This window comes from Burkholderia sp. AU4i (assembly GCF_000466765.1).
Classification (GTDB): domain Bacteria; phylum Pseudomonadota; class Gammaproteobacteria; order Burkholderiales; family Burkholderiaceae; genus Burkholderia; species Burkholderia cepacia.
Map to the genome: position 1 here is coordinate 1 of NZ_ASSI01000063.1, position 57545 is coordinate 57545.

Here is a 57545-nt window from a genome sequence, read left to right on the forward strand (position 1 = left end):
CGCGCCGGCCGCGGTCGAGGCACGCCGCAAGGCGCGCCCCGGCTGGCCCCATGCAAACCGCCTGCGCAACCGTACATGCGGCATATGCGCGCCGCTGCACATTGGGCGCCAGCGCCCGCGCGTTCGCCGCGGCGCAGGCCGGCGACACGACTTGCGGTCGATGCATCGCACCGGCTGAGCGGGCAAGCGGCCGGCACGGCACGGGGCCGTGCAATGGCTGCTCACCGCGCAACGTCGGCAGCGCCTGCCGCACGCCGTGCCCTTACGACGACGGCGCGGCAACGGTGAGCCTGCCGTGACCTTGCCGATCCGCATCGGCGCCACCGCGCGCCGTCACGCATCACCACGCGCCGTTCCACACGGTCGCAATGACAATGATTCCTGCGGGGAATGCACTTCAGACGGGGCCAACGACAACACCAATGCGGAAAGCGGACGGGGTGACATGCACCCCGCCCGTCCTCCAAGGCAGCCGACGGCTGCCTACCCTCGTGCCAGAGAGTTCTCGGCCGGATGACGCGCCGTGCATCGCACGTCGCGGCTCCGGAAAATGATGTGACGCCTGTGAACGCACCGTCGATCACGGCCTTCGACGCTCGCGCGGCTGCGCGGTGCATGCACGACAGACCGGCCGCGTGGCCGGTTGTTCCGTCAATGTCTCACGCGATACTTGCGCCATTTCTGATGCAGATCAAACCAGGCCGGTTTCGGTCTCGACGCCGCGCGATTTACTCGGTACCACGCACGAGCAGCACGGGCACCTGGGCGAGATGCGCCACGCGACGCGCGACGCTGCCGATCAGCCAGGCGGCGATGCCGCGCCGGCCGTGCGTGCCGACCACCAGCAGTTCGGCACGCCAGTGCACGGCGTCGCGCATCAGTGCGTGGGCCACGTCGTCGCTGGTCGGGCGGGTTTCGACGATACTGCGCTTGGTCGGGTTCCCGGTCGCATGGAACAGCGGGCCGATCTTCGCGAGTGCATCCTCGCCCTCCGCGCGATAGGCATCCTCGAGCGCGCGCACCGGCACGATATCCGTCAGACGAACCGCGCGATCGATCACGTATGCCGCGTACAGCAACGTTGTCGGCGTCGCGAAGCCGAGCCCGACGCGCACCGCGTGCAGCGACGGCTCGCTGCCGTCGACCGCGAACATCAGCCGCTGCAGGCCGCCATTCGACGGCAGCGCATAGGCGGCCGGCACGATCAGCAGCGCGCAGCGCGCGCGTGTCGTCAGCGTGTCCGACATCGCGCCTTCGACGAGCCGCAGCAGCCCGTGATGCGGATTCGCGCCGACTATCAGCACGTCCGCGCGCCATTCCGACGTGTCGTTCACCAGTGCATCGGCCACCGAGCCGCCCGTCACCGACGTATCGACGATGGCCTGCTCGACCTCGATCCCGCTATCGGCGAACAGCGCGGCGATCCGCTCGTTGACGGCTTGCGCTTCGCGCATCATGTCCTCGCGCGCGGACGTCAGCAGCGCGTCGATGCGCGGGATGTCGGGCAATACGAGGCGGGGGTTGTCGATTGCGCAGACGATGCGCAATCGCATGCCGGGACGCAGCAGCGTGCGCGCATAGCGTGCGGCGGACAGCGATTCGGGCGTCGGATCGACGGCCAGCGCGATCCGCGCAAGCGTCGGGATGGGCTGGGCAGGCTGCATGGCGAAGGCCTCCGTGCGTGCGCGTCGTCGCGGAACGACGACGGGAGCTTCGCGCGGAAGCGGCGCGCGGCGGCCGGATGGCCGCCACGGTCGCGGGGATCGGCGGGTTGCCACGCGAAGCGCGGACAAGCGATGCGTTCAGCATAGAACGTCCGGCCCGCACGTGCATGATCGCGATCAAGGGTCGCACGGGCTCCTGCCCGCGCCGCTTACGACTTCGTCGGCACCGATGCAGCCGAACGGTTCGCGTAGAACAGCGCGTACGCGATGCCGAGCAGCACGATCCACACCGGCCCGATCACGAGCGCGACGCGCGTGTCGGGCGTGAACGCCATCAGCACGACGACCAGCACGAGAAAACCCAGTGCGACGAACGAACCGAGCGGATAGAACGGCACGCGGATCGGCAGGCGCGCGATCTTGTCGGCCGACAGCGTGCGGCGAAAGCGCATCTGTGCGATCAGGATCACGCACCACGTCCAGATCGCGCCGAACGTCGACACCGACGTGAGCCACGTGAACACGTGCTGCGGCGCGAGATAGTTGAGCAGCACGCCGATCAGCAGCAGCGCGACCGAGACGATCACGCCGTACACCGGCACGCCGTTGCGGTTGACCTTGCCGAGCTTGCCCGGTGCCTGGCCTTGCTGCGCGAGGTTGTAGAGCATCCGCGCGGTGCTGAACAGGCCGCTGTTGCACGACGACAGCGCCGCGGTCAGCACGACGAAGTTGATGATGCCGGCGGCAGCCGGGATGCCGAGCCGCGAGAACGTCATCACGAACGGGCTGCCCTGCGTGCCGATCTGGTCCCACGGATAGAGCGACATGATCACGAACAGCGCGCCGATGTAGAAAATCAGCACGCGCCAGAACACCGAGTTCACGGCCTTCGTCAGCGACTTCTCCGGGTTGCACGCCTCGCCTGCCGTGAGACCGAGCATCTCGACGCCCAGATACGCGAACATCACGATCGGCAGCGCGGCGATCACGCCGTTGATGCCGTTCGGCATGAAACCGCCGTGCGCCCACAGGTTCGACAGGCCGATCGCGACACCGCCGTTGCCGATGCCGAACGCGATCATCAACCCGCCGCCGATGATCATCAGCACGATCGTGACGATCTTGATCAGCGCGAACCAGAACTCGAATTCACCGTACAGCTTGACCGCGATGAAGTTCACCGAGCCCATCGCCATGAGCGCCGCGAGCGCCCAGATCCAGTTCGGCACGGAGGGGAACCACATGTGCATGTAGACGCCGACCGCGGTGATTTCCGCCATGCAGGTGACGATCCACACGAACCAGTAGGTCCAGCCGGTCAGGTAGCCGGCCAGCGGCCCGAGGTAGTCGCGCGCGTAGCGGCTGAACGCGCCGGCGACGGGATTGGCGATCGCCATCTCGCCGAGTGCGCGCATGATCAGGAAAATCGCGATGCCGCCCAGCAGGTAGGTCAGCAGGATGGCCGGGCCGGCGACGCGGATCGCGGTGGCCGAGCCGAGGAACAGGCCGACGCCGATCGTCGCGCCGAGCGCCATCAGGTTGATGTGCCGCTCTTCCAGCCCACGGTGCAACTGGTCTTCTGGTTGTTTCAAGTCCGTCTCCTGGCAGCCGTGAACGGGCCGCCGTCATTGTCGATATCAATGCGCGACCGTTCATGCCGAACCCGGCATGCCGAAAACGAAATAATCTCCGCCGTCGTTTTCCGAATAAGAAACGACACGGATACTGCGTCAATCCGATGGGAATCGCCGCGGATTATCCGTATCTTCCGGAACAATCCGGAAAACGGATCGGGCCTTTCACGGAATACGCCCGTGCGGCCCGTGTGACGCGGCTGAGCGCGTAACGGACGGCACCGGGATCAATCGCTTTCGGCGCGAACGAATACGCGTCGAATGTGCGCGATCATGCGCACGCAATATGCAGGCGGGATTATATGGAGGATCAGTGGTTTCACGCCAGTCGATTTTCGTGGAAATCGTGGCGGGTTCCGACTCGCGTGATCGCGACGGCCCATGTCCGTCTGGATCAGTTCGTGGCAAACGCAGGCTCTTAAGGAACCGTTGCGGACTTCACTCATTTGACGTTGCCAGACCACCGCACACCGCGTCCTTCCGAAGGAGATACTGATCTAGTCCGGGAAAGCCAATCCGCTTCCGAACGGAGAATCCGTGTCGCAAATAGAGCGGAAGATTTCGTACCTCGCCAGTCTCAAGGAATACATTCTTGTCTGGCTCGATATCTTGGAGATATGCCAGCGTAGCCCGTAGGAGCGATGCGCCAATTCCGTGACCCTGCATCAGTGGAGAAACGGCGATGAATTCAATCCGACTGCAGTCGTGACATGAGAGTTTTGACTCTACGACCCTCCGGAGCAAGTCAATTCTGTGCAAGGATCGCTTGCCACAACCAGATGCGATCTGATGCCCTAGTTCTGCAAGGCTGGATGTATTTTCCGTAGTTGAACCCGGCGTAAAATAGCTGACGGCAACCAGTGCATCCCGCACCCATACACCGAGAACGGGAAGCGAAGCGTCGTGATGATATTGCAAGTAGCTTCTGAGGTAATTCGTCCGGCGGGCATCGAATCCCGGGGTTTGAGCAGACAGACACCATGCAAGCGTTGGATCACGCGAGAACGCTGCGTCAATCAACGCGATTGATGACTCAAGAAACTGACGGGATAGCGGCACTACTTTCGATTCGGTGAGATACATGATCGAGGCGGTGAACGTTTCTTGCATCGGGAATACAACGACACGCGAGTTGACATTAGCACGGAGTTGAACGTCACAACATCGACCGTCAACCGCGTTCGATCTACCTCACACGTCCACCGACATGACGTGCTGCGACGGAATGAGTAACGGCGGCGCCGGACACTTGCAAACGCACAGATCATCACTCAGCGCTACGCGGCGACCATCTGGCCCGGTCATCGGAATTCGCGGGCCGATGCATTTGATCTTGCCGATCGTCTTGCATACCGGGCAGAACACAGCGTCATCCTCATGCGCGATGTGCCTGCCGTCGAGCGCGAACGGCGTAGCCTTAGCTTGTACCGTTCCGGCCACCGTCGTATGATCGCCGTCGAAAATCATGTATCTCGTCATGATCGTTAGCCGTGTTGTATTTCTCGTCAGGTATCGTACCCAACTGGCTCTGTTCGATGACAGGCGGTGCTCATGCCTTTCTCGAACTGGCACCGACTTCCTGCTTACCGCGAGTACGAGCCAATAACCAACCTCCGGACCGAAACTCTACTCACGTCAATACCTCTTCAAAGCCTCTTCGAGTCTTTGACGGTATTTCGCAGGCACTCCATCATTACCAGCCAATAGCTCTTCAAGTATCAAGCGTGCGTCAATTTTCTCGGTATTTACGTGCCCTTCCACCCACCCATCAAACTTCCCATGAGCAGTAAATTTCCGAAAATAGCTAGCTTTAATCCCGAAAGCAACATTTGCAAGGAGCATTGGAATCCTCCAAGCTAAAGTCAGCAAAGACGTTTGAGGTGTAATCGCATGCTTAAAAATGTTCCCCCGGTCAACACACGAGTCTAGGTTTCCAAGCGCCTCGATGAGCCAGTGTCGCTGCGGTATTACACTCGCAACCATAATGCGATCAACAAGAAAATCCTGAAATCGCAAGTCTCTTTTTATAATTTCTGGGCAAATTCTCTCGCTTGCCCGATGAATTGCTCGAACGCTGGACAAGTTCTGTCCCGCAGCCTCGATAAAGCCATTGTCCTGAAGCGCGACGCACACCGTATTCAAGACAAACGAATCGCAAACACCTGAAATATTTTTCCTGACGATCGCTTCAATCTCACCAGTCATTCTTCCCTCGACGTCGAATATGCAACGCTACCCGTTCTGTTTCTCACTCGGTGACCAGTGCCAGTTTGTCGTACCCCAAGAACTGCCTTCGATCACCGGCATGGTTTCGCCCGCTTCGAAATAGCGACGGCTTCCGGCCTTGGCTGGTGTATGCCACCACCCCGCTTCCGGGCATGTACTGCCGCCCCGCACACTTTGGCGGGCCGGTTCGCGATTCACGGGCGGCGGAACGATAGTCGGCGGCTCAGGGATCGGCGGGGCATCGGGCAAATCGAAGCGTGCTACCCACTTCCGCGCGTTCTTCACATCCGCGCTCGGAAGATCGGGAATATAGGTATGCAGCGCATCAGGCTTGGGATCGCGGAGTGTCCGCAGGACGCTATTCACGAACACGTACGGCTCAGGCAAACCCTCTTCAGGAGCGCCAAGGCGCGGGAAGTCACCCGCACGGATCATCAAGCAAGCATTCGCGCGCTCGACGTGAATATCAGGGCGATCCAGTTTTTCTCGAATCACCGCTTCGCCGCCCAAGCGCTCGATGAACAATTCGCCCAGGATCGTGTACCAACTCACTCCTTTGATGAAACCCCATCGAGCAACCTTAGCACCAGGACGCAGGTAGTCATACTGAGCCGTCATTTCTTCGAGAGAATCGCCCTCATACGAGTTTGCCTCGTAATCTGATTTCTGCAGGTGAGCAGTGCTATCAATATCCAATCCACTGAAACGTTCCGCAAGCGCCCATTCCTGCGGCATGTACCGATTATAATTAAATGCAAGTATCGGTGCTAATCCACCGTAACCAGCACGCACAACGAGTTTCCCGCAGATATATCTCAAAAAATCCTCGTACTGCGCAATTCCTTCACTGGTCGCCATCAAGTTCATTGGTACATTGAACTTCAGATACGACAATCCAGATTCCCTCCCTTTTGCCACGCGCAGCAACCCGTTGGGATGAACATAGTCCTGTGCCAGTGCCGACCCCGTGAGCGTCTTGATGCTATATTCAGCCGCAGTGTCTTGATCCATCGCACTAGACAAAACAACACTCACTTTCAAATGCGGCGGCGAATCGATGATCGCACGGCGAATTTTCTCAATACCCTTGTCGTTCCGCTTCGTAAACTTACCGAGGTCAGTGTCCTTGCCTCCCTTCAGATGCTCACCGAACATTTCGGTGAAGCGGTCGAAGCAGTCGAGGATCGCCTGTCGCACCTCAGGCTGCGAACCACGCTCGAAGAACACCGTACCGATGACACCCGGCAACACACCCATCGAGTTGTCGGCAAGGCGCACGCTCAAATCTTCTTGATAGCGGGAAAGCGCCTGCAACGGCGTCAAGACAGGTTTCGGATCACTCAAAGTCATAATCGGGTCGTCTATTGATCAGTCGGGCATAAATTCAGTCAGTTCGCAGCCAGCGCTGCCACTGCACTCCCACCGCCAAGCACTACGCCAAGCGCCGCAGCAAGGCCCGCGGCAGCTTCCGCGCCAGCCGCGATAATCGCACACAGAGCAGCAAATATCGCAATCAACTCAGGCAACAACAGGATCACGATCGCAACGCCGACCACAATGGCTACCGCTATCGCGGCCCCCTTCAGCATCGTCACGCCGACCTGCGCCCAATCGATATGCGTGAGCACATCCCACGTCATATCGGTCATTTGCACAATTGCCTCCCATCCGGCCTTGAGTTGCGCAGCCGTGTAGCGGAATATTTCGTGCCCTTTCTCGTCAACCCATACCCAAGCGCTATGCGCCTTGTCAGCGACCCACTGACCCGCCGTAAACATCCACGCCGCATGCTGACGCAGGAACGCACTGGTTTCAGCAGACACGTATGAATATCCACGATGAACGGCATCCCAGACAGGGGCGACCGCATGTTCGACCTCTTCGCCGAACTCGTGCGCCTTTTGCCACCAGTCCTCATACCAGACATGGTGCGGGACAGCGGGAACACTGCGGATGGGTACAGTCTGCCGCTCCTTCTCATCATTGGTTTTCGGTGCGGGAACGGGCACGGGCTTGGGGATCTTTTGTAGTTCACCGTTGCAATCGGTCACGTCGATCACGGTCATGCGATTCTTGTATTCACCAGCGATCAGCTTATAGGCTTCTTGCTGAGCCTCACCCAAGGAGTCACCCGGAAACTTTACTTCGACAAGCCGCAACAAATTCGGAACATGGCGGCCGCCCTCGCGATCAATCGTCCCACGCCCCGGCCAAAGAATCGCTTCCTTATCAACAATGATTACATCAGGACGTCGTAGCAGACCGACAGTTGCCCCCGGTGGAAATGGATTCAAACTGCGGCGACGTTCCGCCCCGTAGGGGTTCTCGTTACTTAGGAACGGAATAGGAATACCACCGATCATTGCATCTGCCGGTGTCATATCGAAGCTGACTTCGGCCTTGTACTTAAATATCCACTTCCATTTGAACTCTTCCTCGATGATCATCGGCACACTCATCGCGGATTGCATGAGCAACCGGTGAACGATCGATCCATCGCGCAACTTGACGGGAACGTATTTCGCCGTTTTCAGTGCTTTCTCGACCTTTTCCTGCAAATATCCCTTGGTTCCCGGCGGCAAATATGCGTACTCAGGTACGCGCTCTTTGATCGTCTCGCACGCGCCTGCCGGTTGAAGTGATCCGCCCATTTTGTTCTCCAAGTATCGTCGGCACTCACGTGCGCTCGTCAGGGTCACCCTTCAGGTAATCGGCCCAAATATCAGGCTCTCCACCACCTGCATACTTCCACGGCTCGACATCCTGCTTTTCTTGCTCGAACGCCTTGAGGCTCACACTCTGTGCACTCGGCGTAAAAACCGGCACTGTCTCGCCTAGATCGTTCGTATGGCCGAGCACGGTTCGTCCCGATGGCAGTTTCATTTCGTAGGCGTGTCGAATCATCGGCGTGCCGTCGTTCTCGCTTTTGAGGACGTATTGCGCCTGATACGACGGTTTGAACTGCGGCATCGCGTACGACTCACTGACCGGCCCCGCGAAGCTGAATGACGCGCCCTTGAAGTCAACATTGCCCGGTGCGTGTATCGAGACGTTGCCGCCTTTGATGCGGATCGTCGCACCGCCGCAGTACAGGACTAGCTCCTGATCGGCTGCGATTTCCATCCGGCCGGCCACCGACAACAGTTTCACAAGCTGCTGCGCGATCATTTCAAGATCGCCGTCCCGCGCCAGTATTTCGACCTTGCCTTTGCCCGCCACGGCTTTGATGCCTTGATTACGCGCAAACAGGCTCAGGTGATCAATCGCGGCCGCGTGCATCGATCCGCCCGCAGCGAAATATGAATCCTGGCCGCTGATCCAGTTCGCCTGTTGGTCGGCACTCGCGTGTAGCGACTGATGCGTGGACAGGCCGATACCGGCCGGACTGCCGAGCAGCAACAGCGGCTCAGCGAAGGAGTTGGCGTTACCCGTGCCACCGCCTGCCGTCCGACCTCCGGATGATTCGCCGGATGCCGCTTGCTTCGTTGCGTCGGTGAACTTCGTCAGCGCATCGACACCGAGTTTCAGGCTCTCGGCCTGATGCTGTTCACTTGCGTCCGAAATACTGCCGAGCAGGTCTTTTGAGCGTGTAAGCTGTTCACGCGCTTCGTCAACATCGAGTTGATCACTGTCACGCGACACGGGATGGGCGCTGATCGACACGCCCCGGCTGCCGCGCACAGATGCGTAATGGTCGGCGTGCAACAGCAATCCCGAACCGAGATATCGCCCGCGCGTGTTTCCGCTCTGCTGAATCAAGTATCCCTGCGCGATCGATGCGTAGCTGCTGCCCGTGTAGCTGACGAGCCGTGTACCGCTTTGATTCGTGGCGTCGTCGTGGACGAACGAATTGAACGCGCCCGTACCTCCGAACCCCTGCGACTGGAATCCCGACAGCAGCACATTCGAATGCCACGGAGAAGGTGTCGCGCCGCCGTTGACGCGCCCCAAAATGAACGGTTTGTCGCAATCGTTTGCCCAATAGGCGACCAAAACCCATTCACCGGCCCGTGGCACGTGCACCGAGCCGTAGCCGTTGCCTGTATCGGCCTGCATGGTCGATAGTAGCGGCGACGATGCGAAGGTGCCGTCCGGGTTCTTGCGGTCCCATGCGAAATGCACACGTACCTGGTTCCGCTCGTTCGTCCACGCTTCCGATCCTTGCTGCGTCACGACGATCGCATGCTCGATGGTCATGTTCGGCTTGGAATGCGCGAGCGGGCTGCGATATTCGACACTCGCCTCTTGTGCCTCAACCTCGATGACGAAAAACCCGGCCGTCCCGTCCTGCGGGTGCTCTGGTGTCTTGAAGCGCGTCCCATGTGCTGCCTGCTGCTCGGCCAGCGTTGCGCGCAGACTGCGCGGATATTCCGTCGCCTGTTGACCAATCGACACGTTGTTTTCGATGAACCAACGCACCTCAATGACGAGGAATTCCCGCTTCTTGGGATCGCTTTCGGGGTGACGCGGATGATTGTCCAACGTGAATCGCGATCCGGCATCGAGCCATCGCAGACCGCCGACTCCGAAATAGCGACGCGCACGCGAATCCCACTCTTCAACACGACGACGGGCACGGCCTTCGCCGCTGTCTGAATCCGGATAGCCGTACGCCGTCGGCTGATAAATCGTCATCGGTGCAGCAGGGATGCTGCGCGATTCCGACTGCCGCCCGCCGTCCATTACATATGTCGTGGATTGCAGGGCACTTTCCGTCTGGAAATGGGATGTCGGGCGCTTATAGTCGAACGCACGCGACATATAACTCAGGCTCTGCATGGTCTGCATGACCGCCCACTGAGTGAACCCGTCCGCCTCGTGATCACTGTTCCCGCGATAATATTCGGCCGATTTTGCTTCCGGCATCGACGATACGCGGTCCACGATAACAAGCGTTGTTTTCGGCGGCTCGCCTTCCTTCGTCGGTTCGTGGACCCAACGAAGATACATGCCCTCATCTTCGAGAAGGCGGTACACGAAATGAAGATCGGATTCGCTCTGACGGCACCATGAGCGCACCGCAGGTTCGCGCGTCAGGTCGAACCGGAACCGCCCCTGCAACTGCGAATAGCGGTTGAACACGTCGGAAATGATTTCGCGCGCGTCCTTTTCGAGCCAGCCTTCATCGTTGCGGGTCTTGCTCAGGAAAATCAGCGCGGATGAAAATTCAAGCTGGTACGTTGATACGCTACCGTCACCGCCCAAATATCCAACCTGATGCACGAAACCGTGCACGGGTCGATAGACCGAATCTGCATACAGTGCCGTACGCTGTTGAATCCACAGGGTGACGGGCTGATGCATCAGCGACAGCAGCGCCGTATCGTCACGCAGCGACGCAACGTCGATTGTCCAATGGTAGTCACCGCCCATCCCGGACGATCCGCGTGCCCGCAGCGGGGTCAACGCGTTCTTGCCGAGTGGTGTATCCAGCATCAACAGCCGGTCGTGCTGCAACAACCCGCGATGAACGGCCTCGTACAGGTCGCGATTCTTCAGATCCCTGGGCGCGGGTCGTCTAAGCGCCATTTTTTGTCGTCCTTCTCTCAGGTTCGCTACCGTCAGTGGAACAACGCAAAGACAGTCAGCCGGCGGCGACGTCAGGTCGTTCGGGCACGATTGTAGTTAAAGACTGAGGAATAGTTGCCGACTCGACACGCACTTACGCACGGCCGCCGGAAGCGGCGCGCGCATGCATGCGTCACTCGACCTTGTCGGGAGGCATCGCCAATTGTTACCAAGCGTGCCAAAGGAGGTAGGGACTCCGTCCCTAAGGGGCGGCAAAACAATGGGGCCGGATCGATTTCCAGCGCTATCGCAATTCGTTCGACATGGTCGACCGATACGTTTCTTTTAACCTGATGGATAGAGGTCCGATCCAGCCCGGCGGCGAAACCAAACTCTTCTTGAGATAGCGCCCTTGCAACCCGCTGAACGCGAATGTCGTATGCCAATACATCTCGCAACCAGACGAGTTTGGCTTTCGGATTGGGACCTCTGAGCGCCGCAGGTCAGCTTACCGCCCACCCGAAATTGGGCACGCTTTCTTCGTCACCAACGGCCCCTCTGGGCGTCACTTCGACAGCGTCGCGCGCACCGTATATTCGCCTTCGAGCGCCCCGTGTTCCGGCCGCACGAAATAACGCGACGCGTCGAGATCGGCCGGCATCGGCTCGACCGGGTAGCCGTGCTTTTCCCACGCATCGAGGCCGCCCTTCAGCGCGCGAATGTTGTGGATCATCTTCTTGCGCTGCATCTTCGCGATCAGGCGCTTCGCGGTGGCTTCGTTCGGACACACGCAATAGACGACGATCGGCCGTTTCAGCAATTCGGGGTCGAGCAGGTCCGGCGAATCGAGATCGACCGGCACCGCGCCGGCGATCCGGTACGGTTCGCGCTCGCGAATCGCCTTCGGCCGTGCGTCGAAAATCAGCGGCGGCTCGTCCGACGTCATCATCTCGACGAGCTGCGGCGGCGAGATGCGCACCTGTGCGAGATAACGGCGGAACTGCACGCGGCGCACCCAGCGGTACAGCAGGAACGTGATGAAGATCGCGAGGAACGCGTCGAGGATCGTGCCGCCGCTCGCGCGCACCCACAGCACGAACTGGACGATCTGGTCGTGAATGGCCGCCCCGCCGACCAGCCAGAACGCGGCCCACAGCGACGCGCCGGCCAGGTCCCAGAACAGGAACACGCCGACACCGATCGCGGTCGTGCCGAGCAGCGGCGCCGACACGAGGCCGAGGCCCGGCAGGAACTTGGACAGCACGAGCAGCGGCGCACCGTATCTTTCGAATACGTTACGCGCGAAACGCAGCGTGGTGTCGAGCGACAGCGAGAAGCGCACGAGGCCGTTCAGCAGGCGCCGGCCGCGCGTGCGGCCCATGAAGAACCACAGCGAATCGGCCAGCATCGTCGCGCCGATCGCCGCCGCGAACATGCTGACCCAGGATGCCTGCCCCATTGCCGCCATCGTGCCGCCGAGAATCAGCATCGGCACGGCCGGCACCGGCACGCCGAGCTGCGTGATCAACACGCTCGCAAACACGGCCCACGGGCCGAGCGACGATGGAATAGCGATGGGAAAGTGCCACACGGCGGCGCTCCTGGAAGACATGCGGCCGCGCGACGAGGGCCGTCGGACCGGCTGGGCAGCGGCCGCCGCGGCACGTCCGCAGCCAACCAGTGCATGACGGGCATTCTAAACGGGTTTGGCCGCGATCGCGCGGAACCCGCGCCTTCGGCGCGGGCTTCGGGAGGTTGCCGGCACCGCCGTCGCGCTCAAGCGTCCGGGCGCTGCGCAAGCTGCGCGACGTGTTCCGCGTAGTCGGGAAACGCGGCGGCCAGCGCGGCTGCGTCGGCCAGTTCGAATTCCGCGAACTCGAAACCCGGCGCCACCGTGCAGCCGACGAGCGCGACGTGCTCCGGCGCCGCGCAGCGCGCGCCGAACCAGCTCCCGGCCCGCACGACCGCCTGGAACACGGTGCCCGGATGCGTAAGCGGGTTGCCCAGCCGGTGGATCGTCAAGCCGTCGCGCTCGTCGAGCACCCATACCTCGATCGGATCGCCCGCATAGAAATGCCAGACTTCGTCGGAACGGATCCGATGCCACGACGAGTAAGCGCCGTCGCACAACAGGTAGTAGATCGCCGTCGACGCGGCGCGCGGCGCGCCGTCGGCAGGTCGCACGACCGAATCGGTCGCACGGTAGGTTTCGCGGAAATAGCCGCCCTCGGGGTGCGGCTGCAGGTCGAACTGGCGAATCAGGTCGGTAGCGGAAATCGGCATGGCGGATGACGTCGGTTAGGTAAGGAACCGGACACCCGGCGCACCGGATCGCTTCGCCCGTCGCGAACGCGACCGCATGCCGCCGGATGCCGCTGGGTCGAACGCCGCGGCCATGCGCGCGGCGAACAAGCGGACACCGGCCGATGCTGCCAGAACTGCGCATCGGGATGCAACCATGGGCACGCGATTGCGCCCATGGGGCGCACCGGGAGTACCGCCCTCGCCCGGCCGGTGGCCGGTGCGACAGAAACGGTGGCCGCGTTCACGTGCCGAGCGTCGGCCGGCGCGTCGTGCTTTTCCGTTTCGCCAGGCCGTCATCCGGCGAATCCGCGCGACCGCCGCCGCCCATGCGTCAGCGCCGCGCCCGCGGACGTCACGCAGCCGACGGCGCGCCGGGCTCGCTGTGCCGCACCAGCAGCACGGGCCGGTCGGCCGCGCGCAGCAGCGATTCGGCAACGCTGCCGAGCAGCAGCCTGCGCAGGCCGTGCCGCCCGCTCGTGCCCATCACGATCAGGTCGGCATCGGTTTCGGCCGCCGTGCGCATCAGCACGGTGGCGACATCCTCGCCGTAGGCGTCGAGCGCGCGCACGGTGCCCGGCACATGCTCCTGGGCGAGCACCGCTTTCGCAGCGTCGAGCACCGGCGTCGCGGCATCGGTCGCGGCCGCATCGCCGTCGCGCTCGGCCGCGAAACCCGCATCGACGTCGACGAGCTGCGGCCGGTGCTCGACGACATACGCGCAGGTGACTTCGCCGCCTGACGCCGCCGCGATCCGGATCGCCTCGTTCAGCGCGAGACGCGCGCTCGGGCTGCCGTCAAGCCCGACGAAAATCCGCTTGTACATGGTCCGTCCCTCCGACCGGGCACGCCTCGCGCGTTGCGCGACAGCGGCCCGTTATCGCCACCCGGCCCGGTGCCGGGTGGCCTGCCGAACAGTCTGCCCCACGTGCCGACGCGCCCGTTGATGCGCGTCAAGTGCGGCCGGCGCGCCCGCTGCTTCACGCCGGTTGCCGCAAATTCTAGTGACCCCATTACAAAAAACGTGTAAATCGCGCACAATTTCATCTTGAAAATAGACGTTGCGTGCACCCGGTGCGAGTTTTGCCCGGTTTTGCTGCGCTGCCCTCGTGCCACGGGGCGGCCCCCGACAACAGAATGGCCATCGAATGACCGCCAGTGGAACCCCGACGCGTGACGCCCGAGGGCCCACGCGCCTCCAGATCATGTTACGCCAGCCGCTCGCGGCCGGCGTCGTTGCGCTGTGCGCCGGCGCGGCGCTGTCGCTCGGCGTCGCGCTGCTCGTGCGCGAGCAGTGGCAAGGCGCCGTCCATACGCGTTTCGAACGCCGCACGTCGCACGTGACGGCCATGCTCCGCCACGAGCTGCAGTCCGGCGTCGCCGTGCTCGAAGGCGCGCGCGGCGCGTTCAGCCTCGTCCCGGACATGACGCCCGAGCAGTGGCGCCGGTACGCGGACACGCTCGACCTCGACAGCGGCCGCTCGCCGGTTCGCCAGATCGGCTATGCGCCGCTGCCGCCCGCGACCCGCACCACGCTCGCCGGCACGAACCCGATGCCGGCCGGCACGCTCGCGACCGCGGTGCTCAGCGCGCCCGCGTCGAATTCGCCCGTCGTGCGCTTCGGCGCATCCGACGCGGCACCGCTCGCGCGCGCGCTGCAGACCGGCGACATCGCGCTCGGCGTCCACCCGGCCGACGACGACGCATCCCGCGACGCCCGCACCTTCACGCTGTTCGTGCCGGTCGCCACGTCGCCGCACGCGGCCGCCCCGCCGTCCGGCACGCGCGACACCGCCGCCGACGGGGTGCTGTTCGCGGCGTTGAGCCCGCGTCGCCTGATCGAGCGCGCGCTCGACGCGGAACGCGGAATCGACGTGTCGATGACCGCCGGCGGCGACCGGCGTGCGATCGTCAGCGTCGAAACGACGACCGACGAGGCGTCGGCATCGCCCGACCTGATGCGGCGCACCGACGAGCTGAGCTTCGGCGGCACCGTGCTGACGCTCGCCTATTCCGCGGACGGCCGCCCGAGCGCAACCGGCGCGCAACGCGCGGCCGGCACCGTGCTCGCTGCCGGGCTGATCGCGTCAATCGCGTTCGCGATGCTCGTCCATGCACTGCTGCGCCGCACCGGTGCCGCCGATTCCGGTGCGAGCAGCCGCGGCATCCTCAACGAGGCGCGGATGATGGGCATCATCCGTTCGTCGATGGAAGCGATCATCACGATCGACGAGAAGCAGACGGTCGTGATCTTCAATCCGATGGCCGAGCAGGTGTTCGGCGTGTCCGCGATGGAAGCGATCGGCGCGCCGCTGTCGCGCTTCATCCCCGAGCGGTTCCGCGCCGCGCACGCGAAGCACGTCGACCAGTTCGGCGTGACGGGCGTGTCCGAACGTCAGATGGGCCGCCAGCGGGTGCTGTTCGGGCTGCGCGCCAACGGCGAGGAGTTCCCGATCGAGGCGTCGATCTCGCAGATCCGCGACGCGTCCGGCAAGCTCTACACGGTGATGCTGCGCGACATCACCGAGCGGCAGCGCGCGGAGAATGCGCTGAAGCTGTCGCGCGAGGAATTGCGCGAACTGTCGGCGAACCTGCAGAACGTGCGCGAAGAGGAAAAGACCCGCATCGCGCGCGAACTGCATGACGACCTCGGCCAGCAGCTCACCGCGCTGAAGATGGATCTGTCGGTGGTCGAACAGCAACTGCGCGTGCCCGGCCGCGCGCTGCCCGACGAGGGCGTGCTGTCGCACCTGCAGGGCATGCGGCGGCTGATCGACGCGACGGTCGCATCGGTGCGGCGCATCGCGGCCGACCTGCGGCCCGTGATGCTCGACGATCTCGGCCTCGTGCCGGCGATCGAATGGCTCGCGAACGATTTCACGAACCGCTACGGGATCGACGTCGAGCGGCACATCGAAACGGGCGGCCTCACGTTCACCAGCACGGGCGCGACCACGTTGTTCCGGATCGTCCAGGAAGCGCTGACGAACGTCGCGCGCCATGCGGATGCGACGCGCGTCGCGCTGCGGCTCGACGTGGAGGAAGGCTACTGCGTGTTGCGCGTCGCGGACAACGGCCGCGGCTCGGCACCCGGCGGCCCGGCCCACGAAGACAAATCGTTCGGCCTGATCGGCATTCGCGAACGCGCCCACATGCTGGGCGGCACCGTGACGATCGACACCGCGCTCGCGCGCGGTTTCTCGATCACCGTCGCACTCCCGCTCAGCACCGTACAACAGGAAACGCTCATCACATGATCAAGGTGCTCATCGCCGACGACCATACGCTCGTACGCGACGGTCTGCGGCACATCCTCCAGAACGCCACCGGGTTCGAAGTGGCCGGCGAAGCCTGCGACGGCCCGTCGACGATCGCGCTCGTGCGCGCCACGCCCGCCCAGGTGCTGGTGCTCGACCTGTCGATGCCGGGCCGCAACGGCGTCGAGCTGATCAAGCAGATCAAGGACGAGAAGCCCGCGCTGCGTGTGCTCGTGCTGACCATGCACGCGGAGCAGCAGTACGCGGTGCGCGCGTTCCGCGCCGGCGCGTCGGGGTATCTGACGAAGGAAAGCGCGAGCGCCGAGCTGGTCGGCGCGGTCACGAAGGTGGCGTCGGGCGGCGTCTACGTGAGCCTCGCGATGGCCGAGCAGTTCGCGCAGAGCCTGAACGAGCCGGCCGAGACGTTGCCGCACCAGCGGCTGTCCGATCGCGAATTCGACGTGTTCCGGCGGATCGCGGCGGGCCAGACGCTGACCGAGATCGCCAACGCGTTGTGCGTGAGCGCGAAGACGGTCAGCACGTACAAGACACGGATCCTGGAAAAGATGCAGATGCCGCACGAAGCGGCGCTGGTGCGCTACGCGATGCGGCACAAGCTGCTCGACGAAACGGACGACGTCTAGCGACGTCTGCCAGCGGATGGCGTGCGCCGCCCGGTCGCGCGCCGTGCGCCCGACCGTGGGCGGCTCACCACGCCTACTTCGCGGGCACCGGGCACGCGAGATCGCCTTCCTCGCACGACAGATAACCCTTCAACGTTTCGGTGCGCGCTTTCGTCAGATCGTCGAGGCAGGTCGACACGACCATCGGATACGCGCTGCCGCCCTCGGCGTTCGCGCTGGAGAAGCTGCATTCGGCATCGCGGTACGCGATCCACGCACGCTGCGCGTTCACGAGCTTGTCGGCGAGCGGCCGCGCATCGCGCAGGCGCGCGGTGACGGCCTGGTAGATACGGTTCAGTTCCCCGTCGGATTTCCTGTACGCGCGATCGGCGCACGCCGTCATCGCCGCCTGGTCCGTCGCGTCGGCACAATTCGCCTGTGCATGGGCGACGTTCGCCGCCAGCGCCAGTGCGCACAGCAGGCCAGTCAAGACACGCATGGATGCTCCTTGTTGTTCGTTGAAGTCGTGGAACCCGGTGCCGGGCCTGTCATGCTGTCGCGCATCGACCGCCGTGCGGCGGCGATACCGATCGCGATGCTAGCGCACGCGCGCCGGCTTGTCAGCCGGCATCGCAGCGCCCGCGACGGCTTGCATATCGTCCCCGCGCACCTACACTGGAAAATCGATACGCCGCTTCAGGCCCGCGCTATCGCATCCATCCCGTCTCCGCTTCCGCGCATTCCTCAGCGCATTTCGCGTTCGCATCGCCGAGCGGGGTGGCGACTCGTCAGTCAGGTTCCTCCACCCTGCCCAACGTGCTTTCGCCGTCGCTCCCTGGAGGGAATCATGAGCTATCACCTGGAAGGCCGTCTGCTCGAGGTCTGCAACTGTCGCGTACTCTGCCCGTGCTGGATCGGCGAGGACCCGGATTTCGGCGTCTGCGACACGATCGTCGCATGGCATGTCGACAAGGGCACCGTCGACGGCGTCGACGTGAGCGGCAACACGATCGCCGCCGTGTGTCGTGTGCCGGGCAACATCCTGCAAGGCAACTGGACGGCCGCGATCTACGTCAGCGACACGGCGTCCGACGTGCAGGAGCAGGCGCTGCTGAAGGTCTACACCGGCCAGGCCGGCGGCCCGATCGCCGAACTCGCGAAACTGATCGGCACGGTCGTGTCGATCGAACGCGCCCCCATCGCGTTCAACGTCGAAGGGGCACGCGGCACACTGTCGATCAGCACCGACTACCACGCGGAACTCGAGCCGTATCTCGGCCCGAGCGGCGCGCAGACGACGCTGACCGACACCGTGTTCTCGACGGTACCCGGCGCGCCCGTGTTCGTCGGCAAGGCGCCGGTCTATCGGTCAAAGAACGCGGCGATCGGCATCGACGTCGATCTGAAGAATCACAACGCGCTGCAGAGCACGTTCCTGTTCGACGCGTGAAGCGCGATTGCAGGCCCACGGTCATGGCTGCTTCGCTCCATCGGCGCCTGTTTCCGCTCGTGCTCGCGAGTCTCGTCGCGTTCGCGTGGCTCACGCTGTGGGCATGGACGCGCAGCCCGTACGGGCGGTATCTCGACCACAGCGACAGCGCATTGTCCGCACCGTTCAGCGCGCTATGCCGCGCGCTGCCGGGCGGCACGCTGTGGCTGCCGGCCGCGTTCGACGCGGCCGGCTGGACGCTGATGATCCTCGCGATGATGCTGCCGACGACGTTGTCGCTGTTCGATGCGTTCGCCCGGGTCGTCGCGAGCCGCCCCGACCAGACGCGCCTGCTCGCGCTCGTCGGCATCGGCTACGTCGCCACGTGGAGCGGTTTCGGCCTCGTCGCGCACGGCCTGCACGGGCTGGTGCTGGCAGGTGTCGCGCGCGTTCCGGCGCTCGCGTGGCGCGGCTGGCTGATCGGCGCGGCCGTCTTCGCGCTCGCGGGCGCGTTCCAGTTCAGCGGACTGAAGACGCACTGCCTCGATCGTTGCCGCACGCCGTTCAGTTTCGTGATCAGCCGCTGGCGTGGCCGCACGCCGATGCGTCACGCGTTTGCGCTCGGCGTCAGCCACGGGCTCTTCTGCGTCGGCTGCTGCTGGGCGCTGATGCTGCTGATGTTCGTCGTCGGCACCGGCAGTCTCGGCTGGATGCTGGCGCTCGCCGCGTTGATGGCACTCGAGAAGAATGCGGCCTGGGGGCAGGCGCTCACCGCGCCGCTTGGCACCGCGTTGTTCGGCGCGGCCGTGCTGATCGTTGCCAGCCACGCGTGAGGCCCGCGATGCGACCGCTTGCCACCACGTTCGCGCTGCATGTCCGGCCAGGCATGCGCGTCGCCGCGCTGACGTCGATCGCGATGCTCGCGTTCGCGTCGAATTCGCTGCTGTGCCGGCTCGCGCTGCAGGCCGGACGGATCGACGCGGCCAGCTTCGGCAGCCTGCGTCTCGTATCCGGCGCGCTGATGCTCGCGATCGTCGCCCGCGCGGGTGCGCGCCGGCCCGCCCCGCCCGCGGACTGGCCCGCCGCGGCGATGCTGTTCGTGTACGTCGCGTGCTTCTCGTTTGCGTACCTGACCGTCAGCGCGGCCACCGGCGCGCTGATCCTGTTCGGCGCGGTGCAGCTGACGATGTTTGCGGCGGGATGGCACGCCGGCGAACGGTTTGCCGCGGCCGGCTGGGCCGGGTTCGGCGCGGCGCTCGGCGGACTGGTGTATCTCGTGTCGCCCGGGCTCGCCGCGCCGACGCCGCGCGGCGCCGCGCTGATGACGGCCGCGGGCATCGCATGGGGAATCTATTCGATACGCGGCCGTCGGCCCGTCGATCCGGTCGCGGCGACCGCCGGCAATTTCCTGCGCGCCGCGCCGCTGGCGCTCGCGCTGAGCGCCGCGCTCGCCGCCCGCTTCCACGTCACGCCGGCCGGCGTCGTACTCGCCGTGCTTTCCGGCGCGCTGAGCTCGGGCCTCGGCTACGTGCTCTGGTATGCCGCGCTGCGACACCTCACGGCGATGCGCGCCGCGGCGGTTCAGCTCTCCGTTCCCCCCATCGCTGCGTGCGGCGCCGTGCTGTTCCTGTCGGAACAGCCGACCTGGCGGCTCGCGCTCGCATCGACCGCGATCCTCGGCGGTGTCGCGGCCGTGCTCGCGACACGCGCGCGCCAGGCGGGCAGCCGCCGCTGATGCGCATCGGGCACAACGCGCTCGCGCCCGCCCCGACGATTCAGGCAGCCCAAATGCAAAACCCGCACACGGACACCGTGCACGGGTTTCGGAGGAGACGGCAAGCGCCGGGCGCCCTTGCGGGCGCTGCCAGGCTTAGTGGCCGAAGAACACCGACGAACGGTCGGTGGCGGCCGGCACCAGCACGCGCTGCCCCGACTGCGACGTCCCGACAGGGTTCGAGCCGTAGCCCGTTGCGTCGGCTTGCGCGCCGGTGTTCTGTGCGGCGGCGATCTTTGCCTGCGCGGCCTGGATGTTTTCCGGGTAGTTGATCCAGTCGTTCGGGTTGTAGCCGGCCTTTTCGAGCTGGACCAGCTCGGCGCGCACTTGCGCGCGCGTCAGCGGCTGCTGGCTCTGGGCGAACGAAACGACCGGTGCGGCCACCAGGGCGGCCAGTGCAACTGCCTTGATCAGCGATTTCATGATGCGTTACCTCCAGGATTGTTTTGTCAGGCGCTTCGGACTCGGGGTCGTTGCGCATGAGTAGAAGTCTAGGAGGCGGCTCTATCAGGGTAAATACTTAAATCGCGAATTCACTGTTGACGGAAAACATACAATCGTCGCGGAATTCACTGAATCGTCAGACGATTATCGGCGTTCGCGCACCGAATGCTGCGATACGGTGCCCGGCGCGCCCCGCCGGGCATCAGCGCCCCGACGACGCCATCAGCCGGTCGAACAGCAGCGCCTTGAGGCGAATCAGGTCGTCGGCGCCGATCTCGCCGAACGCCGCATGATGCAGCGTCAGCGCGGGCGCCGCCGGGTCGGCATGGACGGCCCGCACCGTGCCGTCGAGCGCCAGCAGCTCGACCCGGCCGCCCGTCGCGTACGGCAGCAGTACGCGCAAGGGCTCGCCGATGGCGGCAATCGGCCGGTCGACGGCAATCGACAGCCCGCTCACGCTGATGTCGTGCACCATCCCCATACCTTCCGCGCCCTCCGCTCCGCCTGCGCAGCACGCGGCGATCCGCACCGGCACGCGCGGCTCCGCGCGTGTGCGCAGGCGGTCGACGAAACCCGGCGGCGACAGGACCAGGAACCGCGCGCCGCCCGCCCCCTGCACCGACTCCACCGTCGCACCGAAACGCGACACCGCGGCACGGCCGATGGCCACCGCCTCGATGTCGTCGCCACTCGCGAAGTCGAACGCGGCCGCCGGCTGCGGCTCGACGAACAGCGCACCCGATGCGGCAATGCCGATCAGCCGGTAGCGCTGCAGCCCGCGGGTCGTGCCGACCCGGCGGCGGATGCCGATCGCGGCGCCCGCCGACAACCCCATTCGCGTGGCGTGCGGCACCCCGTCAGGCACGCGCGGCGCGGCTTCGGCTTCGGTGTCGTCGCGCCGACGTACCGGCCGGAAATGGTCGAACAGGAATGCATGCTGCGCGGCATCGCGCAGCGTCGTGCCCGCCGGCAGCAGCGCGGCGCCGTCGGCATCGTAGAGATCGAAGGCGAGCGGGACACCGGCGGCGAGGTCGTCGCGCGCGAGCGCGACGTAGTCGGAAAATAGCCTCATCGGAGAGGCGCGGAGCGACCGCGCGATCTGTCATGACACCATGATTACGGCAGCCGCGCGCGAAATCTGAACGGCTCCGTTACTGCGAAGCGCCGCTCGCGTCGGGAGCGGCCGGCACGGGCGGCTGGACCGGTGCAGCCGAAGGGGCGGCGGCCGGTGCGGTACCGAGGCCCGAGCTGCCCCCGCCTGGCGTGCTCGCCCCCGCTGGCGGCTGAGCAGGCTGCGGTTGCGACGCGCCGGCCGACAGCGCGGCAGCCGACGCGGCCACTTCCGACGCCGGCACCCATTCCTCGACGATGCCACCCGATGCCGCCTCCGGCGCGGAGGCGGCCGAGGCGGCCGATTCCGTGCCGGTGTCAGCCTCGGGCGCGCGCTCCACCCGCTGCGTCCTGGCCGGCGCGGGCGCCTTCTCAGGCTTGGGCGGGAACCATGTGTCGAACAGATCCGTCACGCGCTCGCGCAGCGACGCGAACCAGCCCGGCGACGGCTCGGTATCGAATTTCGCCTTCGTGTCGACGATCCGGGCGCGCTGCGCACGCTGGAAGAAATCGCCGACGATCGGCAGCGCGCTGTGCGCACCCTGCCCCCAGTAATCGCTGCGCAACGTCACGCGGCCGTCGTCGAAACCGACCCACGCGCCGGCAACGAGGCCGGGCTGCATCAGGATGAACCAGCCGTCCGCGTTGTCCTGCGTCGTACCCGTCTTGCCGGCCACGTCGCCGCGAATCCCGAAGCGCGTGCGGATGCTGCCGCCCGTGCCCCGCGTCACGACGTCGCGCATCACGCTGAGCAGCGTCTTGTCGGATTCGGCGTCGAGCGCGCGCTCCGGCGGCGCCGGCGCGTATTCGGCGAGCACGTCGCCCTGGCGGTTCTCGATGCGCGTCACCATCTGCGGCTCGACATACAGCCCGCCGTTCGCGACCGTCGCGTACGACGCGACCATTTCCTTCAGCGTGACCGGGCTCGTGCCGAGCGCGAGCGACGGCACGCGTTCGAGCGGGCTTTCCCGCACGCCCATGTCGCGCGCGAGCCTGGCGACGGAGGCCGGCCCGACCTTCTCCATCACCTGCGCGGTGATCCGGTTGCGCGACAGCGCGACCGCGTCGCGCAGCGTCATCGGCTTGCCCGTCGGCGGCACGTCGTCGTTCGGCCGCCAGATCTCGCCGCCCTTCAACGGGATCTCGACCGGCTGGTCGATGAACGTGTCGTCCGGCTTCATCCCGTTCGCGAACGAGACGCCATAGACGAACGGCTTGAACGTCGAGCCCGGCTGGCGCCGCGCCTGGGCGACGTGGTCGAACGGCTCGCTGGTGAAGTCGCGGCTGCCGACCCACGCGCGGATCTGCCCGTTGCGCGGGTCGATCGCGAGGAAGCCGGCCTGCACGTCGGTCTTGGTCTTGCACAGCGCACGCATGAACCCGCGGTCAGCCGCGAGCAGCTTCATCGCGGCCGCGTCGTCCTTGCCGGCGTCCTGCGCGGCCTTGTACTCGGGCGACTCGCGCATGAAGGTGCGGAAGACCTCGTTGTCGGTGCCGCAGCCGTCGCGGCCGCTCCACGCGTTGTTCGCGATGCCCTGCAACTGGTTGCCCTGCAGCGTGAGCGCCTGCGTCGCCATCTGCTGCAACCGCGAGTCGATCGTCGTGCGCACGATCAGCCCGTCCGAGTAGATGTTGTAGTCGTTGCGGTCGGCCCACGCGATCAGCCATTTGCGGAGTTGCTGCGCGAAATGCGGCGCCGGCCCGGGCGGCTCCTTCTGGCGCTCGAAATCGATCCGCAACGGCCGGCGCTGCAATTGCGCGAACTGCGCGGGCGACAGCTTGCCGTACTTCACCATCTGGCCGAGCACCGTATTGCGCCGCTGCAGCGCGCGCTCGGGGTTCAGCACCGGGTTGTAGTAGCTGTTGCCCTTCAGCATCCCGACGAGCGTCGCGCTGTCGAGCACGTCCAGCTCGTCGGCGGACTTGTCGAAATAGGTGCGCGCGGCCATCTCGACGCCGTACGCGTTGTACAGGAACGGCACCGTGTTCAGGTAGGTCTCGAGGATCTGGTCCTTGCTGTAGACGGCCTCGATCTTCAGCGCGGTGATGGCCTCCTTCACCTTGCGCGTGAGCGTCGGCGCGCGGCCGATTTCGTCCGGATACAGGTTGCGCGCGAGCTGTTGCGTGATCGTCGAGCCGCCCTGGCGGCTGCCCGAGAACGTATGAAGTGCGGCCGATGCCGTGCGCTTCCAGTCGAGGCCGTGGTGCTCGTAGAAGCGGTGATCCTCGGTCGCGATCAGCGCATCGACCATGTGCGGCGAGATCTGCCTGAGCGGCACCCATTCCCGGTTCGACGGCTTGAATTCGGCCAGCAGCTTGCCGTCGGCGGACAGCACCTGCGCGGGCTGGTCGACACGCGCCTTGCGGATGTCGCCGATGCCCGGCGTAAACGGGATGAGCACGACCACGTACGCCACGAACAGCGCCGGCACGGCGGCGCCCGCGAGCAGCACGCCGCGGCGCGTAGGATGACGCAGGTGGTGCCACGCAACGGCGGCGAGAGGCTTGACCCTCGCGACGGCGGCAGCCGCGACGGGTTGGGCGCGCGCAACCCATCTGGCACAGAAGTCACGCACTGACGACACGTTTCGGCGATTCACGCGGGTGGAGCTCGGCTGAAAAGGGTGCATCGTACCAAACTCGCGCGGCCGGCCGAACCGCGACGGCGTCGCGCCCGCCTGCGCGGGCGGCCGGGTGCCGGTTCACACGCAAAAAAGGCGCGCGCTCCCTGACGGGAACGACGCGCCAAGCCTGGTACGACAACGGGAAGCCGCGCAACGCGCGGCCGATCGGCGCGGCGACTCAGCGCACGAGAAAACCGTAGGTCAGCGGATCGCGCTCGTCGACGATCCAGTTCGCGAACCCGCAGATATGCGCGCTGCCTTCCACTTCCGGAATCACGGCCGGCATCCCGCCGACCGTCGTTTCGCGCAGCACGCGCCCCTTGAAGACCGTGCCGACGATCGATTCGTTGACGAGCGTGTCGCCGGCCGCGAGCAGCCCGCGCTGGTAGAGCTGCGCGACCCGGCCGCCGGTGCCGGAGCCCGTCGGCGAGCGGTCGACCTCGCGATCCGCGAACACGCAGCAGTTCGCCTGCGTCGAGCCCGGATGGCGCGGCGCGTTCGCGATGATCGTGCCGTAGATGTGGTTGATTTCCGGAATCTCCGGATGCACGACCGGGTATTTCGCGTTCGCGGCGGCCTTCACTTCCGCGCCGAAGCGGATCAGCCTTTCCACTGCCGCTTCGCGCACCGGCAGGTCGAACGGCGCGCCGTCGACGTAGAAATAGAACGCGCCGCCGTACGCGATATCGCCGGTCACGGTGCCGAACGACGGCGTCTCGACCGACACGTCGCGCTGCCAGATGAACGACGGCACGTTGACGAAGCGCACCGGCCCCGCATGCTCGCCGTCCCACTTCACGAACGCCTCGATGAAGCCGCACGGCGCGTCGATGCCGACCCGCGTTTCCGGCACCGTGCGCTGCACCCAGCCGAGTTCGACGGCGGCGGTCGACAGCGCGATCACGCCGTGCCCGCAATGGTCGCTGTAGCCTTCGTTGTGCACGAAGATCACGCCGAAATCGGCATTCGGCGACACCGGCTCGGTGAGGTAGCCGCCGTACATGTCGGCGTGGCCGCGCGGTTCGAACATCAGCGCGCGGCGGATCTCGTCGGCGTTCTCCTTGAGCCACGCGCGGCGCTGGACGATCGTGTCGCCCGGCAGTCTCGGCAGCCCGCTCGTGACGATGCGGAACGCTTCGCCGCCCGTATGCACTTCGACGGTGGAAAGGGATCGGGAAATTTTCATGGTCGATCGGATGCATGGAAACGAAGGACGGCGGTCGCGCCGCCGTCCGGTGACAGGCTTGTGCGGCGCCTGGTGCGTCGCTGGGTCGCTTACTTCGCGTACGGCTCCGGCAGGCCGTTGCGGATCACGTAGACGGTCGTCGGCGCGCCCTTCAGGTCGCCGTTCGCGTCGAACGAATAGGTGCCCGCGACGCCCGCGTAGTTCGACTTCGCGAGCTGCGCGATCAGCTTCGCCTTGTCGGTGGTCGTACCGGCCTTGACCATCGCGTCGGCGAGCAGCTTCATCCCGTCGTAGTAGTTCACGCCATAGACCTGCGTATCGGTGTGATACGTGTCGTGGTACTTCTTCAGGAATTCGCGGCCGGCCGCCGTCTTCTCGAGCGCGACGCCGCCCTGCGCGCAGTAGACGATCGACGCCGCGTCGCCCGCGACCTTGCCCATGTCGGCCGAGCAGATGCCGTCGCCGCCGAGCAGCTTCGCGCGCAGGCCGCGCTGCTTCATCTGCTTGGCCATCGGCGCACCTTGCGCCGCATAGCCGCCGAGGAAGATCACGTCGGGGTTGCTGGCCTTGATCTTGGTGAGGATGCCGAGGAAATCGGTGGCCGACGAGTTCGTGTATTCCTGGTCGACGATCCTGATCCCGTTCGCCTTCGCGACGTTCATGAACTGTTCGGCGACGCCCTGCCCGTACGCGGTGCGATCGTCGATCACGGCGGCGGTTTTCGCGTTCAGCGTCTTCGCGGCGAACGTGGCCATCGTGCCGCCGAGCTGCTCGTCGCTCGCGCCGATCCGGAAGATGTTCTTGAAGCCCTGTTTGGTCAGCGCCGGGTTCGATGCAACCGGCAGCATCGGCACGCCGGCATTCGAGTACACGCGCGATGCGGGAATCGCGACGCCCGAGTTGTACGGGCCGAGCACCGCGACGACGCCCTTGTCGACGAGGTTCTGCGCCACCTGCACGCCCGCTTTCGGGTCGGCCTGGTCGTCGTCGGAAACCAGTTTGAACGTGACGCTCTTGCCGGCGACCTTGATGCCGGCCTTGTTGAGTTCGTCGACGGCGAGCCGCGCGCCGTTTTCATTGTCCTTGCCGTTCGCGGCCTGCGGGCCGGTCAGCGGCGCCGAATGGCCGATCATCACGACTTCCTGCGCGTGCGCGGAAGTCAGCGCGCCGGCGGCGATGGCCACCGAAAGCGCGGTAACGAGGTGTCGCATGATGTCTCCTGATTGGTTTTGTGTGAAACCAATGTAGGACACGCGTGGTCACCGCGCAAGCAATTTCAAAATAAAGTGTTCGATTCTGGTCATTTTTCAGACCAGAACGATTTCGACGCGGTCACTTCGGCGCGATGTCGCGCCGCACGCGGCGGATGTGCTGTTCGACATAGAACGCCGCCGCATCGGCGTCGCCCGACACGATCGCCTCGTAGATCAGCCGATGCTCGGACACGTAGAGCCGGATCCGGCCCGCGTCGTAGATGCCGTCGTCCTTCAGCCGCTTCCACAGCGGCTGGTCCATCGTCTTCGCGACTTCGTCCGCGATCTTCACGATCAGCGGGTCGCCGGTCATCAACGCGAGTTGCCGGTGGAACAACCGGTCGCTCTCGTTCCACAGCGCCCGCTGATGCGGATCGTCGACGTCGGTAATGGTTTCCATCTGGGCCAGGTAGCGTTCGGCGCCGGCGTCGGCCCGGCCGTGCGCGGCCGCGAGGCGCGCGATCGCCGGCTCGAGGATCAACCGCACGTCGAGCGTCGAAGTCGGGCTGAAATCGGCTTCGGACGCCTCGTGCGTGTCGCCGCGCTGCGCGAGCACGTCGAGCGGCGCCGCGACGACGTAGGTGCCCGAATTGCGCTTCGTGAACACGAGCCCTTCGTTCTGCAGCGCGCCGAGCGCTTCGCGCACGGCCGGTCGGCCGACCTGGAACAGCCCCGCGAGCTCGCGCTCGGACGGCAGCCGCGACTCGGCGGCGTAGCGCCCCGCGCGGATCTCGTCGCGGATCTTCTCGGCCACCTGCTCGTAGATCTGCAGCGGCTTGAATCCGCCTTCGAGTGAGTCGGGACGCGCGGACATCATCGTGTAGCTCCTGCCCGGTCGCGGGCGTGAATCTGGAATGGGTTCGCACTATACCGGAGCGCGCCGGCATCGAGGCCAAGGCAGCCCTTCTGGACAGATATTAGAACCAAAAACGGCGAGGCGCTTTATTTTCTGGGTTGCGGGCAGGCCAGAAAGTGGTATAGATTCGATCCACACTGCCCTGTGCCACGGTATCCGGCAGCTTTGTGGCGGGCGCGGGATGCGCCCGTCGTCCACGCTCACCGACGCATGCGACGTACACGATGACCGCGCTTTCCCCGATTCCCGTTTTCGATGCGGCCGACACGGCCGCGCTGCTCGACTACCCGGCGCTGCTCGCCACGCTCAGGCAGGCCGTCGCCGACTATGCGGCGGGCGAGATCGTCAGCCCCGAGCGCCTGGTCGTGCCGCTGCAGGCCGGCGGCGTGATGCTGTCGATGCCGTCGAGCGCGCGTGACCTCGCGACCCACAAGCTCGTGAACGTGTGCCCGGGCAACGGCGCGCGCGGGCTGCCGACGATCCTCGGCCAGGTGACCGCGTACGACGCGACCACCGGCGAGATGCGCTTCGCGCTCGACGGCCCGACGGTCACCGGACGCCGCACGGCGGCCATCACCGCGCTCGGCATTCAGGCGCTGCACGGCGCCGCGCCGCGCGACATCCTGTTGATCGGTACCGGCAAGCAGGCGGCCAATCACGCGGAAGCGCTCGCGGCGATCTTTCCCGACGCGCGCCTGCACGTGCGCGGCAATCGCGCCGACAGCGCGGCGGCATTCTGCGCCGCGCACCGCGCGCACGCGCCGCATCTCGCACCGCTCGACGGCGACGCGGTTCCCGATGCGATCGACGTCGTCGTGACGCTGACGACGAGCCGCACGCCCGTCTACCGCGAAGCCGCGCGCGAAGGCCGGCTGGTGGTCGGCGTCGGCGCGTTCACCGCGGACGCCGCGGAAATCGACGCGAACACCGTGCGTGCCAGCCGGCTGGTCGTCGACGATCGGGCCGGCGCCCGCCACGAGGCCGGCGACCTGATCGTCGCGCAGGTCGACTGGCAGCAAGTCGCGTCGCTCGCCGACGTGCTGGGCGGCGCATTCGACCGTACCGGGCCGCTGCTGTTCAAGAGCGTCGGCTGTGCGGCGTGGGATCTGGCCGCGTGCCGAACCGCGCGCGATGCGCTGGACGCGCGCCGGGCCGGCTGATCCGGCAGCACGACCCGCCCGCCCCGCACACGGCACGTCACACCGGGGCCGCCCCGGCGATTTCCCGTACGCGTTGTAGGAATCGCCCTACAACGCGTCGCCGCGGCCTACATCAACTTCCAATTCGGCCGATTTCATTTTCGGCGGCGCAACACGATACTGCCGGCATGAATGCCAGCCAGTTGCCCGCCGCGCTCCGGGTGTTTCTCGTCGATCACGCCGTCGCCGTCCGACAGCGGATCGCGCTGCTCGTCGGCGCGATCCGCGGTGTCGCCGTCGTGGGCGAGGCGGAAGACGGCCAGGACGCGTGGACGCACATCCGCAGCAGCCAGGCGGATGTCGTGATCGTCGACCTGCGGCTGGCGGACGGCAGCGGCCTCGACCTGATCGGGACGCTGTCGAAAGCCGCGCCGCGCATTGTCACGATCGTGCTGACGAATCACTCGGCGCCGGCATTCAGAGAGGCATGCGCGTCGGCTGGAGCCGACTATTTCTTCGACAAGACCGTCGAATTCGACGCCGCATGCCGCGTCATCGAATCCCTGGTGCACGCTCGCGTGCACCACCCCTGACGAGCCGGAGTGACTCATGTCCACAGCCACCGCCTGCGCCGCCGACGTATCCATCACGCCCCGGCCGACGATTCCGCTTCGCGCGGTCACGCGTGCCGACGCCGCCAAGCATCCCGCCGCGCGCTGCTCGGCGTGCGCGATGCGCTCGATGTGCCTGCCGCCGCAACTGACGGCCGCCGAATACGGCCGCCTCGACGCGATCATCTGCACGACCCGGCAGGTGCGCCAGGGCGACGCGCTGTTCCGCACCGACGATCCGTTCCAGAGCATCTATGCGGTGCGCGCGGGTTCGTTCAAGACGGTGATGATGCATCGCGACGGCCGCGAACACGTGACGGGCTTCCAGATTGCCGGTGAAACGCTCGGGATGGACGGTATCGGCAGCGGCCAGCACTGCTGCGACGCGATCGCGCTCGAAGACAGCGTCGTGTGCATCATCCCGTTCGGCGCGCTCGAAGCGGCGTGCCGCGAGATCAAGCCGATGCAGCACTTCCTCTACCAGATGCTGAGCAGCGAGATCGTCCGCGAATCGAGCCAGATGCTGCTGCTCGGCACGATGTCGGCCGAACAGCGGGTCGCGCAATTCCTGCTGAACCTGTCGTCGCGCTTCGAGGCACGCGGCTATTCGGCGACGGAATTCAACCTGCGGATGACGCGCGAGGAAATCGGCTGCTATCTCGGGATGAAGCTCGAAACCGTCAGCCGGATGTTCTCGCGGTTCCATCGCGAAGCGCTGGTCGAAACGCGCGGCAAGCGCGTGCGCATCATCGACTCGCAAGCGCTCGCCCGGGTCTGACCGGCCGCGCCGACGCCCGGCCGCCGGCGCGGCATCGCGTGCGATGCCTCATTGCGCCGGGCTGCCTGCCGCCGCGTCGCGCAGCCCCACCCTTGCACCGCCCGCCTGGCATGCGATCAGCGCCTGTTCGGCCTGCTTGAACGCGCGGCGAAGCGTGTCGTCCAAATCGTCGCCGACACACGCCGGCAGCAGCCAGCGCGACGTGTCGTGCATCACGAGGTCGAGCCGCACGTCGAACCGGCGCGCGCCATCGGCCGCGGCACGCGATTCGATGGCGAGGTGGCAGCCGCCGATCAGCGCGCGGAAGCGCTCGAGCCGCACCAGCAGCGCGCCGGCTTCGGCTTCGATCGCGGCGGTACCCGCGAATCCATGGCAGGCGATCTGCATGCCCACGCCCATGTCGTGTCTCCTGACGGGGCCGCCCGCTCGTCGACCGCCTTGCATATGCCGCCCGCATCGAAATGCGGCGGCAGGTGTTGCCCGTGGCACGGCGCGATTTCTTCGATCGCGGCCCGGCCGATAGTCTGCCCGCGCCTTCGTCGGCGCGGGATCGTTCATACGTTGAAGGTCTGCGACGCCTTCATCTCGATCCACGTCATGCCTGCCCGCAGCCCTTCGATCATCGCCTCCCGCTCGGTCGGATACGCATGGCTGTGCTCGAACGTATGGTGAAAGCGCATGGCGCCGGCGCCATGCTCGACCGACACGCGGCAGCGGAATTCGCCCGATTCGCACGGGCGCGTCTCGACTTCGACGGACCAGTCGCGTTCATGAATGTTGCCCTGCAGTGTCATGCACCCTCCTGCTGTATCCGTCTCAGAGCCGGAAGTGGCCGCTGTGCAGCAGCACCGGCCGGCCGCCGATTTCCTCGAGCATGCGTCGCGCCATCGCCTCGATCGCCGACCGGTGCGCGTCGAATGCGGCCAGCAGGTCGCGTTCGAGCAGCGACGGCGCGCCGAAATGATCTTCCAGCGCCTCGGCCGTGACCGCGCACTGCACGCAACGTCCGTCGACCAGCGCCGAAAACGCCACGACCAGATCGCGTGCGCAATATTCGGGCGGTTCCGGCGGGAAGGCAATCTGCATCTGTCCGCCTGTCATCGTCGTGATCGCTCCATGACAAGAGCATAGTGGCGCGCGCGCCTCCACGCTTGACCCACGTCAACGGGTTCGCTGCGCCGCACGATGGACGGCGGCAGCGTGCCGCCGCGGCTAGCGACGACACGCTCGCTCGCTTTCAACCCGCCTTCAACCGACGCTCAACCCGCGTCGGGCTCGATCGTCGCGCCGCGTTCCGCGAGCAGTTCGCGCAGCACGCTGCGGTGGCAATGGCGTTCGTCGTCGCAATAGCAGCCGATCGAGAACGCGGTGGTCGCCGACAGGGCCGCCAGCAGATCGAGCACCTTCGGCGCATCGCCATGCGCCATCTCCGCGCGGAAGTGACGCCGGAACGCATTCCATTCGGCGTCCGTTTCGGCGGCCTGCGCCTGCGCGACGAGTTCCGGGCTCGGCGACAACGTCGGCAGCCATACATCATAGTAGTTGCGCGACGCGAATTCCGCCTTCGGCACGCCGCGCGGCGGCCGCCGCACCGTGCCGATCCGCAGGCCCTCGCCGGCCGCGCGCGGCGTGCCGAGCTGGATGATCCGGATGCCCATGTCGCTCCTGTTCGTGTTGCGTCCGATTGCGTGATCGTACCGCCGCGCCTGCGCCCGCGTCAGCCGGGTGGCGGACATTGCGGCCGCACAACGAAAAACCGGCTGCCCCCTTGCGGGAGACAGCCGGTTCGGCCAGCCGCGCGGCGCGCCGGGGCGCGCGGCGATCAGACGCCGCTCTTCAGCACCTTGCCGATCGCATCGGCCACGATGGCGACGTTCGAGTCGTTCAGGCCCGCGACGCACATCCGGCCCGAACGCAGGATGTACACGCCGTGCACTTCGCGCAGCGCGTCGACCTGCGATTCGGTCAGGCCCGTGTACGTGAACATCCCGCGCTGCTTCACGTAGCGCGTCAGTGCCTCGCCGCTGACATGGTCGCGCAGGCCGTCATGGATCGACTGGCGCATCCGCGCGATGCGGCGGCACATCGCCGCCAGTTCCTCTTCCCACTGCTTGCGCAGCGCCGGCGTGCCGAGCACGGCGGCCACGACCTTCGCGCCGTAGGTCTGCGGGTTGCTGTAGTTCGAGCGCACGGCGCCGGCCAGCTGGCCGAGCACGCGGTCGGCCGCCGCGGCATCCTCGCAGACGACGCTCAGGCCGCCCACGCGCTCGCCGTACAGCGAGAAGTTCTTCGAGAACGAGTTCGCGACCAGCGCCGGCACGCCGCGGCGGGCCAGTTCGCGCACCGCGAACGCGTCCGCGTCGAGGCCCGCGCCGAAGCCCTGGTAGGCCATGTCGACGAACGGCAGCAGCCCGCGCGCCTCGATCACGTCGATCAGCTTCTCCCACTGGCCTTCGTCGAGGTCGACGCCGGTCGGGTTATGGCAGCACGCGTGCAGCAGCACGATGCTGCGCGCCGGCAGCGCGTCGATCGCCGCGAGCATCGCGTCGAACTTCAGGCCGCCCGTCGCCTCGTCGTAGTACGGATACGTGTTCACCGTGAAGCCGGCGCGCTCGAAGATGAAGCGGTGGTTTTCCCAGCTCGGATCGCTGAGCCACACCTGCGAATCCGGGAAATAGCGCTTCAGGAAATCGGCGCCTACCTTCAGTGCGCCGGAGCCGCCGAGCGTCTGCAGCGTCGCGATGCGGCCGGCCGCGCGGGCCGGGTGATCGGCGCCGAACACGAGCGCCTGCACGGCGTCGCGATACGCGGCGAGGCCGACCATCGGCAGGTACGGCTTCGCGCCGAGGTCGCGCTGTAGCGCGGTTTCGGCTTCGCGCACGGCGCCCATGACCGGAATCCGGCCTTCGGCGTCGAAGTAGATGCCGATGCTCAGGTTGACCTTCTGGTCACGCGGATCTTTCTGGAAGTTCTCGTTGAGCGTCAGGATCGGGTCGCCCGGGTACGCGTCGATGTGTTCGAACATGGCTTGAGTCTGTCTCGTTTGGAAGAATGATCGGGCCGGCCTGCGTCAGCGTGCGGATGCGCCGTCGTGCACCGCATAGCCTGCATTCTTCTGACGGAAGCGATACCCGACCGCGAGCACCGCGAGCCATACCGGGATCAGGTACACCGACAGGCGGAGATCCGGCGTCAGGTACATCACGACGAGAATGCCGGCCATGAATGCCAGGCACAGGTAATTCGTGAAAGGATAGCCCAGACTGCGGAAGGAAGTCTCCTCCCGGGCCGCACGCTTCGCCTGGCGGAACTTCAGGTGGATCAGCGTGATCATCGCCCAGTTGATGATCAGCGCCGACACGACGAGGCCCATCAGCACCTCGAACGCCTTGCCCGGCATGAAATAGTTGACCAGCACGCACACGCCGGTCGCGAGCGCCGACGCGCCGAGCGCGGCGAGCGGAATGCCGCGCTTGTTCACCGAGCACAGCACCTTCGGCGCATTGCCCTGCTGCGCGAGGCCGAACAGCATCCGGCTGTTGCTGTACACGCCGCTGTTGTAGACCGACAGCGCGGCCGTCAGCACGACCACGTTCAGCACGTTGGCCACCAGGTTGCTGCTCAGCGCATGGAAGATCAGCACGAACGGGCTGCCGCCGGTGACGACCTTTTCCCACGGATACAGCGACAGCAGCACGGCGAGCGCGCCGATGTAGAAAATCAGGATCCGGTAGATCACCTGGTTGGTCGCGCGCGGAATGCTGCGCTTCGGATCGTCGGCCTCGGCCGCGGTGATGCCGATCAGCTCCAGCCCGCCGAACGAGAACATGATGGCGGCCATCGACATCACGAGCCCCGACACGCCGTTCGGGAAGAAGCCGCCGTGCTGCCACAGGTTCCGGACGCTCGCCTCCGGGCCTGCATGGCCGCTCGCGAGCAGCCAGCCGCCGAAGCCGATCATGCCGACGATCGCGGCGACCTTGATGATCGAGAACCAGAATTCCGTCTCGCCGTACGACTTCACGCTCGCCAGGTTGAGCAGGTTGATCGCGACGAAGAACACCAGCGCCGACACCCAGGTCGGCACGCCAGGCCACCAATACTGCACGTAGATCCCGACGGCCGACAGCTCGGCCATGCTGACGAGGATGTACAGCACCCAGTAGTTCCAGCCCGACAGGAAGCCGGTGAAGTGGCCGACATACTTGTTGGCGAAGTAGCTGAACGAGCCGGCGACGGGCTCGTCGACGACCATCTCGCCGAGCTGGCGCATGATGAAGAACGCGACGATGCCGGCCACCGCGTAGCCGAGCAGCACGGACGGGCCGGCCATCTTGATCGTCTGCGCGATGCCGAGGAACAGCCCCGTGCCGAGCGCGCCGCCGAGCGCAATCAGCTGGATGTGCCGGTTCTTCAGCCCGCGCTTCAGGCCGTCGCTCTCGTTTCCAGAAACCATGTCTTCTCCACTCTGTCCGCCTCCGCCTGAAGCGGGGTGCGGTGCGCCTCGGTGTGCCGGGCGCTGTTTTGCTGTGCCGGGGCCGTTCGTGGAGCCGCCGGGTTGGGGACTGCAATCTTCGCGTGGCGGCGCCCGATTCGCGTCGGCGTCCCCGCCAGACCGGCCGCCGACCGTCGCCGCGCCCGCCTTGCTGCGATCGCACACGAAAATCCGGCGTCAGTTTAGCGTCGCGACGGCGAAATCGGGTTTCGTAACCCGTTCATGCAAACCCTACATTATGAGATAAGATTGCATCCAGGAGACGGATGAGGAAATAAAAATGCATGAACCGGTTCTGGATCGCCTTGATCGGCACTTGCTCGCGATCCTGCAGGAGAACGGGCGCGCGTCGAACCTCGATCTGGCGAAGGCGGTCGGCCTGTCGCCCGCGCAGACACTGCGCCGCCACCGGCGGCTGGAGGAAATCGGCGCGATCCGCCGCTACGAAACCCGGCTGTGCCCCGACACGCTCGGTTTTGGCGTCACCGCCTTCGTGCACGTGACGATGGAGCGCGGGCATATCCGCGACCTGTCGAAGTTCCAGAAACTCGTGTCGGATCTCGCGCAGATCCAGGAGTGTTTTTCGGTGACGGGCGATATCGACTACGTGCTGAAGGTCGTCGCACGCGACCTGAAGGGACTGTCCACGTTCCTGCTCGAGACGCTGATGCGCATTCCCGGCGTGAGCGGCGTGCATTCGAGCGTGTGCCTCGACGAGATCAAGTGCACGAGCGCGATGCCGGTGGAAGGCTGACGCACCGGGCCGCACGCGCGGCCCGCTTACCTCACCGCCTCGAACGCACTGATCAGCAACGCCCCCGCCGCGATCACCAGGCAACCGGCCGTCCGGCGCGGCGTCAGCCGCTCGCCGAGATATACGCGCGCGATCAGCGCCGCGAACACCACGCTCGTTTCCCGCAACGCCGACACCGGCCCCATCGGCGCGCGATCCATCGCCCAGATCACGATGCCGTACGCGAGCGCCGCGAACACGCCGCCGCACGCGGCCTTCGCCGTTTCGCCGACATCCTGCGTCAGCCGTAACGGCCCCGCCCGCAGCCGGTAGTACGCGGCCATCATCGCGCCCGTCAGCACGAACATCCACGCGGTATAGCCGACCGTGTTGCCGCTTTCCCGCACGCCGATTCCGTCGACCACGCTGTAGGCCGCGATCGACACGCCGGTCGCGAACGCGGTCGGCAGGACCTGCATCATCCGGTGCTTCGCGTCGCGCCCGCGCTCCAGGCCGATCGCCAGGATGCCCGCGCAGATCAGCACGAGCCCGCATTGCGCGCCGGCATTCAGGTGCTCGCCCGCAAACGCCGCCGCGCCGAGCGTGACGAGCAGCGGCGCGGTGCCGCGCGCGACCGGATACGCGACGGTCAGGTCGCCGTGCTCGTACGCACGCACCAGCAGCAACGTATAGACGACGTGGATCACCGCCGATGCGACGACGCAGAGCCAGCTCGCGGGCGTGATCGGCGCCGCTGCCGGCAGGAACAGCAGCGCAAACAGCCCGATCGCGATCTGCAGCACGGTGGCCGAGCGCAGCCGGTCGCCGCTGCTGCGCACGAGCGCGTTCCATGACGCATGCAGGAATGCGGCACACAGAACGGCAAACAGGACGGGGATCGGCACGACGAGTACTCGCTGACGGTCGGCCACGCGAAATCGTCGCCGCAGGGCGTTCATCGTATGAATACGTCATCCGATTGTCAAAAAGCTTGCGCGATGCAGCACGTTGCGCGAACCGGGCAGCGATGCCCTTTCGTCCGCCCGGCGCGGCATCCGCGGCAATCGCCCCGCCCGCCGCGGAATGTGACGCAAAGGTGGCAGGCGGTCTGCCCCTTTCCGTTCTCTTTCGCCTTGCGTCCCGGCGTAATGAAATCGATACCGCAGCGCAATCGGCGCGAAACCACTCCGTCCCCATATCTTCATACGCGGCTGTTCCAATGCGCGTGCTCTCTCACGAGCTCCGCGCCGAACCGACACGGCGACGAAGCCGCTCTCCACCATCGAAGACCTTACCTGGAGTTTCCCGATGTTCCGTCAAGCCTTGCTCGTCACCGCCTGCGCAGCCGCGGCGCTGGCGCTGTTCGCCTGCGGCGGCAGCGACGATCCCACGTCGACGCCTGCCGTGTCGTCACAGTATGCGCTGCAGACCGCCACGCCGATCAAGCACGTCGTCGTGATCTATGGCGAAAACATCTCGTTCGACCACTACTTCGGCACCTACCCGAACGCGACGAACCCGTCGGGCGAACCGGCGTTCACCGCAAAAGCCGGCACGCCGACGCCGAACGGCCTGACGGGCACGCTGCTGACCGCGAACCCGAACTTCACGAACACGGCCAACGGCACCGACGCGGCGAACCCGTTCCGCCTCGATCGCACGCAGGCCGCGACCGCCGACCAGAACCACGCGTACACGGCCGAACAGCAGGCCGAGGACAACGGCCTCGCCGACCTGTTCCCGAAATACACCGGCAAGGGCTCGTCCGGCGGCGCAGGCGCGTTCGGCACGAAGGGCCAGGTGATGGGCTACTTCGACGGCAACACCGTGACCGCACTGTGGAACTACGCGCAGCGCTTCGCGATGAGCGACAACACGTACACGACGGTCTATGGGCCGTCGACGCCGGGCGCGCTGAACGTCGTGTCGGGCCAGACCAACGGGATGCAGATCGTGAAGACGTCGAAGCAGCCTTCGACGCTCGCAGCCTCGTCTTACTACATCAATGACGGCCAGGGCGGCCTCACGATGATCAACGACGTCGACCCGGGCTTCGACGTGTGTTCGAGCACGACCGACCAGGCGATGATGACGGGCAAGAACATCGGCGACCTGCTGAACGCCGCGAAGATCACGTGGGGCGGCTTCATGGGCGGCTTCAACCTGTCGACGACGAACGGCAACGGCACGACGGGCTGCGCGCGCAGCACGGTCGCCACCGCCGTGAACGCCGCGACGGCCGACTACATCCCGCACCACAACTGGTTCCAGTACTACGCGTCGACCGCGAACCCGCAACACACGCGCCCGAGCTCGGTCGCGGCAATCGGCTCGAGCTTCCAGGCCGACGGCAAGACCGCCGAACCCGCGAACCACCAGTACGACACGGACGACTTCTTCGCCGCCGTGAAGGCCGGGAACTTCCCGTCGGTCAGCTACCTGAAGGCCCCGGCCGCACAGGATGCGCACGCGGGCTATTCGGATCCGCTCGACGAGCAGGCGTTCGTGACGAAGGTCGTCAACTTCCTGCAGCAGCAGCCGGACTGGCAGAACACGGCCGTGATCGTCACCTATGACGACTCGGACGGCTGGTACGACCACGTGTACACGGCGCCGACCCACGCGTCGTCCGACCCGGTCGACCAGGTCAACGGCAACGGCAAGTGCGGCACGGGCGGCACCACCGGCGTGAACGGCGCGACCGTGAACGGCCGCTGCGGCCCGGGCGTGCGCATTCCGCTGATCGTGATCTCGCCGTACGCGAAGCAGAACTACGTCGACCACACGATGCTCGACCAGTCGTCCGTCGTGCGCTTCATCGAGGACAACTGGCTCGGCGGCCAGCGCATCGGCGGCGGTTCGTTCGATGCGACGGCCGGCGACCTGCGCGCGCTGTTCGACTTCACGTCGAAGCCGAACACGACGCCGCTGTACCTCGACCCGACGCTCGGCACCGCATTGAGCGCGGCACCGGCAATCTGACCGGTATTGCATGACCGCATGGCCGGCGCCTCACGCGCCGGCCGTTTCCGTTTGTTCCGTTCAACGCGCCGCTTCGTGCGGCGCCCGATTTCCGACCGACAGCATGACAGCTCGCCCCGCGTTCCCGTCTCCCGAAGCCTCCGGCACCACCGCGCCGCGCGCCCCTTCCCGCCTGCTGCGCCGCGCGGCGTTCGTGATCGGCGCCGCCGTGCTCGGCTACGGCGCGTTCGCGATCGCGTTTCCCGCGCAGGTACCGGCGGCGATCGGCACCGTCGTCGCCGACTGGACGGGTGCGAACCCGCATCCGGTCGTGCTGCAGCGGCCCGCCGCGCAGCCGCTGTCGGCGGTCGCGCAGCTTGGGCGCGCGTTGTTCGCCGATCCGTCGCTGTCCGCGTCGGGCAAGCAGTCGTGCGCGTCGTGCCACAGCCCCGATCATGCGTACGGCCCGCCGAACGCGCTCGACGTGCAGCCGGGCGGCCTCGCGATGACGCAGCAGGGGTATCGCCCGCCGCCGTCATTGATGTACCTGTACCGCCAGCCGAACTTCAGCATCGGCCCCGACGCCGGTGAAAACGACGCCGCACCGAGCGTCGCGCAGCAGGCCGCTTCGGCCGCCGGCGTGGTGAAGGCGCAGAAGGTGGCCGGCACGTCGGCCGCGCCGCAGCTCGTGCCGCAGGGCGGGATGTTCTGGGACGGCCGCGCCGATACGCTGCAGCAGCAGGCGTTCGGCCCGCTGCTGAATCCGGTCGAGATGGCGAACGCGAGCGTCGGCGACGTCGCGCGCAAGCTCGCGCAGTCGTCGCACCGCGCGCAGTTCGAGAAACTGTTCGGCGCGCGCGTGTTCGACAGCCCGCAGCTCGCGGTGTCGGAAGCGATGTTCGCGATCGCGCGCTATCAGGTGGAGGATCCGTCGTTCCACCCGTACAACAGCAAGTACGATCGCTGGCTCGAAGGCCGCGCGCGTCTCTCGCAGGCCGAACTGCGCGGGCTGCGCCTGTTCAACGACCCGGACAAGGCGAATTGCGCGGGCTGCCACCTGTCGAAGCCCGGCAAGGACGGGTTGCCGCCGATGTTTACCGATTACCAGTACGAGGCGCTCGGCGCGCCGCGCAACCGGCAACTCGCGCAGAACCGCAACCCGGCGTTCTACGATCTCGGCGTATGCGGGCCGTTCCGCGACGACCTGAAGGACCAGACGCAGTATTGCGGGATGTTTCTCACGCCGACGCTGCGCAACGCGGCGACGCGCCATGTGTTCTTCCACAACGGCGTGTTCCACACGCTCGACCAGGTGATGGCGTTCTACAACGAGCGCAGCATCTCGCCGCAGAAGTTCTATTCGCGCGGCGCGGACGGCAAGGTCGACGAGTACGACGACATTCCGCCGAAATACCGCGCGAACGTCGACGTGACCGATGCGCCGTTCGATCGCAAGCCGGGCGACAAGCCTGCGATGACGGCGCAGGACATCAAGGATATCGAAGCGTTTCTGGGCACGCTGAACGACGAGCCGGCGCGTTGAGGGGCCCGGCTATCGGTTGCCGTGCGCGCCGTGTTCGTCAGCGGCGCGCGCGGATGCACAGGAAGGCCGGCGCCAGCGACAGTTCCGCATGGAGCCGCTCCGATACGGCCTTCATCTCGGGTAGCGGTGTCGGTTCGACGAAACGGTCGAGATGCCAGCCGGCGTCGGCGAGCGCATTCAGGATGTCGGCGAGCGGCCGGCGCCAGGCCTCGACGTAGGGTTTCGGTTCGCCGAAGCCCGACCAATGGAAGCCGAAACGGCTCGTATCGAAGTACGTGCCGTCCCCGCGCGTGCGCTCGTCCATCCAGTCGCGCATCGGATGCGCCATCGAGAACACCAGCGTCGCGCCCGGCCGCGCGACGCGTCTGAATTCGCGCAGCGTCGGCGTCAGATCGCGCACGTAGTCGAACGCAAGCGAGCACAGGATCTTGTCGAAAGCGTGGTCGGGCAGCCAGTCGAGCGGCGCCGCGAGATCGCCTTCCGCGACGTCGACCGCGAGCCCCGCGCAACGCGCCTTCGCGAGCGCGACCATCTCGGGCGTGATGTCGAACGCGTGCACGGTCGCACCGTGGCGCGCGAGGTGCTCGCTGCAGATGCCGGGGCCGCAGCCGGCGTCGAGCACCGTCAGGCCGTCGACGTCGCCAAGCAGCGCCATCGCGGCCGGCCGTTCGTACAGCGCGTTGTGCGCCTTGGTCGGCGCGATGTCCGCGTAGCGTTGCGCGAAGCTCGCGTACACGCGGCGGGCGGACGGTTCGTTCGGGTCGGTCATGCGGCATCCGTCGGTGGAGACTGGGCAGGCCGATTCTGCCCGATCCGACGGCGGCTGGCGACCCGCCCTCGCGCCGACGTCAGGACAGGCTGTCGAGCAGCCGATACCACGCGACCCCGGCCGCGATATAGAAGCGCTGCAACCCGTGCAACGGGATCGGGCGGATCGGCGTAACCCGGAACGGCAGCGGCAGTTGCGCATCGCCCGACAGATGCGCGGCCAGGTGCTTGCCGAGCGTCGTCGCCATCGCGATGCCGCGGCCGTTGTAGCCGAGCGCGATCGTCACGCCCGGCGCGGGCTCGTGCACGTGCGGCAGGAAATCCGCGGTGATCGCGACGCGCCCCGCCCAGCGGTATTCGAACCGGACGTCCTTCAGTTGCGGATACAGCAGCGTCGTCGCGCGTTCGAGGTGGCGCCAGTCGCTCGCCGCGCGCGGGTCGGCGAACGGGCCGCGGCCGCCCATCAGCAGGCGCCCGGCCGCATCGCGCCGGAAGTACAGCAGCAGGCGCCGCGCATCCGATGCAACCTCGCCGCCAGCGAGGATGTCGCGGCCAAGCTCCGGCGCGAGCGGTTCCGTCGCGACGATGAAACTGTTCGCGGCGATCACCGACTGGCGCAAGCCGGGCCACAGCCCGTCCGTGTAGCCGTTGGTCGCGATCACGACGCGTTCGGCCGACAGCGTCGCGCCGCCGGACGTCGCGATCCGCCAGCGGCCGTCGGCGCGCGTCAGCCCGACGGCGCGGGTCGACCCATGCACGACCGCCCCGCTCGCCTGCGCCGCGCGCACGAGGCCGCGCGTATAGCTGAGCGGTTGCACGCTGCCCGCGCGGCGATCGATCCAGCCGCCCGCGTAGGCATGCGTGCCGAGTCGACGCGCGACTTCGTCGCGGCCAAGCACGTCGACCGGCGCGCCGCGCGCGGCCCATTGCTGCGCGCGACGTGCGACCGTGTCGAGCATCGCGGCGGTCGGCGCCGGCTGGATCCAGCCGTGGCGTCGCGCATCGCAGTCGATCGCGTGTCGCGCGATCAGGTCGAATACCGTGTCGGCCGCGCCGCCGACGATGCCGGCAAGCTGTTCGCCGGCCTCGTCGCCGAACCGGCGGACCAGTTCGTCGGGATCGTATTTCAGCCCGGGAATCACCTGCCCGCCGTTGCGGCCCGATGCACCCCAGCCCGGCTGCGCGCCGTCGATCACGCGGACGTTGACGCCGCGTTCGGCCAGATGAAGTGCGGTCGACAGGCCCGTGAAACCCGCGCCGACGATCGCCACGTCGCACGACACGGACGCGTCGAGCGCGGGCGTATCGGGCGCCGGCGCGGCGGTTGCCGCCCACAGCGAATCCGGCCACTGCGCGTCGGGCCATCCGGGTGCCGCGTTCGTTGCGCTCATGATCGATCCGGGTGGTCGGCGCCGTCCGACGCCAGCAGGCGGCGCAGGAATTCCTGCGTGCGGTGATGCGTCGGCTGCGTGAGCACATCGCGCGCCGGTCCGCTTTCGCAGATGGTGCCGTCGTGCAGGAAGCACACGCGGTCGGCCACCTCGCGTGCGAATGCCATTTCGTGCGTGACGACCACCATGGTCATCCCGTCGCGGGCGAGCCCGCGCATCACGCCGAGCACTTCGCCGACGAGTTCGGGGTCGAGCGCCGACGTCGGCTCGTCGAACAGGATGGCCTGCGGCTCCATCGCAAGCGCGCGTGCGATCGCGACGCGCTGCTGCTGCCCGCCCGACAGCTCCGACGGATACGCATTCATCCGGTGCGAAAGCCCGACCTTGTCGAGCAGCGCGCGGGCCTGCTCGCGCGCCTGCGCGGCCGGCATGCGCCGCACGTGGACGGGCCCTTCCATCACGTTCTCGAGCGCCGTGCGGTGCGCGAACAGGTTGAAGCGCTGGAACACCATGCCGACCCGCATCCGCAGTTCGTGGATCCGCTTCGAATGCGCGTCGACCTTCACGCCGTCGATCGTGATCGCCCCTTCGTCATAGGTCTCGAAGCCGTTGATACAGCGCAGCACGGTCGACTTGCCGGAACCGGACGGCCCGATCAGGCACACGACTTCCCCCTGCTGCACGTCGAGGCTCACGCCCTTCAGCACCGCGTGCTGCTGAAACCGTTTATGGATGGAATCGATCCGGATCATGCGCCCCTCCTCAGTGCGAGCCGCTTGCCGAGCCGGTTCACGCCGAACATCAGCGGCAGGCCAAGCGCGAGATACAGCAGCGCGACGAGCGTGTAGACGCTCATGTTCTGGAACGTCGACGACGCGATCAGCTGGCCGGCGCGCGTGATCTCGGCGACCGTGATCGTCGACGCGACCGACGAATCCTTCAGCAGCATCACCAGCGTGTTGCCGTACGGCGGCAGCGCGATGCGGAACGCCTGCGGCAGCACCACGCGCCGCATGATCATCGGGCCGCGCATGCCGATCGCGTGCGCGGCTTCGATCTGGCCGTGGTCGATCGCCTCGATGCCCGCGCGGAAGTTCTCCGCCTGATACGCCGAATACGCGATGCCGAGGCCGAGCACGCCGGCCTGGAACGCCGACAGTTGCACGCCGAGATCAGGCAGCACGAAGTACATGTAAAACAGCTGCACGATGATCGGCAGCCCGCGGATCACGTTGACGATCGTGCTGCCGGCCGTCGAGACGGCACGATTGCGCGACACCTTCATCAACGCGAGGATCAGCCCGAGCACCGAGCTGAGCACGAACGCGCATGCGGTGATCTCGATCGTGACCACCGCGCCCTTCAGCAGGATCGGCAGGAAATCGATCGCATTCTGAAAAAACATGAGGTCTCCTATGCGACGGCAGGACGGCCTGCCGCCGGGAATGCCCGCGACGCGCGGGCGATGCCGGTCGGGAATCGAATGCCGACGCTCAGCTCATGTGCCACTTCTGCAGGATCTGCTGCAGCGTGCCGTCGCTCTTCATCTTGCGGATCGCGCCGTTGAGCTGTTCGAGTGTCGCGGTGTCACCCTTGCGCACGATGAAGCACACCTGCCCCTTCACGACGCTCTGGTATTCCGGCACGAGCCGCACCTGGCGATTGACGCCGTGCTCGATCTGGTACGCGACGATCGGCTGGTCGGCGAAGCCGGCCTTGATGCGCCCGAGCGCGACGTCGCGCATGATGTCGGCGATCGAATCGTAGGTCCGGACTTCCTTGAAGATGCCCTTCTTGTTGAGCGCATCGACGAACGCCGTGCCGACCTGCGCGCCGACCACCTGGTCCTTGAAATCGTCCATCGACGTATAGCGGCCCGGGTCGTCGGCCTTCACGATCAGGCCTTCGCCGAACGAGTAGACGGTGTCGGAGAAATCGACGACCTGCTGGCGCGCCGGCGTCTTCAGCATCGCGGCCGAGATGATGTCGATCTTCTGCGTGGTGAGCGACGGGATCAGCGCCGAGAACACGGTCTGCTGCACGTCGACGCGAAACCCGGCCGACTTCCCGGCTGCCGTGATCGCGTCGACCATCATCCCCTGGATCGAATTGCTCTTGACGTCGAGAAACGTGAACGGCACGCCGGTGGCCGTCGCGCCGACCTTCAGCGTCGGCTCGGCAGCAACGGCGCTCGCCGAAGCCGTGGAGAGGGCGATACAGGCGGCGAAACCGGCGGCCAGTGCGCCGAACCGCTTGATGAACGGAACCATGGTGACTCCTTCTCGAATAATCCGGGCGCCGGCCGGTCGCTGATCGACACTGCGACGATGGCTTGATCTTAAAACGAATCAAAAACATCGCAAATAGATTTTTGCGTATCGATATTCGATACGCTATGATGCAATATCGAATCGATTCCGCTCCTCGCCATGGAAACGTCGCCCGACCAAGCAAACGATCTGCTGTTCAACCAGTCGCTGGAAAAAGGGCTGAACGTGCTGCGCGCGTTCAGCGCGAAGCGGCGCACGATGACGCTGGCGGAAGTCGCCGACGCGGCGGGGATGACGAAAAGCTCCGCGCAGCGGATGGTCTATACGCTCGAGAAGCTCGGCTACATCCGCAAGCATCCGGTCACGCGGCGTTACCAGCTCACGCCGCACGTGATGCGGATCGGCTTCAACTATCTCGCCGCCGACACGTTGATCGACGTCGCGAATCCGTTCCTGTCCGAGCTCACGAACGTGACCGGCGAAACCACCAACCTCACCGAGCCGGACGACGACGAAATGGTGTACGTCGCGCGTTTCGTGTCGACCAAGTTCGTGCCGATCCACATGCCGATCGGCAGCCGCATCCCGATGTACTGCACCGGCAGCGGCCGCGCGTTCCTGAGCGCGTTGCCGCCGGACGACGCACGCGCACGGCTCGACGGCATGGCGCGCACGCCGCATACGCCGCGCACGGTCACGGCACTCGACGATCTCGTCGCGCTGCTCGACAGCGCGCGGCGCGAAGGCTACGCGACCAACCAGGAAGAACTGTTTATCGGCGACATGTCGATCGCGGCGCCCGTGCTCGGCAGCCAGGGGCAGCCGGTCGCGGCCGTGCACGTGGTCGCGCCGACGAGCCGCTGGACGTTCGACGACGCGCGCCGCAAGCTCGCGCCGGCGGTGATCGACTGTGCGCGCGGGATCAGCAATTCGATACGGACGCTTGAGTAGCGTCGGCGAAACGGCACACGGCACGCCGTTGCATGGCGCAACGGCGTTCGATCGCTACTGCGGCTTGGGCGAATGCTCGGTCCGGTAGGTACGGTTCGGGCGCGATACGAGTTGCTTCGCTGCAACGTCCAGTTCCTTGCCGTGATACAGATCGATGCACTTCAGGAAGTCGAACTTCACGTCCCTGACTTCAGATTCGACAACCGGATTTCGATAGTCACGGGCCAGATACTTCGCGACCAGCGCGTGAATGACATCCGGCGCACGTTCCATGTCGTAGTAGGTCCAGTCACGCAACGCGCTGGTGCTGCTACCGATGTCCTTGCTCGCGCCGGGCGCCTGCTTGTATGCGGTAGCCAGACACTCCGCAAGCACCATGTCCTTGAAGTTCTGGAAATAAGTTCGTGAGCCTGCCTCAGGCGCCGCCTGTGCGGCGTCCTTCGCCACGACCATCGCCGGTTGAAACGCGATGCACGCCAACGCGGCAGCGATCCGGACTCCCCTCATGACAGGCTCCAAAAATTTGCGCGATCGGTACGATACCGCGTGCCCGGTTCGTTGAAGTGACCATGGCTGCGGCTCTGGATGCTCGACTCCACCGCCATCCCCAGCCGCGCCTCGAAGATCGGATCAAACCCCGACGCGGAAAAGTATTGCCGACTGTCGCCGCCGGCCGCTTCGTCCACCCACCCCCTCGTTTTCCCCGATCCCGTTCGCCTTGACTCCGCCGCCTCGATCGACAAAACTTCGCACATCGTCAGTGTGATCACAGATCGCAGATCAATCCCAGGAGAACCCGCCTTGGCGCCCCGTATCGTCCCGCCCGCACTGAAAGCCATCGAACAGGAAACGATGGCCGACAAGGTCTACCAGCAACTGCGCGAAGCGCTGATGAGCGGCCGCTTCGCGCCCGGTCAGGCGTTGAGCCTGCGCAGCGTCGCCGAGGCGGTCGGCTCGTCGACGATGCCCGTGCGTGCCGCGCTCACGCGGCTGCGCGCCGAACGCGCGCTGGTCGACGGCCCGAATCGCGCGCTCGTCGTTCCGCCGATGACGCTCGACATGCTCGACGAACTGCGCGACGTGCGGATCGCCCTCGAAGGCTGCATCGCCGAGCGCGCGTGCGCCCGGATGACCGACGCGCAGATCGCGGTCGTGCGCAAGACCTGCGAGACGATGCAGGCACACGTCGAGGCCGGCCGCTCGCGCGCCTACCTGCAAAGCAATTTTGCGTTCCACAGCGCGATCTACGCGCACGGCGCCAGCGAAAACACGCTTGCGATCGTCGAGAACCTGTGGATGCGCGTCGGCCCGTTCCTCAACATGGTCGCGCTCGACATCCCGCACATGCGGCGCTCGATGGATGCGCACCGCGCCATCGTCGATGCACTCGAGCGACGCGACGGCGCGGGCGTGCGGGCCGGCATCGCGCTCGACATCGGCGGCGCCGCGCACGATCTCGCCGAGACGCTGCGGGCCGAACAGACACCGCGGACCGTGAACGCGAAACCGTAGCCGCCGCCCGCCTCGACCCGCCGAATCGCGAGCGGCCGCAATCCGACTACACCAACGATGGAGACAACCCGGCATGACAGCTTCCGACCTGCTGAAACCCTATGACGGCCTGCGCGTCCTCGTGACGGGCGGCGCGTCGGGCATCGGCCTCGAAATCGCCGACGCGTTCGCCGAATGCGGCGGGCGTGTCCACGTGTGCGACGCGTCGCAGGCCGCGATCTCGGCGCTCGCCGACCGTCCGCCGCGCGCCGCGGCCGGCGCGATCAGCGCGACGCTGGCCGACGTATCCGACCCGGCCGCGGTCGAGCGCGTGTTCGCCGACGTGTCGACCGGGCTCGGCGGCCTCGACGTGCTGGTCAACAACGCGGGTATCGCCGGCCCGACCGGCGGCATCGACGAAATTGACCCCGTGCAGTGGGAACAAACCGTCGCGATCAACCTGAACGCGCAATTCCAGTTCGCGCGCCACGCGGTGCCGCTGCTGCGCGAGTCGAAACACGGCGGCGCGATCATTGCGCTGTCGTCGGTCGCCGGCCGGCTCGGTTATGCGTTCCGCTCGCCGTATGCGGCGACCAAATGGGCGGTGGTCGGCCTCGTGAAGAGCCTCGCGATCGAACTCGGGCCGCTCGGCATCCGCGTGAACGCGATCCAGCCCGGTATCGTGCGCGGCCCGCGGATGCGCCGCGTGATCGAGGCGCGCGCGCAGCAGCTCGGCATCGGCTACGACGACATGGAGCAGCGCTATCTCGAGAAGATCTCGCTGCGGCGCATGACCGATCCGGCCGAAATCGCCGCGACCGCGCTGTTCCTGTGCTCGCCGGGCGGGCACGGAATCACCGGGCAGGCGATCTCCGTCTGCGGCAACGTCGAAGTGCTCTGACGCGTCCTGCATCGTTCATCGAAAGGAATCCATCCGTGGCAAACGCTCGCAAAGTCATCATCACCTGTGCGCCGACCGGCGCGATCCATACGCCGTCGATGTCGCCGTACCTGCCTGTCACACCGCACGAAATCGAAACCGCCGCGGTCGCGGCCGCACGGGCCGGCGCGGCGATCCTGCACCTGCACGCACGCAACCCGTCCGACGGCAAGCCGACCCAGGATCCGGCCGTGTTCGCCGAATTCCTGCCGCGCATCAAGGCGCAGACCGACGCGGTGATCAACCTCACGTCGGGCGGCAGCCCGCACATGACGGTCGACGAACGGCTGCAGCCCGCGCTGCATTTCCAGCCCGAGGTCGCGTCGTTGAACATGGGCTCGATGAACTTCGGGCTGTACCCGATGCTCGAGCGCTTCCGCGAGCTGAAGCATCCGTGGGAACGGGAACATCTCGAGAAAAGCCGCGATCTCGTGTTCAAGAACACGTTCGCGGACATCGAGACGATCCTCACGCGCTGCGGCGCGAACGGCACGCGGTTCGAATTCGAGTGCTACGACATCTCGCATCTGTACAACCTCGCGCACTTCGTCGATCGCGGGCTCGCGAAACCGCCGTTCTTCGTGCAAAGCGTGTTCGGCCTGCTCGGCGGGATCGGCGCGCACCCGGAAGACCTGATGCACATGCGCCGCACGGCCGACCGCCTGTTCGGCAGCGATTACGTGTGGTCGATCCTCGGCGCGGGCCGCAACCAGATTCCGCTCGCGACGATCGGCGCCGCGCAAGGCGCGAACGTGCGCGTCGGGCTCGAGGATTCGCTGTGGATCGCGCCCGGCAAGCTCGCCGAATCGAGCGCCGCGCAAGTCCTGAAAATGCGGCAGGTGCTCGAAGGCCTGTCGCTCGAGATCGCGACACCGGCCGAGGCGCGCGCGATGCTCGCGCTCAAGGGCGGCGACGCGGTGAATTTCTGATCGCCGGGTCGCCACCCGAACACCCGCATCCGCAAGCGCAGTGACAAGGCGCCGGCCCGAGCCGGCCGGCGCCAGGACGCCCTTGATCGCCCCGCTCCGTTCGAGCGCCGCCGGCGCGGCTCCGTCGCCTGCCCATCCGCTGCGTGCCTCGCAGCGGCATTTGCCGAACGCGGCGCGCCGTGCTTGCCGTGCGCGCCGGTTCGCCCTTACCGGAGTCGTCCGCATGTCCACTCATCACGCTCAGGCCCTGTCGTCCGCCGCGACCGACGCGAACACGTCGCTGAACCGGCTGCTGTTCCGCAAACTGATGCCGCTGCTGATCGTCGCGTATGTGATCAGCTTTCTCGACCGCACCAACATCGCGTTCGCCAAACATTCGATGGGCGTCGATCTCGGCATTTCATCGGCCGCGTACGGGCTCGGCGCAGGGCTGTTCTTTCTCACCTACGCGCTCTTCGAGATCCCGAGCAACCTGATCATGCATCGCGTCGGCGCACGCTTCTGGATCACGCGGATCATGATCACGTGGGGCGCGCTGTCGGTCGCGATGGCGTTCGTGAGCGGCGAGACGTCGTTCTACGTGATGCGCCTGCTGCTCGGCGTGGCCGAAGCCGGCCTGTTTCCCGGCGTGATGCTGTATCTGACGTACTGGTTCGGCCGGGAGGAGCGTGCGCGCGCCACCGGCTATTTCCTGCTCGGCGTGTGCATTGCGAATATCGTCGGCGGGCCGCTGGCCGGTGCACTGATCGAACTCGACGGCACGCTCGGTTTCCACGGCTGGCAATGGCTGTTCGTCGTCGAGGGCATTCCGGCGATCCTGCTCGCGTTCGTCGTGTGGACACGATTGCCGGACCGTCCGAGCGCCGCGCCGTGGCTCGCCCCGGAAACCGGCCGCGCGCTCGAGCGCAAGCTGGCCGCCGAACAGGACGCGGGCGTCGCCGCGCACGGCGGCCACGCGTTCGGCGCCGCATTGCGCGACCCGCAGATCTGGCTCGCGATCTTCGTGTACTTCTGCCACCAGTTGACCATCTACACGGTGATCTTCTTCCTGCCGGGGATCATCGGCGCGTCGGGACGTCTGTCGCCGGTCGCGGTCGGATTGCTGACGTCGCTGCCCTGGCTCGCCGCCGCGCTCGGGGCCGGGACGCTGCCGCGCTTCGCACGCGAGTCGCGTCATTCGCGGCGGATGCTGTGCGCGGGGCTCGCGATCATGGCGGCCGGGATGGTCGGCGCCGCGCATGCGTCACCGTTGGCGGGCCTGCTCTGCGTGTGCGTGTCCGCGTCGATGTTCTTCGTCGTGCAGTCGATCGTGTTCACGTTTCCGGCGTCGCGGCTCGCCGGCAGTGCGCTGGCCGGCGGGCTCGGGCTCGTGAATACCTGCGGGTTGCTCGGCGGCTTCGTCGGGCCCACCGTCGTCGGCGCGATCGAACAGGCGACCGGCAATGCAAAGAACGGGTTGACGCTGCTGGCGGCCGCGCTCGTCGTCGCGGCATTCGCGAGCCTCGCGTTGCGTCACGGGCACGAGCGCGCCGACGTGCGGTCGCGCGGCTGAAAGGCAGGCCGGAATCAGACCGGCGTGGGACGGGCTCCGCCCCGCCCGCCTCACGCCGTCAGAACAGATACATCCCCGCGACGAACACGACACCCGAGAACAGCAGCGTCGTCACGCAGTACCCCATGATGTCGCGCACCCCGAGCCCGGCAATCGCCAGCGCGGGCAGCGCCCAGAACGGCTGCGCCATGTTGGTCCAGGCCTCGCCGTACGCGATCGCCATCGCCGCCTTGCCGAGATCGGCACCGAGCGCCTGAGCCGCCGGCATCACGAACGGGCCCTGCACGACCCAGTGGCCGCCGCCCGACGGCACCGCGAAATTGATCACGGCCGAACTCAGGAACGCGAGCAGCGGGAACGTATGCACGTTCGCGATATCGACGAACCACTTCGTGATCACGCCCGCGAGCCCCGAATGATCCATCAGCGCCTGGATGCCCGCGTAGAACGGGAACTGGATCATGATCCCCGACGCACCGCGCGCCGCGCCGGCCACCGCGCGCGCATAGGCCATCGGCGTACGGTGCAGCAGGATGCCGGCCGCGAGGAACGCGAGGTTCACGGTGTCGATGTCGAGTGCGAAGCCCTTCTGCACGAACTTCAGCGCGAGGAACGCCGCACACAGCGCCGCGACGAACACCGACAACGCACGGCTCTCCTCCATCCGCTCCGCGAACGTCGCGTCGGGCCCGAGCTGGCGCTCGACGCTCGGCGGTTCGGCCAGCAGCGCCGGATCGACGCTGACCACGTCGCCCGGCTTCGGCATCATCAGGCGCGCGAGGAACGGCAGCATCACGATCAGGCCGATCGTGATGAACGCGTTGTAACCGGTGAAGATCGTCTGCGACACGGGAATCAGCCCGATGGTCTTTTCCATCGGGTTGCCCTTCGTCGCCGCGACGAGCGGGACCGAACCCGACATTCCCCCGTGCCAGCTCAGGAAGCCCATGTACGCGGACGCGACGAGCAGCCGGTAATCGCTGCCGGCCACGCGACGCGCCACTTCGCGCGCGAGCATCGCGCCGAGCACGAGGCCGAAGCCCCAGTTGATCGCGCACGCGAGCGCGCCGACGAACGCGACGAGCATCACGCCCTGCCCCGGCGTGCGCGCGGTGCTCGCGAGCGCGACGAGCATGCGCTTCACGGGCGGCGAACTCGCGAGTGCGTGACCGGTGACGAGAATCATCACCATCTGCATCGAGAACGCGAGCAGGTTCCAGAAACCCGAACCCCACATCGTCGTGAGTTGCGCAGGCGTATTCGGCGTGAGGCCGAACGCGAGCGCGAACGTGACGATCGTCAGCAGGATCGCGAAAATCAACGGGTCGGGCAACACGCGGTGAACCACCTGCGTGAAAAAGCGGGAAATGCGCTGGATCAACTTGAGCTCCTCGTTTCCTGATAGGGACGTCCGCGCGTATCGTTGTTGGTTGATGCGCGGAAACGCGCGGATTCTTGCATAGAACCGGCGGGCGCGCTTTGGCATGCGCGGGGCCGCGATCGCGCGGCGGTACCGACAGGGAAACAGGAACAAGTGGCGGGACGGGCTCGAGCCGCTTCGCAGCCGCGATCAGTGCATCGCGTTCGTCACGCCGCCCAGCGCCCGCGCTCCATCGCCTCTACCATCATGCCGAGTGTGAGCGACCGGCCCCCCAGGATTTCCCGCGCCTCGCCGCTGAACGGCGATCTGACGACCGTGGCAAGGAACGAACCGATGCCGAGCTTCGCCGACGGGTAGTAATCGTGGATGTCGAACATGGACAAGTCGACGTCAAACGTCACGGCCCATCGCCGGACGAACGCATCGATGTGCTCCGGCTCCATATCGAGATCGTGATAGAGGTCAGTGTCCCGCATCAGTTCGATCCGATCGACTGGCAACTTGCCGATATCGGTCGCAATGAACGCTTCGAGGTTTTTCCACGCGTCAGCCATACAAACGATCCTCGGGCTTCACGATGCTGTTGTACGTGCCGATCGCGCGATAAGTGATCAGCGAGATATCCGTTGCCAGGAGTACCCAACCTGCTCCCGGAATGGCGCGCCCGACATTTGAACGAGCGCAAAAGGCTATCGTGAACGACTCGGGAGGGACAACCGCCCCATGGAAGCAAAGGCTGGCGCAAGCGTGCATTCCGACGCAAGCGATCGACCGGATATCGTTCCTTTAATACGGCTCCACGCTTGCACTTCTGATCGTGACAGCTTCGTCGTGCAGCACGGATCCTCGCGGCGATGGCTTGCCCTGGAACGGATACAAATCGTCAATTTTCGGTGACCCGTTGGCGACAAAAGCGCAAACGTCGTTCGCTTCCTGGCTGCATGTGCGCATTAACGCATCGCCGCCGCACGCTCCTTGACCACCTCCATCGCCTTCGCCCGCCCCTCACTCCACCGCTGCGCCACCCGATACGCGACAAGCGCCCCGGCCACGGCAAACAGCATCGGCACGAGGCTGTCGTGATCCGCGCGGGTGAACTCGAGCAGCAGCACGACCGCCGTGATCGGCATCTGCATCGACGCGGCGAGAAATGCGGTCGCACCGACGAGCGCACAGGCGCCGATCGACGCACCCGGCCACACGAGGCTCCACAGCCCGCCGAGCACGACGCCGAGCAGCGCACCGTTCGCGAGGCCCGGCGTCAGCAGGCCGCCTTCCGCGCCGGCCCGCAGGCTGCCGGCCTCGATCAGCACCTTCAGCACGAGCAGCGCAGCGGCGAGGCCGATCGTCAGCGTGCCGTCGAAACCCAGCGACGCCGGGCCCTTGCCGTTGCCGAGCAGTTGCGGCAAACGCATCGCGAGCACGCCGATCACCGCAAAGTTGAGCAGCGCGAGCACGGGCAGCCGCCCGTCCTTCGGCGCGTTCGCCCGGGCGCGGGTCGTGAGCCGCACGAAACCATATGCGGCGAAGCCGAATAGCGGCCCGCAGACGATCGACCATGTCACCAGCGGCGTGCTCAGCACGAACGGCGGCACCGTGTACTGGTGTTCGTTGCCGAGGCCGATCCACGCAACGGCCGCCGCGATCGCCGACGTCGCGACCGCCACGACCAGCGCACGCAGTTCGAACGTGCCGAGCAGCACTTCGAGCACGAAGATCGCGCCGCCGAGCGGCACGTTATAGACGGCCGCGAGGCCCGCGCCCGCACCGCACGCGACCATCAGCCGGCAATCGTCGGGAGTGAGCCCCGCACGATGCGCAAGCTGCCCCGCCAGCATCGATCCGATCTCGCGCGGAGCGACTTCGCGGCCGAGCGGCGAGCCGAGCGCGACGGTGACGATCTGCAGCAGCGCGTGAATCGTCGTGCTGACGACCGGCATCCGCGGATCGGCCGCGCGCACCGCGCGGCGGATGCTGACGAGCGGCCGGCCATACCGGTACAGCGCCCACCAGCCGCCGCCGGCGACGATCCCGCAGACGATCAGCACCGCGAGCCGGCGGAGCGGATCGGCGCCGGTCACGCCGGTGAGGAAGCTCTCGGTGCCGATCACGTGCGCGATGCTGTAGCCGAACGCGACGTGCTGGATCGCATGCAGCAGCAGCGCGAGCAGCATGCCGCCGAGACCCGCGCCGGCGCCGGTCAGGATCGTGACGACGGCCATGCGCGCGAACGGGCTGGCGGCCGGCGAAGGGGATGCGGGAGCGGACGGGAGATCGGGGCGCATGGGGTTCGCGAATGGGATCGAAAAAGACGGCGCGCAACACGCACGCCGTCGTCAGGTCCGCATCGTAGGCCGGCGACAATCATGAGACAAACGTATTTTTCGAATCGACTCATGCGTTTGATGAATACACGAAGACCGGCGGGTCGAGACAGCCCGAAGTTCACCGCCCGCTTCAATGCGGATACGTGATGCGTTCCGGTTCACGCCGCGGGATCGCCTTCCCGTTGCGGCGAATTCGTGAGAACGGCCGCGTGCTTCGAGTCGGCAGGTCGCGTGATCCGGTTGACGAGCCTGGATGAAGCGCGTCGACGCGTGCACGCGTCCGCGTTTGAACGCGGGTGCTGCCGGTCGTGAGCGTAGGCTCAGGCGAGCCACTCTCCGCGCGCCAGTCGCACCGATCCACCGCCGCGCCACGCCCCGCTCATGTTGCAACGACGCGACAGCACGCCCGCGACGGAGGGATACCGCCCGCGTGCGACCGTGCAAAAACCACCACCGTCACGCGCGCGCGGCGCGTCGTGTCAGTTTTGTGAACGACTCTTGCCCGATCCGGAAAGGTGCGCTCGCGGCCCCCGGCGGCCTTGCGCGCGGGTTGCGTTCCTATACTTGCGCCGAACTTTTGTTCCCCTTCCCACACGCAGGAGCCTCACTTGAAAAAAACCCTCGTCGCCGGCGCATGCACCGCCACGCTGTTCGCCCCGCTCGCTCACGCACAGAGCTCGGTCACGCTGTACGGCCTTATCGATGCCGGCATCGTCTACACCAACAACGCCAACGGCGCGTCGCTGTGGCGCCTGAACAGCGGCACCGTCAACGGCAGCCGCCTCGGGTTTCGCGGCACCGAGGATCTCGGCGGCGGCCTGAAGGCGCTGTTCGTGCTCGAGAACGGCTTCAACGTGAACAACGGCGGGCTCGGGCAGGACGGCAAGCTGTTCGGCCGCCACGCGTACGTCGGCCTGAGCCAGAGCGGCTATGGCACGCTGACGCTCGGCCGCCAGTACGACACGATGGTCGATTTCGTCGCGCCGCTGTCCGCCACGGCCGGCGACCTCGGCGACACGAGCTTCGCGCATCCGTTCGACAACGACAACCTGAACCACTCGCTGCGCATCAACAACGCGGTCAAGTACACGAGCGAGACGTATGCGGGCTTCAAGGTCGGCGCGATGTACGCGTTCTCGAACGCGACCAGCTTCGGCGCGAACCGCGCATACAGCGTCGCGGCGAGCTACACGAACGGCCCGCTGAAGCTGGCCGGCGCGTACCTGCAGATGAACGGCACGAAGGGCTCGACGAGCGCGAGCCCGGGCGCGACCGACGCGGCCGAAGCGAAGAGCCTGAACCAGGGCGGCTGGTCGATCGGCTCGGACCGCATGCGTTCGTACGGCGGCGGCATCAGCTACGGGTTCGGCCCGGCCACCGTCGGCTTCGTCTATACGCGCTCGCAGTACGACAACACGGGCTCGTTCGGCTCGACCGGCCAGGTCGCGTTCAACAACTACGACGTGAACGTGCGCTATGCGGTGACGCCGGCCGTCAGCCTCGGCGCGGCCTACGTGTACACGGACGCCAGCGTGTCGAACCCCGACAGCAGGCACGGCACCGATCCGAAGTGGCACCAGGTCGACCTGCAGGCCGTCTACAAGCTGTCGCGCCGCACGGACGTCTACGCGGAAGCGATGTATCAGCACGCATCGGGCCGCGGCTACCAGGCGTTCATCGACGGCTCGGGCGGCGCATCGAGCACCGCGAACCAGATCGTCGGCACGATCGGCATGCGCACGCGCTTCTGATCGACGCAATGCATCGCCGCCCGACGCTCACGCACCTGCGTTCGCATGCGGGTTCGTGTGCGGCGGGCGGCGCATCAATGTTGTTCCATCTGGAAGGCAGCCTGCCTGGAATCGGGGTTTTTACGCGCTCGGGCGCTGCGTAGACTGCCAGCGAAGGTCGGGGGCACGCATCGCGCGTCGCGCCGGCCACCTACCCCGTACCCAGGAGAACCTCGTGAAATCGCTCGTCGTTACCGCCGCCGCTGCCGTCCTGCTCGCTGCACCGGCCCTGTCGTTCGCCCAGTCGGCAAAGTCGCCCGTCACGCGCGCGCAAGTGCTGCAGGAGCTGATCGACCTCGAATCGGTCGGCTACAACCCGGCGCGCGGCGAATCCATCAACTATCCGGACGACATCCTCGCGGCACAGGAGCGGCTCCACGAAAAGCGCCTCGCGCAACAGAAGGCCGCGCACGCCGCATACGGCCCGGCCGGCGAGCCGGCAACGGAATCGGGCGCGGCGGCAAAGCCCGCGCTGTAACGTCATGACGATGCGCCGCGCCCACGGAGAGGATGTACCGTGGGCGCGGCGAGTCGCGTTGGCGTGATTGGCGAAATTCGCGTGAAGAGAAGAAGCCGGCTGAAGAGAAGCAGCCGGCGATACGGCGATGCGCCGATATGCGTCGGCCGCTCAGGCGGCCTGCGGTTCGCGGTCGATCGCGTTCAGCATCTCGACGTCGCGCGCGATCATCCCCGGCACCTGGGCACGCAGCATCTCGACCCACGTCCGCACCTTCGCATCGACGAAGCGGCGCGACGGATACAGCGCGTACACGTTCATCTTCTGCAGGATGTGCGCGGGCAGCACGCGCACGAGCGTGCCGTCGCGCAGCGCGTCGATCGCCGAGTAAAGCGGCAGCATGCCGATCCCGATGCCGTCGCGGATCGCGAGCGCGAGCGATTCAGCCGTATTGGTCTGCACCGGCCCCGCGACGTGAATCTGCTCGACGCCTTCGGGCCCTTCGAGCACCCATTCGTGCGTCGGGAACGCCGGCGTGCACAGCGTCAGGCACGCGTGCGCGGCGAGATCCTGCGGACGGGCCGGCGCGCCGTGGCGTTTCACGTAGTCGGGCGACGCGCACAGGATGCTGAAGGTCGAGCCGAGCAGGTGCGACACGAGCTCCGAATCGGGAAGCGACGACGCGGTCACGACGGCCATGTCGCTCGTCCCGTCGAACAGGTCGGGCATGCGCTGCGACAGCGACAGCTCGATCGACACGTCCGGAAACTGCGCGTGATAGCGCGTCAGTGCGGGCAATACATAGTGATGGCCGACGCTCGCGAAGCTGTGCATGCGCAGCACGCCGGCCGGCCGTTCGTGTGCGCAGCTCGCTTCTTCTTCCGCGCGGTCGACGTCGGCGAGGATCTGGCGGCAGCGCCGCAGATAGCTTTCGCCGGCCGACGTGAGCGCGAGGCGGCGCGTCGAACGATTCATCAGACGGGTACGCAAGCGCGCCTCGAGCTCCGACACCGCGCGCGACATCGCACCCGTCGTCGAATTCAGCGATTGCGCGGCGGCAGTGAAACTGCCCGTCTCGACGACACGCGAAAACACCCGCATGTTTTGTAGGGTATCCATTCCTGTGAGCAACCTGTAGCGGAGCCGCTA

The 57545-nt window shown here is 66.3% G+C and carries 54 protein-coding genes and 1 pseudogene; 18 read left to right on the top strand and 37 right to left on the bottom strand.

All coding sequences use genetic code 11. The features are described 5' to 3' along the window. Positions 1 to 728: 728 nt before the first annotated feature. The 11 genes from L810_RS15050 to L810_RS15090 form a co-directional block, all read right to left on the bottom strand. Positions 729 to 1664, bottom strand: coding sequence for a universal stress protein (locus tag L810_RS15050; RefSeq protein ID WP_021159144.1), 936 nt, complete (start codon positions 1662 to 1664; stop codon positions 729 to 731). A gap of 209 nt (positions 1665 to 1873) precedes the next feature. Then, on the bottom strand, positions 1874 to 3256 hold the full coding sequence (locus tag L810_RS15055; protein ID WP_021159145.1) for an amino acid permease: 1383 nt from the start codon (positions 3254 to 3256) through the stop codon (positions 1874 to 1876). Positions 3257 to 3736: 480 nt separating this feature from the next. Next, on the bottom strand, positions 3737 to 4408 hold the full coding sequence (locus tag L810_RS49765) for a GNAT family N-acetyltransferase (RefSeq protein WP_081712859.1): 672 nt from the start codon (positions 4406 to 4408) through the stop codon (positions 3737 to 3739). Positions 4409 to 4489: 81 nt separating this feature from the next. Then, positions 4490 to 4777, bottom strand: coding sequence for a PAAR domain-containing protein (locus L810_RS15060; RefSeq protein ID WP_042974839.1), 288 nt, complete (start codon positions 4775 to 4777; stop codon positions 4490 to 4492). 156 nt (positions 4778 to 4933) lie between these two features. Further along, the gene (locus L810_RS47270) at positions 4934 to 5503 is read right to left on the bottom strand and encodes a hypothetical protein (RefSeq protein ID WP_155836276.1); all 570 of its coding nucleotides are present in this window, start codon (positions 5501 to 5503) and stop codon (positions 4934 to 4936) included. Between the two features lie 27 nt (positions 5504 to 5530). Continuing rightward, on the bottom strand, positions 5531 to 6874 hold the full coding sequence (locus tag L810_RS15065; protein WP_042974840.1) for a type VI immunity family protein: 1344 nt from the start codon (positions 6872 to 6874) through the stop codon (positions 5531 to 5533). Positions 6875 to 6912: 38 nt separating this feature from the next. Then, positions 6913 to 8175 carry a VRR-NUC domain-containing protein gene (locus L810_RS15070; protein WP_021159149.1) on the bottom strand — a complete coding sequence of 421 codons (1263 nt, stop codon included), beginning with the start codon at positions 8173 to 8175 and terminating at the stop codon, positions 6913 to 6915. Between the two features lie 25 nt (positions 8176 to 8200). Next, positions 8201 to 11053, bottom strand: a complete 2853-nt coding sequence (locus L810_RS15075; RefSeq protein WP_021159150.1) for a type VI secretion system Vgr family protein — start codon at positions 11051 to 11053, stop codon at positions 8201 to 8203. A gap of 544 nt (positions 11054 to 11597) precedes the next feature. After that, a complete protein-coding gene (locus tag L810_RS15080) occupies positions 11598 to 12623 on the bottom strand; it encodes a DedA family protein/thiosulfate sulfurtransferase GlpE (protein ID WP_021159151.1) in 1026 nt (341 codons plus the stop codon). A gap of 185 nt (positions 12624 to 12808) precedes the next feature. Then, a complete protein-coding gene (locus tag L810_RS15085; protein ID WP_021159152.1) occupies positions 12809 to 13315 on the bottom strand; it encodes a cupin domain-containing protein in 507 nt (168 codons plus the stop codon). A gap of 373 nt (positions 13316 to 13688) precedes the next feature. After that, positions 13689 to 14159 carry a universal stress protein gene (locus tag L810_RS15090; protein WP_021159153.1) on the bottom strand — a complete coding sequence of 157 codons (471 nt, stop codon included), beginning with the start codon at positions 14157 to 14159 and terminating at the stop codon, positions 13689 to 13691. A gap of 322 nt (positions 14160 to 14481) precedes the next feature. Between L810_RS15090 and L810_RS15095 the strand changes: the two genes are divergently transcribed. Beyond that, the gene (locus tag L810_RS15095) at positions 14482 to 16590 is read left to right on the top strand and encodes a PAS domain S-box protein (RefSeq protein ID WP_042974841.1); all 2109 of its coding nucleotides are present in this window, start codon (positions 14482 to 14484) and stop codon (positions 16588 to 16590) included. Continuing rightward, entirely contained in the window at positions 16587 to 17234 is a 648-nt protein-coding gene (locus L810_RS15100; RefSeq protein ID WP_006483707.1) for a response regulator, read from the top strand. Before L810_RS15095 ends, L810_RS15100 begins: the two co-directional genes overlap by 4 nt. A gap of 73 nt (positions 17235 to 17307) precedes the next feature. Here the strand turns inward: L810_RS15100 and L810_RS15105 are convergent, their stop codons facing one another. Further along, complete coding sequence (locus L810_RS15105; protein WP_021159155.1) at positions 17308 to 17712, bottom strand: lysozyme inhibitor LprI family protein; 405 nt, start codon at positions 17710 to 17712, stop codon at positions 17308 to 17310. 348 nt (positions 17713 to 18060) lie between these two features. On the opposite strand from L810_RS15105, the gene L810_RS15110 reads away from it, so the two are divergent. The 3 genes from L810_RS15110 to L810_RS15120 are packed head-to-tail and all read left to right on the top strand — an operon-like array spanning position 18061 to position 20377. Then, a complete protein-coding gene (locus tag L810_RS15110) occupies positions 18061 to 18663 on the top strand; it encodes a DUF1326 domain-containing protein (RefSeq protein ID WP_021159156.1) in 603 nt (200 codons plus the stop codon). Between the two features lie 23 nt (positions 18664 to 18686). Beyond that, entirely contained in the window at positions 18687 to 19475 is a 789-nt protein-coding gene (locus L810_RS15115) for a DUF2182 domain-containing protein (protein WP_021159157.1), read from the top strand. Positions 19476 to 19483: 8 nt separating this feature from the next. Continuing rightward, complete coding sequence (locus L810_RS15120) at positions 19484 to 20377, top strand: DMT family transporter (RefSeq protein WP_021159158.1); 894 nt, start codon at positions 19484 to 19486, stop codon at positions 20375 to 20377. A gap of 135 nt (positions 20378 to 20512) precedes the next feature. On the opposite strand, the gene L810_RS15125 is transcribed toward L810_RS15120, so the two are convergent. The 6 genes from L810_RS15125 to L810_RS15150 all read right to left on the bottom strand — a co-directional run bounded on the left by L810_RS15125 (position 20513) and on the right by L810_RS15150 (position 27850). Continuing rightward, complete coding sequence (locus L810_RS15125) at positions 20513 to 20839, bottom strand: DUF4148 domain-containing protein (protein WP_021159159.1); 327 nt, start codon at positions 20837 to 20839, stop codon at positions 20513 to 20515. Between the two features lie 223 nt (positions 20840 to 21062). Then, on the bottom strand, positions 21063 to 21932 hold the full coding sequence (locus L810_RS15130; RefSeq protein WP_021159160.1) for a PilZ domain-containing protein: 870 nt from the start codon (positions 21930 to 21932) through the stop codon (positions 21063 to 21065). 79 nt (positions 21933 to 22011) lie between these two features. Next, complete coding sequence (locus L810_RS15135; RefSeq protein WP_042974844.1) at positions 22012 to 24600, bottom strand: penicillin-binding protein 1A; 2589 nt, start codon at positions 24598 to 24600, stop codon at positions 22012 to 22014. 172 nt (positions 24601 to 24772) lie between these two features. Continuing rightward, positions 24773 to 25780 (bottom strand): trans-3-hydroxy-L-proline dehydratase, encoded by a 1008-nt coding sequence (gene lhpH, locus L810_RS15140; RefSeq protein WP_021159162.1) that lies wholly within the window; start codon positions 25778 to 25780, stop codon positions 24773 to 24775. An 89-nt stretch (positions 25781 to 25869) separates the two neighbouring features. Beyond that, positions 25870 to 26991: a branched-chain amino acid ABC transporter substrate-binding protein gene (locus L810_RS15145; RefSeq protein WP_021159163.1), complete on the bottom strand. Its 1122-nt coding sequence runs from the start codon at positions 26989 to 26991 to the stop codon at positions 25870 to 25872. A 121-nt stretch (positions 26992 to 27112) separates the two neighbouring features. Then, complete coding sequence (locus L810_RS15150) at positions 27113 to 27850, bottom strand: FadR/GntR family transcriptional regulator (RefSeq protein ID WP_021159164.1); 738 nt, start codon at positions 27848 to 27850, stop codon at positions 27113 to 27115. Between the two features lie 263 nt (positions 27851 to 28113). Here L810_RS15150 and lhpI point away from each other — a divergent pair, with 263 nt between their 5' ends. The 3 genes from lhpI to L810_RS15165 all read left to right on the top strand — a co-directional run bounded on the left by lhpI (position 28114) and on the right by L810_RS15165 (position 30417). After that, positions 28114 to 29049 carry a bifunctional Delta(1)-pyrroline-2-carboxylate/Delta(1)-piperideine-2-carboxylate reductase gene (lhpI, locus tag L810_RS15155; protein WP_042974847.1) on the top strand — a complete coding sequence of 312 codons (936 nt, stop codon included), beginning with the start codon at positions 28114 to 28116 and terminating at the stop codon, positions 29047 to 29049. 167 nt (positions 29050 to 29216) lie between these two features. Further along, a complete protein-coding gene (locus L810_RS15160) occupies positions 29217 to 29621 on the top strand; it encodes a response regulator transcription factor (RefSeq protein ID WP_021159166.1) in 405 nt (134 codons plus the stop codon). A 16-nt stretch (positions 29622 to 29637) separates the two neighbouring features. Beyond that, entirely contained in the window at positions 29638 to 30417 is a 780-nt protein-coding gene (locus tag L810_RS15165; protein ID WP_021159167.1) for a helix-turn-helix domain-containing protein, read from the top strand. 48 nt (positions 30418 to 30465) lie between these two features. Here L810_RS15165 and L810_RS15170 read toward each other — a convergent pair whose 3' ends face one another. The 6 genes from L810_RS15170 to L810_RS15195 all read right to left on the bottom strand — a co-directional run bounded on the left by L810_RS15170 (position 30466) and on the right by L810_RS15195 (position 34873). Beyond that, positions 30466 to 30816 carry a hypothetical protein gene (locus tag L810_RS15170; RefSeq protein WP_021159168.1) on the bottom strand — a complete coding sequence of 117 codons (351 nt, stop codon included), beginning with the start codon at positions 30814 to 30816 and terminating at the stop codon, positions 30466 to 30468. 155 nt (positions 30817 to 30971) lie between these two features. Then, positions 30972 to 31211 (bottom strand): hypothetical protein, encoded by a 240-nt coding sequence (locus tag L810_RS15175; protein WP_021159169.1) that lies wholly within the window; start codon positions 31209 to 31211, stop codon positions 30972 to 30974. A gap of 22 nt (positions 31212 to 31233) precedes the next feature. Further along, the gene (locus L810_RS15180; RefSeq protein WP_042974849.1) at positions 31234 to 31518 is read right to left on the bottom strand and encodes a DUF1488 domain-containing protein; all 285 of its coding nucleotides are present in this window, start codon (positions 31516 to 31518) and stop codon (positions 31234 to 31236) included. A 158-nt stretch (positions 31519 to 31676) separates the two neighbouring features. Beyond that, positions 31677 to 32075 carry a DUF488 domain-containing protein gene (locus tag L810_RS15185; protein ID WP_021159171.1) on the bottom strand — a complete coding sequence of 133 codons (399 nt, stop codon included), beginning with the start codon at positions 32073 to 32075 and terminating at the stop codon, positions 31677 to 31679. 164 nt (positions 32076 to 32239) lie between these two features. Further along, positions 32240 to 33442: an amino acid aminotransferase gene (locus L810_RS15190; RefSeq protein ID WP_021159172.1), complete on the bottom strand. Its 1203-nt coding sequence runs from the start codon at positions 33440 to 33442 to the stop codon at positions 32240 to 32242. 45 nt (positions 33443 to 33487) lie between these two features. Then, entirely contained in the window at positions 33488 to 34873 is a 1386-nt protein-coding gene (locus L810_RS15195) for an amino acid permease (RefSeq protein ID WP_021159173.1), read from the bottom strand. A 319-nt stretch (positions 34874 to 35192) separates the two neighbouring features. Here L810_RS15195 and L810_RS15200 point away from each other — a divergent pair, with 319 nt between their 5' ends. Further along, positions 35193 to 35666 carry an Lrp/AsnC family transcriptional regulator gene (locus L810_RS15200; RefSeq protein WP_021159174.1) on the top strand — a complete coding sequence of 158 codons (474 nt, stop codon included), beginning with the start codon at positions 35193 to 35195 and terminating at the stop codon, positions 35664 to 35666. 26 nt (positions 35667 to 35692) lie between these two features. Here L810_RS15200 and L810_RS15205 read toward each other — a convergent pair whose 3' ends face one another. Further along, positions 35693 to 36604 carry an EamA family transporter gene (locus tag L810_RS15205; protein WP_051392267.1) on the bottom strand — a complete coding sequence of 304 codons (912 nt, stop codon included), beginning with the start codon at positions 36602 to 36604 and terminating at the stop codon, positions 35693 to 35695. A 349-nt stretch (positions 36605 to 36953) separates the two neighbouring features. Here L810_RS15205 and L810_RS15210 point away from each other — a divergent pair, with 349 nt between their 5' ends. Then, entirely contained in the window at positions 36954 to 38627 is a 1674-nt protein-coding gene (locus tag L810_RS15210) for a phospholipase C (RefSeq protein WP_021159176.1), read from the top strand. A 103-nt stretch (positions 38628 to 38730) separates the two neighbouring features. Next, entirely contained in the window at positions 38731 to 40149 is a 1419-nt protein-coding gene (locus L810_RS15215; protein WP_042974852.1) for a cytochrome-c peroxidase, read from the top strand. Between the two features lie 37 nt (positions 40150 to 40186). Here L810_RS15215 and L810_RS15220 read toward each other — a convergent pair whose 3' ends face one another. The 5 genes from L810_RS15220 to L810_RS15240 form a co-directional block, all read right to left on the bottom strand. Then, positions 40187 to 40918 (bottom strand): class I SAM-dependent methyltransferase, encoded by a 732-nt coding sequence (locus L810_RS15220; RefSeq protein WP_021159178.1) that lies wholly within the window; start codon positions 40916 to 40918, stop codon positions 40187 to 40189. A 79-nt stretch (positions 40919 to 40997) separates the two neighbouring features. Further along, a complete protein-coding gene (locus tag L810_RS15225) occupies positions 40998 to 42308 on the bottom strand; it encodes an NAD(P)/FAD-dependent oxidoreductase (RefSeq protein ID WP_042974854.1) in 1311 nt (436 codons plus the stop codon). Continuing rightward, a complete protein-coding gene (locus L810_RS15230; protein ID WP_042974856.1) occupies positions 42305 to 43060 on the bottom strand; it encodes an amino acid ABC transporter ATP-binding protein in 756 nt (251 codons plus the stop codon). The genes L810_RS15225 and L810_RS15230 overlap by 4 nt, the downstream gene beginning before the upstream one ends. Next, a complete protein-coding gene (locus L810_RS15235; protein ID WP_021159179.1) occupies positions 43057 to 43713 on the bottom strand; it encodes an amino acid ABC transporter permease in 657 nt (218 codons plus the stop codon). Before L810_RS15235 ends, L810_RS15230 begins: the two co-directional genes overlap by 4 nt. Before the next feature lie 88 nt (positions 43714 to 43801). Continuing rightward, positions 43802 to 44578, bottom strand: a complete 777-nt coding sequence (locus L810_RS15240; RefSeq protein WP_021159180.1) for an ABC transporter substrate-binding protein — start codon at positions 44576 to 44578, stop codon at positions 43802 to 43804. A 159-nt stretch (positions 44579 to 44737) separates the two neighbouring features. On the opposite strand from L810_RS15240, the gene L810_RS15245 reads away from it, so the two are divergent. Beyond that, a complete protein-coding gene (locus tag L810_RS15245) occupies positions 44738 to 45529 on the top strand; it encodes an IclR family transcriptional regulator (protein WP_021159181.1) in 792 nt (263 codons plus the stop codon). Positions 45530 to 45583: 54 nt separating this feature from the next. Here L810_RS15245 and L810_RS15250 read toward each other — a convergent pair whose 3' ends face one another. Both L810_RS15250 and L810_RS15255 read right to left on the bottom strand, forming a co-directional pair. Then, positions 45584 to 46036 carry a type VI secretion system amidase immunity protein Tai4 gene (locus tag L810_RS15250; protein ID WP_042974858.1) on the bottom strand — a complete coding sequence of 151 codons (453 nt, stop codon included), beginning with the start codon at positions 46034 to 46036 and terminating at the stop codon, positions 45584 to 45586. Continuing rightward, complete coding sequence (locus tag L810_RS15255) at positions 46033 to 46215, bottom strand: hypothetical protein (RefSeq protein WP_021159183.1); 183 nt, start codon at positions 46213 to 46215, stop codon at positions 46033 to 46035. The genes L810_RS15250 and L810_RS15255 overlap by 4 nt, the downstream gene beginning before the upstream one ends. A 115-nt stretch (positions 46216 to 46330) precedes the next feature. On the opposite strand from L810_RS15255, the gene L810_RS15260 reads away from it, so the two are divergent. From L810_RS15260 to L810_RS15275, 4 genes are all read left to right on the top strand, one after another. After that, complete coding sequence (locus tag L810_RS15260; protein ID WP_021159184.1) at positions 46331 to 47041, top strand: GntR family transcriptional regulator; 711 nt, start codon at positions 46331 to 46333, stop codon at positions 47039 to 47041. A 73-nt stretch (positions 47042 to 47114) separates the two neighbouring features. Then, the gene (locus tag L810_RS15265; RefSeq protein ID WP_021159185.1) at positions 47115 to 47921 is read left to right on the top strand and encodes an SDR family oxidoreductase; all 807 of its coding nucleotides are present in this window, start codon (positions 47115 to 47117) and stop codon (positions 47919 to 47921) included. Between the two features lie 35 nt (positions 47922 to 47956). Continuing rightward, positions 47957 to 48889, top strand: a complete 933-nt coding sequence (locus L810_RS15270; protein ID WP_021159186.1) for a 3-keto-5-aminohexanoate cleavage protein — start codon at positions 47957 to 47959, stop codon at positions 48887 to 48889. Between the two features lie 223 nt (positions 48890 to 49112). Beyond that, the gene (locus L810_RS15275; protein WP_021159187.1) at positions 49113 to 50441 is read left to right on the top strand and encodes an MFS transporter; all 1329 of its coding nucleotides are present in this window, start codon (positions 49113 to 49115) and stop codon (positions 50439 to 50441) included. A 58-nt stretch (positions 50442 to 50499) separates the two neighbouring features. Here L810_RS15275 and L810_RS15280 read toward each other — a convergent pair whose 3' ends face one another. The 4 genes and pseudogenes from L810_RS15280 to L810_RS15290 all read right to left on the bottom strand — a co-directional run bounded on the left by L810_RS15280 (position 50500) and on the right by L810_RS15290 (position 54107). Next, positions 50500 to 51822, bottom strand: a complete 1323-nt coding sequence (locus L810_RS15280) for a TIGR00366 family protein (protein ID WP_021159188.1) — start codon at positions 51820 to 51822, stop codon at positions 50500 to 50502. A 206-nt stretch (positions 51823 to 52028) separates the two neighbouring features. Further along, a complete protein-coding gene (locus L810_RS15285) occupies positions 52029 to 52376 on the bottom strand; it encodes a DUF1493 family protein (RefSeq protein WP_021159189.1) in 348 nt (115 codons plus the stop codon). Further along, positions 52369 to 52491, bottom strand: a pseudogene (locus L810_RS49770) (STM2901 family protein); the annotation flags it as partial. The gene L810_RS15285 and the pseudogene L810_RS49770, both read right to left, overlap by 8 nt. Positions 52492 to 52772: 281 nt before the next feature. Beyond that, positions 52773 to 54107 carry a chloride channel protein gene (locus L810_RS15290; RefSeq protein WP_042974862.1) on the bottom strand — a complete coding sequence of 445 codons (1335 nt, stop codon included), beginning with the start codon at positions 54105 to 54107 and terminating at the stop codon, positions 52773 to 52775. A gap of 650 nt (positions 54108 to 54757) precedes the next feature. Between L810_RS15290 and L810_RS15295 the strand changes: the two genes are divergently transcribed. Next, a complete protein-coding gene (locus L810_RS15295; RefSeq protein ID WP_021159191.1) occupies positions 54758 to 55900 on the top strand; it encodes a porin in 1143 nt (380 codons plus the stop codon). Positions 55901 to 56114: 214 nt separating this feature from the next. Continuing rightward, entirely contained in the window at positions 56115 to 56417 is a 303-nt protein-coding gene (locus L810_RS15300) for a DUF4148 domain-containing protein (protein WP_021159193.1), read from the top strand. A gap of 150 nt (positions 56418 to 56567) precedes the next feature. Here L810_RS15300 and L810_RS15305 read toward each other — a convergent pair whose 3' ends face one another. After that, on the bottom strand, positions 56568 to 57515 hold the full coding sequence (locus tag L810_RS15305; RefSeq protein ID WP_027791525.1) for a LysR family transcriptional regulator: 948 nt from the start codon (positions 57513 to 57515) through the stop codon (positions 56568 to 56570). Positions 57516 to 57545 lie beyond the last annotated feature (30 nt).

Coding starts and splice junctions, on each gene's coding strand:
- L810_RS15050 (WP_021159144.1), bottom strand. CDS start 1,664: ATGCAGCCTGCCCAGCCCATCCCGACGCTTGCGCGGATCGCGCTGGCC.
- L810_RS49765 (WP_081712859.1), bottom strand. CDS start 4,408: ATGCAAGAAACGTTCACCGCCTCGATCATGTATCTCACCGAATCGAAA.
- L810_RS15060 (WP_042974839.1), bottom strand. CDS start 4,777: ATGACGAGATACATGATTTTCGACGGCGATCATACGACGGTGGCCGGA.
- L810_RS47270 (WP_155836276.1), bottom strand. CDS start 5,503: ATGACTGGTGAGATTGAAGCGATCGTCAGGAAAAATATTTCAGGTGTT.
- L810_RS15065 (WP_042974840.1), bottom strand. CDS start 6,874: ATGACTTTGAGTGATCCGAAACCTGTCTTGACGCCGTTGCAGGCGCTT.
- L810_RS15070 (WP_021159149.1), bottom strand. CDS start 8,175: ATGGGCGGATCACTTCAACCGGCAGGCGCGTGCGAGACGATCAAAGAG.
- L810_RS15075 (WP_021159150.1), bottom strand. CDS start 11,053: ATGGCGCTTAGACGACCCGCGCCCAGGGATCTGAAGAATCGCGACCTG.
- L810_RS15085 (WP_021159152.1), bottom strand. CDS start 13,315: ATGCCGATTTCCGCTACCGACCTGATTCGCCAGTTCGACCTGCAGCCG.
- L810_RS15090 (WP_021159153.1), bottom strand. CDS start 14,159: ATGTACAAGCGGATTTTCGTCGGGCTTGACGGCAGCCCGAGCGCGCGT.
- L810_RS15095 (WP_042974841.1), top strand. CDS start 14,482: ATGACCGCCAGTGGAACCCCGACGCGTGACGCCCGAGGGCCCACGCGC.
- L810_RS15100 (WP_006483707.1), top strand. CDS start 16,587: ATGATCAAGGTGCTCATCGCCGACGACCATACGCTCGTACGCGACGGT.
- L810_RS15105 (WP_021159155.1), bottom strand. CDS start 17,712: ATGCGTGTCTTGACTGGCCTGCTGTGCGCACTGGCGCTGGCGGCGAAC.
- L810_RS15110 (WP_021159156.1), top strand. CDS start 18,061: ATGAGCTATCACCTGGAAGGCCGTCTGCTCGAGGTCTGCAACTGTCGC.
- L810_RS15115 (WP_021159157.1), top strand. CDS start 18,687: ATGGCTGCTTCGCTCCATCGGCGCCTGTTTCCGCTCGTGCTCGCGAGT.
- L810_RS15120 (WP_021159158.1), top strand. CDS start 19,484: ATGCGACCGCTTGCCACCACGTTCGCGCTGCATGTCCGGCCAGGCATG.
- L810_RS15125 (WP_021159159.1), bottom strand. CDS start 20,839: ATGAAATCGCTGATCAAGGCAGTTGCACTGGCCGCCCTGGTGGCCGCA.
- L810_RS15130 (WP_021159160.1), bottom strand. CDS start 21,932: ATGAGGCTATTTTCCGACTACGTCGCGCTCGCGCGCGACGACCTCGCC.
- L810_RS15135 (WP_042974844.1), bottom strand. CDS start 24,600: ATGCACCCTTTTCAGCCGAGCTCCACCCGCGTGAATCGCCGAAACGTG.
- lhpH (WP_021159162.1), bottom strand. CDS start 25,780: ATGAAAATTTCCCGATCCCTTTCCACCGTCGAAGTGCATACGGGCGGC.
- L810_RS15145 (WP_021159163.1), bottom strand. CDS start 26,991: ATGCGACACCTCGTTACCGCGCTTTCGGTGGCCATCGCCGCCGGCGCG.
- L810_RS15150 (WP_021159164.1), bottom strand. CDS start 27,850: ATGATGTCCGCGCGTCCCGACTCACTCGAAGGCGGATTCAAGCCGCTG.
- lhpI (WP_042974847.1), top strand. CDS start 28,114: ATGACCGCGCTTTCCCCGATTCCCGTTTTCGATGCGGCCGACACGGCC.
- L810_RS15160 (WP_021159166.1), top strand. CDS start 29,217: ATGAATGCCAGCCAGTTGCCCGCCGCGCTCCGGGTGTTTCTCGTCGAT.
- L810_RS15165 (WP_021159167.1), top strand. CDS start 29,638: ATGTCCACAGCCACCGCCTGCGCCGCCGACGTATCCATCACGCCCCGG.
- L810_RS15170 (WP_021159168.1), bottom strand. CDS start 30,816: ATGGGCGTGGGCATGCAGATCGCCTGCCATGGATTCGCGGGTACCGCC.
- L810_RS15175 (WP_021159169.1), bottom strand. CDS start 31,211: ATGACACTGCAGGGCAACATTCATGAACGCGACTGGTCCGTCGAAGTC.
- L810_RS15180 (WP_042974849.1), bottom strand. CDS start 31,518: ATGACAGGCGGACAGATGCAGATTGCCTTCCCGCCGGAACCGCCCGAA.
- L810_RS15185 (WP_021159171.1), bottom strand. CDS start 32,075: ATGGGCATCCGGATCATCCAGCTCGGCACGCCGCGCGCGGCCGGCGAG.
- L810_RS15190 (WP_021159172.1), bottom strand. CDS start 33,442: ATGTTCGAACACATCGACGCGTACCCGGGCGACCCGATCCTGACGCTC.
- L810_RS15195 (WP_021159173.1), bottom strand. CDS start 34,873: ATGGTTTCTGGAAACGAGAGCGACGGCCTGAAGCGCGGGCTGAAGAAC.
- L810_RS15200 (WP_021159174.1), top strand. CDS start 35,193: ATGCATGAACCGGTTCTGGATCGCCTTGATCGGCACTTGCTCGCGATC.
- L810_RS15205 (WP_051392267.1), bottom strand. CDS start 36,604: ATGAACGCCCTGCGGCGACGATTTCGCGTGGCCGACCGTCAGCGAGTA.
- L810_RS15210 (WP_021159176.1), top strand. CDS start 36,954: ATGTTCCGTCAAGCCTTGCTCGTCACCGCCTGCGCAGCCGCGGCGCTG.
- L810_RS15215 (WP_042974852.1), top strand. CDS start 38,731: ATGACAGCTCGCCCCGCGTTCCCGTCTCCCGAAGCCTCCGGCACCACC.
- L810_RS15220 (WP_021159178.1), bottom strand. CDS start 40,918: ATGACCGACCCGAACGAACCGTCCGCCCGCCGCGTGTACGCGAGCTTC.
- L810_RS15225 (WP_042974854.1), bottom strand. CDS start 42,308: ATGAGCGCAACGAACGCGGCACCCGGATGGCCCGACGCGCAGTGGCCG.
- L810_RS15230 (WP_042974856.1), bottom strand. CDS start 43,060: ATGATCCGGATCGATTCCATCCATAAACGGTTTCAGCAGCACGCGGTG.
- L810_RS15235 (WP_021159179.1), bottom strand. CDS start 43,713: ATGTTTTTTCAGAATGCGATCGATTTCCTGCCGATCCTGCTGAAGGGC.
- L810_RS15240 (WP_021159180.1), bottom strand. CDS start 44,578: ATGGTTCCGTTCATCAAGCGGTTCGGCGCACTGGCCGCCGGTTTCGCC.
- L810_RS15245 (WP_021159181.1), top strand. CDS start 44,738: ATGGAAACGTCGCCCGACCAAGCAAACGATCTGCTGTTCAACCAGTCG.
- L810_RS15250 (WP_042974858.1), bottom strand. CDS start 46,036: ATGAGGGGAGTCCGGATCGCTGCCGCGTTGGCGTGCATCGCGTTTCAA.
- L810_RS15265 (WP_021159185.1), top strand. CDS start 47,115: ATGACAGCTTCCGACCTGCTGAAACCCTATGACGGCCTGCGCGTCCTC.
- L810_RS15275 (WP_021159187.1), top strand. CDS start 49,113: ATGTCCACTCATCACGCTCAGGCCCTGTCGTCCGCCGCGACCGACGCG.
- L810_RS15285 (WP_021159189.1), bottom strand. CDS start 52,376: ATGGCTGACGCGTGGAAAAACCTCGAAGCGTTCATTGCGACCGATATC.
- L810_RS15290 (WP_042974862.1), bottom strand. CDS start 54,107: ATGCGCCCCGATCTCCCGTCCGCTCCCGCATCCCCTTCGCCGGCCGCC.
- L810_RS15305 (WP_027791525.1), bottom strand. CDS start 57,515: ATGGATACCCTACAAAACATGCGGGTGTTTTCGCGTGTCGTCGAGACG.